The sequence below is a fragment of the Micromonospora sp. NPDC049114 genome (assembly GCF_040648635.1).
In the GTDB taxonomy this organism is placed as follows: domain Bacteria; phylum Actinomycetota; class Actinomycetes; order Mycobacteriales; family Micromonosporaceae; genus Micromonospora.
On sequence record NZ_JBEZEA010000016.1, the window covers coordinates 1 to 57,671 of the forward strand.

The following is a 57,671-nucleotide window of genomic DNA, read 5'->3' on the forward strand; positions in this document are numbered from 1 at the left end:
GGACGTAGTCGACGTCGACGACCGCGCGGGCGGCCCGCGGCAGCGCCCACCCGCCCGCGTGATCGGCCAGGACCGCCGCCAGGACCTGCCCCGACACGCCGCGCGCGTGGGCAACAACTTCATGATCGACGCACGTCAGGGCGAGGGGTCAGTCGGCTCGGCGGGTCGCCGCTATGGCCAGGTCCACCAGCGCCTGGCGGGCCTCGGTGTCCAGGTCGACGGCCGCCAGCGCGGCCAGCGCGGAGTCGGTGAGCGTGACGATCCGCTGCTCGGTGCGGGCCAGCGCGCCGCTCGCCTCGATCAGCTCGCGTAGCCGGGCCACGCCCCGCTCGTCCAGGCCCGGGTCGCCGAGCTGGCTGAGCAGCAGCTCCCGGCCCGCGTCGTCGGTGGCCTCCACGGCCGCCGCCACCAGATAGGTGCGCTTACCCTCGCGCAGGTCGTCCCCGGCCGGCTTGCCGGTCTGCGCCGGGTCACCGAAGACCCCCAGCACATCGTCGCGGAGCTGGAACGCCTCGCCCAACGGCAACCCGTACGCCGAATAGGTCGTCCGGACGTCCTCGCCGGCGTCGGCAAGCGCCGCCCCGAGCAGCAGCGGACGCTCGACGGTGTACTTCGCCGACTTGTACCGGGCGACCTTGCTGGCCCGTTCCACCGACGTGTCCCCGGTGGCCTGGGTCAGCACGTCGAGGTACTGCCCGACGGTGACCTCGGTGCGCATCTCGTCGAAGACCGGCCGGGCCCGGGCCACCGCCCGCAGGTCCAGGCCGGCGGAGTGCAGCAGCTCGTCGGACCACACCAGGCAGAGGTCACCGAGCAGGATCGCGGCGGAGTCGCCGAACCCGTCCGGGTCGCCGCCCCAGCCGGCCGCCCGGTGCCGGGTCGCGAACCGCCGGTGCACCGCCGGCTCGCCGCGCCGGGTGTCGGAACGATCCATCAGGTCGTCGTGGATCAGGGCGCTGGCCTGCACGAACTCCAGCGCCGCGAGGGCCGTGAGGACCTGGTCGCCGTCCACCCCGCCGGCACCCCGGAACCCCCAGTACGCGAAGGCCGGGCGCAGGCGCTTGCCGCCACCGAGCACGAAGGCTTCGATCGCCTCCGCCACCGGGACGAGGGCCTCGTCCACCCGGGTCAACCGGGCCCGCTGGCCGGCCAGGAAATCGGTGAGCGCCCGGTCGACCCGCTCCCGCAGGCCGGCGCGGTCGACGGGGGAAACGGGAGCAGCATGGGTCACGCCACGACGCTAGCGGGTCGTCCCGGCTCGCGCTCCACCGCCACGCGTACTCCCGCCGGGTCGCCCGCCGCCGTGGCCCGGACCGACCCGCCCGCCCGGCCGCGTACCCGCCACCTCGCGCCGGCCCGGCCCGCCGGCCGCCGTCGAGCGGGTCCGTCGGGTCCGCGCGGCCGCCTCGGCGAGCACCACCACCGGTACGTCCAGCACGAACGCGAGCCAACCGAGCCAGAACCCGCCGGGCACGCGTCGCTGCCGTTCCCACCGGGACACCTCGTGACGGCTCAACGTCGGCACGCCCGACGCGGCGCACAACTCGGCGGCGGTGCGCCGCTGGCTCCAACCCCGGGCCAGCCGATGCCGGACCAGGAGCGGCCCGAGCTGGGTGCGGCGCGGCGGTGGGGGCGAGGTCATGGGTCCTCCCGGCGGGGCGGTGGCGCGGTGCCACCCGCCCGTCCGACGGGACGGGACCGGCGCACCTCTCGGCTGTGTGACCCCCGCGCCGGACCTCCCGGGCCGCCCCCACCGCCCCTCCCGCGCCACTCCTTCCTACCCCTGGGGTACGACGGCCTTCCCCGCCGTTGGGAAGCGTCTGGGTGCCGGTGGCGCCGCCCGCTAGAGTCGGGTCGTGGCGCTCGGTCTTCCCTCGGTACTCCCCAATCCGCAGCCGGCGATCGGGGAGCTCATCCGTGACCGCCAGCCGACCTTCTCGTTCGAGTTCTTCCCGCCCAAGACCGAGGCGGGGGAGCGGCTGCTCTGGCAGGCGATCCGCGAGCTGGAGTCGCTGCGCCCCTCGTTCGTGTCGATCACCTATGGCGCGGGCGGGTCGACCAGGGACACCACAGTGGCGGTGACCGAGCGGATCGCCACCGACACCACCCTGCTGCCGATGGCCCACCTGACCGCTGTCAACCACTCCGTGGCCGAGCTGCGGCACGTCATCGGCCGGCTCGCCGGGGTCGGGGTGCGCAACGTGCTGGCCGTGCGCGGTGACCCGCCGGGCAACCCGGGCGGCGAGTGGGTCCGGCATCCCGAGGGCGTCGACTACGCCGAGGACCTGGTCCGGTTGGTGCGCGACTCCGGTGACTTCAGCGTCGGCGTGGCGGCCTTCCCGTACAAGCACCCCCGCTCACCCGACGTGGCCAGCGACACCGCGCAGTTCGTCCGCAAGTGCCGGGCCGGCGCCGAGTTCGCGATCACGCAGATGTTCTTCGAGGCCGACGACTACCTGCGCCTGCGCGACCGGGTGGCCGCCGCCGGCTGCGACACCCCGATCCTGGCCGGGGTGATGCCGGTGACCCAGATCGGCACCATCGAGCGGTCCGTGCAGCTGTCCGGGGCACCCTTCCCGGCAGCGCTGGCGGCGCGCTTCGAGCAGGTGGCCGACGACCCGGAGGCGGTGCGCCGGCTCGGCATCGAGCAGGCCAGCGACATGTGCCGGCGACTGCTGGACGAGGGCGTTCCGGGCATCCACTTCATCACCCTCAACCGGTCCACCGCCACCCGAGAGGTCTGGCAGAACCTCAAGGCCGGCGCGCGGGTGTGAACGCGGCCTCTGCGACACCTGATGCCCGGCACGACGGTTGATCCTCAGGTGGGCACACAGCTGAACTGGGACCAGTACGCCACGGCGTGGGCGCGGTTGCACGGCGGGTTCGACCCGCGGGTCGCCGCGCCGGTGGTGCGCGCCTGGCTGCGGTTCGCCTACCACGTCGGGTATGTGCTGGGCCGGCTGCGGGTCGGCCCCACCCCGGTCACCGTGGCGGGGGTGCTGCTCTGCTTCTGCGTACCGCTGCTGGCGACCCGGCCGGGCGACGGCCCGTTCCTCGGCGCGCTGTTCGTGCTGCTCGCCGCGGTGGCCGACAGCGTGGACGGTGCGGTGGCCGTCGCCACCGGCCGCACCACCCGGCTCGGCTACGTCTACGACTCGCTGGCCGACCGGCTCGGCGAGGTGGCGTGGCTGCTGGCGTTCTGGCTGGTCGGCGCACCGGGCGCGCTTGTCGTCGCGGGCGGCGCGCTGTCCTGGCTGCACGAGTACGTCCGGGCCCGGGCGGTCTCCGCCGGGATGCGCGACATCGGCGCGGTGACCGTCGGCGAACGACCCACCCGGGTCTCGGTCGCGCTGGCGGGCCTGGTGGTCGCCGGGCTGGCCGGCCTGATCGAGCCGGAGCTGGCCGCCGGCACCATCACCATGGCGACCGCGGTGTGGGTGCTGCTGGCCGGCTTCGGGCTGGGGCAGCTGCTGTCCACCGTCCGCCGCGCGCTGCTCGACGCCGGCTGAGTGGCCGGGCCTACCAGGCGGGGCCGATCTCGTCGGCGACGATCTGCGCGGAGAGGGTCACCATCGGCAGGCCGCCGCCGGGGTGGCTGGAGCCGCCCACCAGCCACAGGCCGTGCGCCGGGCCCCGGTTGGCCGGGCGGAGCAGGCCACCGGCGGTGCCGTAGATCGCGCCGCCCGGCGCCCCGGTCGCCGCGTCCAGGTCGGCCGGGGTGCGCACCTCGCGGAACAGCAGCCGGTCCCGCACGTCGACGCCGCGCTCGGCCAGGACATCCAGGATCCGATCGGCGTACGCGTCGGCCAGCCCCGGGCGTCGCCAGTCGACAGCGCCAGCGGCGGTGCCCTGCCGGGCGGCGTTGACCAGCACGAACCACGCCTCGTGCCCGGCGGGGCGGACCATCGGGTCGTCGGCCACGGTGACGAACACCGTCGGGTCGGCCGCCGGTCGGGCCCGGACGCCCCGCCCCGGATCGCCGAAGACCGCGTTGAACTCCGCGTCGTAGTCGCGCGGGAAGAAGACGTTGTGGTGCGCCAGGCCGGTGCTGCCGGAGACGCCGAGCAGCAGCACGAAACCGGCGAGGCTGCGATCGGTCAGGCCGGCCAGCCGGCGCGCGTGGGGCAGCAGGTCGCGGTAGACGGTGAGCGCGTCGACGTTGGCCACCACCACGTCGGCGGGCACCGGCGCGGTGACGCCGGCGAGGCGTACCCCGTGCACCCGGCCGCCCGCGGCGTCGATCCGGGTGACAGTGGTGCCGGTCTGCACGACCACGCCGAGGTCCAGGCAGCGGGTCAGCAGCGCGTCGGCGAGCGTGCCCAGCCCGCCGCGCAGGTACCACCCGCCGTAGGTCAGCTCGGCGTAGGGGACCGCGACCAGCGCCGCCGGGGCCCGGCGCGGGTCGGCGCCGGTGTAGGTGGCGTAGCGGTCCAGCAGCATCCGCAGCCGCGGGTCGGACAGGTGCCGGCGGCCCAGCCCGCGCAGGGTGCGGCCCGGGGCGATGGCGGCCAGGTCACCGACGCGCCAGGCCAGCGACGCGAGGTCGCGGGGGGAGTCGACGGTACGGCGCAGGATGTCCCGCGAGGAGGCCTCCCACACCCGTGCGGCCCGGCGCCACAGCCGCTGCCAGTCGGCCGCCGCCCGGTCGCCGAGGGCGGCCCCGATCCGCGCGGCGAACTCCACCGGGTCGGTGCACGAATCCAGTGTCGTGCCGCCGCCTGGAAAGACGTGCCGGACGATCGGGTCCAGCGGCGTCAGGTCCAGGTACTCGTCGAGCTTCGCCCCGGTCGCCTCGAACAGGTCGTGGAAGACCTCGGGCAGGGTGAGCAGGCTCGGCCCGGTGTCGAAGTGGAACGTCCCGGCCGGGCTGTCGTGCGCGTACCTGCCGAGCTTGCCGCCGACCGTGTCGGCGGCCTCGAAGACGGTCACCTGGTGCCCGGTTGCGGCCAGCCGGGCGGCGGTGGCGAGGCCACCCACCCCGGCGCCGACGACCACGATCCGCGCCATGCCGCGTCCTCCTAGCTGACCGGGCGGCCCCGCCAGGTCAGGCGGCGTCGCTTTCGCAGATGGTACGACCGCAGCGTCAGCCAACCGAGGACCACGACCGACACGGGGTGTGCGAGCGCGTCGGGCCACCATCGGCCGCCGGTCGCCCGGGCGGTGAGCACCCGCCCGGCCACCCCGAGCAGGTATGCGCTGAGCGCAACCAGTGACATCCGGGGAGCTGTCGAGGCGACCGCCAGCGCGACCAGCGGCGGAGCGGTGTAGAGCAGGAGCAGCAGCGTCACCACGGCGGCCGCCGCGCCGGGGTGCCCGAACGACGCCCACAGCGACTTCGAGTACCCGTCGCGCAGCTGCGGCCAGTCGTCGTACATCCGGCAGGTGGCCAGCCGGGAACCGTCGGCCAGGGCGATCCGCCTCCCCGCGCGCTTGACGGCCCGGGCCAGCTCGACGTCCTCCAGGATCTTGTCGGCGACGGACGCGTGTCCGCCGGCGGCGGTGTAGCCGGCCCGGTCCACCACCAGGAACTGCCCGCCCGCCGCGGCCAGCGACGGCCGCCGCGAGCGCTCCATGGCCCGCAGCGGCAGGAAGGTCAGCCACAACCACTGCAACAACGGCTGCACGAGCCGGTCGGCCGCCGTCGCCACCACGATCCGGGGGTACGGCGACAGCAGCGTCGCGTGGGCGGCGCGCAGCTCGGTGACCGCGGCGGCCACTGCGTGCGGGGCGAGCACCACGTCGGCGTCGACGAAGACCAGCGCGGTGGCGGCCGGGTCGGCCCGGGTGGCCAACTGCCAGCAGGCGTGCGGCTTGCCCAGCCAGCCCGGCGGCGGGGCGACGCCGCTGAGCAGGGTGACCCGCGGGTCGTCGCCGACGACCGCGCGGACCACGTCGGCGGTGCCGTCGGTGGAGCCGTCGTCGAGGACCACGATGCGCAGCGCCGGCACACCACGCTGGGCGAGCAGGGCGCGCAGGCAGGGCGTGACCCGGGCGGCCTCGTCGCGCAGCGGCAGCAGCACGGCCACCGGCTCGTCGACCTCGCCGGGTCGATCGGTGGGCCGGCGCAGCCACCGGGTGGCGTTGACCCAGGTGTGCCCGGTCAGCGCGGCGACGGCGAGCAGCAGGGCGACGAGAACTGTCATCGGGTCGCGTCGACGCCGGGGCGGTGCGGTTGGTGGTCGTCCCGGCGCGCGTGGTGGGGCCGGCGGGCGCGCAGCAGGGTCACCGCCAGCGGCACGGCTGTCACCGCCATGCCGGCCGCGCCCCACAGAGCCGACGCGGGCAGGTCCAGGAAGACCGCGTGGGCCAGGATGCTGGAGAAGTACGTCCACAGGTAGAGCGCGAGCATCGGGTGGTCCCGCCGGTCGGTGTGCTCGGCGCTCGGGCCGGCCAGCGGGCGCAGCGCGCTCATCAGCAGCACCGCGAAGAGCAGCCAGCCCAGGTAGTTGCTGACCGGGACGCCGGCCAGGCCGGGCAACGCCGGGGTGGCGTCCCGCCAGACCCAGTAGCCCTCGGCCACCATCTGCGGGTCGAGGAAGAGATCCCAGGCGGCCAGCCCCACCGTGGCCAGCGCGATCCGGCCCACCCACCGGCCGGTCGACGTGCCGCTGCCGGCCTCGGTGCCGTTGCCGGTCGACGTGCCGCTGCCGCCGGTCAGGCGGACCGCGGCCAGCCAGGCCGGCCAGGCCATCCAGGTCCAGGCCAGCGGGATGATCAGTGGCACCCCGGCCAGCTTGGGGCCCAGCTCACCGGAGTAGTCGTAACTGCCGAAGGGCACACCGGTGGCCACCCCGATCGCCTCGATCGCGAACCCGCCGCCGGTGGCCACCGCGACCAGCGCAGCCGCCACCCGGGGGCCCCGGCTGAGCAGCGCGTGGCCGACCGAGAGCAGCCAGCCGAGCACGACAGTGGCCACGGTCAGCCCGGCCCGGGTGGTGCCGGTGGTCAACGGGTAGCAGATCTGGGCGAGCACCAGGACGGCCAGCAGCGCCCAGGAGATCCGCCGGCTCATGACGCGGAGGGCTCGAGCGGCAGGTCTCGACCGAGGACGCCGAAGGGCCGCTCGTCACCGGGGAAGTGGAAGTCGCGCAGCACATCGACGAAGCCGAACCGCCGGTACAGCCGCCAGGCCCGCGAGGTCTGCTCCTCGGCCTCCGGGGTGGACAGCAGTGTGGTGTCGCCCTCGGCCATCGTGAGCAGCGCCCGCAACTGCCCGGCGCCCAGCCCGTGCCCCTGCGCCGGCGGACGGACGTGCAGCTCGACCACCTCGAAGCAGTGGGTGAGCCAGCGCTTGCGGGTCGGGCCGTCCAGCGCCCGGTGCACCTGGTCGTGCCACCACTGGCCCGGACCGCCCAGATAGCCGTACCCGAAGCCGGCGAGGTGACCCTCGCTGGTCAGGCTGGCCACGGCCCGGAACCCGGGCCGGCGTACGTGGGTGGCGATGTAGCCGCGCCGGGCCTCCAACAGGTCGGTGCGGTATCCCATCGCCTCGCCGTAGACGGCCACCACGTCGTCCAGCCGTCGGACGAGATCGTCCGGCGTCCAGCGCACCAACCTCATGCCCGTCCACCCTTCACTGTTGCCTGGTCGCCGTCGGCGACCCATCCGAGGACCGTCCGGTCGCCGACCACGTCACGTACCTCGAACCGGGCGAACAACTCCTCGGCGTACCAGCCCGCGGTGGGGGTTCGCATGATCGCCGCCCGATGCTCCGGGTGACGGTACGCGAACGCCACCAGGTCCGTCGGGTCGCGCCACACGCTCACCGTGCCCTGCCATCCCAGTGGGGCCTCACCGACGCCGAACCGGGCCAGCAGCCCGGGCGCGTCGCGCAGGGCGGCGGCCACCGGCGGGATCGCCCGCCAGAAGGTGGCCGCCCGGCGGGCCCGCAACCGGGCGCGGGTCAGCGCCAGCACCGGGCCGGTGACCCGGCCGCCCGGCGGCTCGCCGAACGGTCGCCGGCCGGACCACTCGCCCCGGCTGCTCAGCGGGCGGAGGTCGACCCGGGCCCGGGCGTGGGCGATCCGCGCCCAGGCCCGGCCGACCGGCGAGTCGTCGAAGCCGGCGGCCGCGGCGGGGGAGTCCCAGACGGTCAGCGCCGCCCACCGGGTCAGGTCGGCGTCACCCGGCCCGAAGCCGGTGCCGGTCCCCGTGCCCAGCAGTTTGCCGAACCGGACCCCCGGCAGGGCCCGCAGTCGACGCGGGTCCACCGCCATCCGGGTCAGCGCCCGGGGCAGCGCGCCGCGGGAGGTCCGCCACACGTGCAGGGTGACCAGCTCCGGTACGGCGCTGCGGTGCTCGTTCACGCCACCTCGGCCGGGGTGCCGGCGGTGACGCGCAGCAGCTCGGCGTAGGTGGTCGGGAAGACCGCCTGCGGTACGCCGCCCGCGGCCCAGATCTGCGGGTACGCCGCCAGCGCGGTGTCCACCAGGGTGCGCAGTGCCTGCGGGTGCCCGAGCGGGGCCACTCCGCCGATCGGCTGCCCGGTGTGCGTCCGGACGAACTCCGGGGTGGCCCGGCGCAGCCGGGTGACACCGATGGACGCGGCGAGGCCGGCGGTGTCGACCCGGTGCGCGCCGGAGGTGAGCACGAGCAGCGGCGCGTCGTCCGCGTCGAAGATCAGCGAGTTGGCGATCTGGCCGACCTCGACGCCGAGCGCCTCGGCCGCGGCCGCCGCGGTGTGCACCGCGTCGGGCAGGAGGCGGACCGTGCTGGGCTGGCCGGCGTCGTCGAGCGCGCCGGCGTCGTCGAGCGCGTCCTGCACCGCCCGTACGTTCGGGTGTGGCTGCATCCCGTCATTCTTCCCCGGTCCGTCGGTGCCGGTTCACCCCGGTGCGTACGGGCGGCGAGCCTCGGCGCGTCACACGTTGCATTTTCGTCGGAGGGGAGGTGTACTGTCAGGAGCAGTTAGAACGAGTGTTCGATTGCCTCGAACGCCCGTTCCAACCAGCCGGAGCGCGGTGTTTCGCGGCGCCAGCTCCGGGCGGTGTGGCTTCGCGGGCCGCACCTGGGTTTCCGGGCAGTCGCGAGCCCGGTCCCATCAGGCAGGAGCGTCGCCCGCCGCCCACGACCCCCGGGCGGCGGGCGACGAACCCGCCGGTACGCCGGCCGGGTGTGGTGTGGGGAAGCATCCACACCCGGCCGGCCACCCCCGGTGCGTCTTCCTCCGCACCACCCGACCTCGGCGTCTCGTCGGCGGCACCACTGCCCCGGCCGACGCGCCCCGGCCACGTGGAGGAGACAGTCCATGCCGACCAACCCGGCTCAGGCACCGACGGTGCCGGCGCACGTGCTGCCGCACCGCACCCCTGCCCAGCTCCTCACCCTGGCCCGCCGTGGGCTGGTCGAGGCCGGCCAGACCCGACCTGACGGCCTGCGCTACGCGGCCGCCCACCTGGCGGCGCTGCGTGCGGCGGCCGCCCTGCTCGCCGCCCGGGCCCGGCCCGCCCCGAGCCGGCGCAACCGGATCACCAGTGTCTGGGTCCTGCTCTGCGCCGTCGCCCCCGAGCTCGACGAGTGGGCCCGGTTCTTCGCCGCCGGGGCCAGCAAGCGAGCCGCCGCCGAAGCCGGCATCCCCCGGGTGGTCAGCGCCCGGGAGGCCGACGATCTGCTCCGCGCCGCCGAACAGTTCGTCACGGTGGTGGAGACCGCGCTCGGCGTGGCGCACCAACCGGCCCTGGACGGCCTCGCCGCGTGAGCCCGCCGTGACGCCGACCGCCTGGAAGGGAAGCCGGGCGGCCGGCGTCACGGTGCGTCGGTCCTGATCTGTTCCACTGCAATGACGGGGGGTTGGTCCAATGGCGGGCCGCATGGTGGTCGGTTCCGCCGCACTGGCCGATCTGGTCCGCCCGGCGAGCGCACCCGATCCGGTCGGCGGCCACCGGGTGCTGCCGGTGGCGCCCGAGCTGACCGGCCTGCTGCCCAACCGGGGCCTGCGTCGTGGCAGCACGATCGCGGTCGCCGCCGGTCAGCCCCGACGCAGTGGCGGCACCTCGCTGGTGCTGGCCCTGCTGGCCGAGGCGTCCCGGGCCGGTTCGTGGTGCGCGGTGGTCGGCGTGCCGACGTTCGGCGCGGGTGCGGCAGCCGAGCTGGGCATCGCCCTGGACCGGCTGGCCCTGGTGCCGAATCCCGGCCCCGAGTGGGCCACCGTGGTCGCCGCGCTGATCGACGGGGTGGACGTCGTGGTCACCGCCGTACCCGCCGCGGTCTCCGCCTCGGTCGCCACCCGGCTGGCCGCGCGGGCCCGCCAGCGCGGCAGCGTGCTCGTTCCGTACGGCCGGTGGGACGGCGCGGACGTGACGTTGCAGGTGGTCCGTGGGGTCTGGGAAGGGCTCGGCCAGGGCCGGGGGCGGCTGCGTCGCCGGGAGGTCACCGTCTCGGCGCGCGGGCGCGGAGCGGCCGCCCGACCCAAGGAGATCAAGGTCTGGCTCCCCGGCGCCGAGCTCACCCGGGTCATTCCCCGGACGGTGCGGTCGACCGTGGGCCGTCCGTCCGTGCCGCTCGCCCTGGTCGGGTCGGGGTGACCGGCTCGCCGATCCGGACCCTGCTGCTGTGGTGCCCGGACTGGCCGGTGCTCGCCGCGGAGATCGTCGACGGGGTGCCGGCCACCGGTCCGGTCGCCGTGCTGCACGCCAACCGGGTGGTCGCCTGCTCCGAGCGGGCCCGTGCCGAGGGTGTGCGCCGAGGGCTGCGCAAGCGGGAGGCGCAGGGCCGCTGCCCGCAGCTCACCGTCGTGGAGTACGACCCGGGCCGGGATGCCCGGGCGTTCGAGCCGGTGGTCGCCGCGCTGGAGGAGCTGGTCGCCGGCGTCGAGGTGGTCCGTCCGGGTGCCTGCGCGGTCGCCGCCCGGGGTCCGAGTCGTTACCTCGGCGGCGAGGAGGCGGCCGCCGAGCGGCTCATCGAGCATGTCGCCCAGTCCTGTCTGGTGGAGAGCCAGGTGGGCATCGCCGACGGGGTGTTCGCCGCGGGGTTGGCCGCTCGCGCCGGCCGGGTGGTGGAGCCGGGCGGGACACCGGCGTTCCTGGCCGGGATGCCGGTCGAGGCGCTCGGTCGGTCCGCACTGGCCGATCTGCTGCGCCGGCTGGGGGTGCGGACCCTCGGCGACTTCGCCGCGCTACCGGCCGGCGACGTGCTGGCCCGGTTCGGGTTCGACGGCGCGCTGGCCCACCGGCTGGCCGCCGGCCGGGATCACCGCCCGCTCGCCGTCCGGCAGCCACCGACCGACCTGACGGTGACCTGCGCGTACGACGAGCCGCTCGACCGGGTCGACGCGGCGGCGTTCGCCGCCCGCGCGCTGGCCGAGCAGTTGCACGACCGGCTCGCCGGGCACGGGCTGGCCTGCACGCGGCTCGGCATCGAGGCGGTCACCGAGCACGGGCAGGAGCTGCACCGGGTGTGGCGGCACGACGGCCTCCTCACCGCCGCCGCCATCGCCGACCGGGTGCGCTGGCAGCTCGACGGCTGGCTCTCCGGCAGCAACGGCCGCGCCGGTGCCCGCCCGGCCCGGCCGACGGCCGGCATCATCCGGCTGCGGCTGATCCCGGACGGGGTGATCGCCCAGGCCGGCCTGCAGACCGGCCTCTGGGGGGAGACGGGTGAGGAGCGGGAGAGGGCGCACCGCGCATTGAGTCGGGTGCAGGGCATCCTCGGCCCGGAAGCGGTGGTCACGGCGGTGCTCGGCGGTGGGCGTTCCCCGGCCGACCAGGTGCGCCTGGTGCCGTGGGGCGACGAACGCCTCCCCGCCCGCCCCGGCCCCCCGGCCGGCGCCGGCGCCGACCCGACCGCCGGCGGTGGCCGTGCTGGCGGTGATCGTGTCGGCGGTGGCCGTGTCGGCGGCGCCGGTCTGCCTGCTGATCGCGGCGGGGGCGTTCCGCCGTGGCCGGGCCGGTTGCCGCCGCCCGCGCCCGCCGTGGTGCTGCCCAGCCCGCTCGCGGCGACAGTGCACGACACCGCCGGCGAGCCGGTGGTGATCAGCGCGCGGTTGGCGGTGAGCGCCCCACCGGTCCGGCTGGTGGTCGGTACCGGCCAGCCGGCGGTGATCGTGGGTTGGGCCGGCCCCTGGCCGGTGGACGAGCGCTGGTGGGCGCCGGCCGAGGCTCGCCGTCGGGCACGGTTCCAGGTCAGCCTCGCCGACGGCACCGCTCTGCTGCTCGCCGTGGAGTCCGGGCAGTGGCTGGTGGAGGCGATCTATGACTGAGTCAGGTAGGTCCCGGCCTGGTGTCGCCTGGCCTGGTGTCGCTTGGCCTGGTGTCGCCTGGCCTGGTGTCGCCTGGCCTGGCGTCGGTGGGTTCGGTATTGGCGGGTTCGGTGTTGGCCAGGGGGCAGATGTCCCAATGAGCGTGATGACTCACAGGCATCAAGATGCCTGTGAGTCATCACGCTCATTAGGCACTTCGCCGCTGGCGGGGCAGCCGCCATCGTGCTCGTCGTCGGCGCGGCCGCTCACCGCCCTGCGCCTGGTCGATCATGCCGCCGCCGGAGCGGCCCGACCGGCCGGAGCGGCCGGCGCGGGCGGAGCGGCCGGATGAGCTTCCACAACCCGAAGATGCCCTGGTCGGAGTTGGAGCGGGTGCTCTCCGGCCGGGCCGACGGCGGCTCCGGCGGCTCCGGCAGGTCGGGCGGCGGGCGGTCGCGCGAGGAGCGGCACCTGCACGTGGTGGACCCGCTCGCCGTGGACGCTGACGGTGGGGACTCCCCGGCCTGGAGTCGCCGGCGCGAGCAGTACCAGCCGCCGGAGCTGCCCCGCCCCGACGGCGTGGTGCCCTACGCGGAGCTGCACGCGCACACCAACTTCAGCTTCCTCGACGGCGCCAGCCATCCCGAGGAGCTGGCCGAGGAGGCGGCCCGGCTGGGGCTCACCGCGCTCGCCGTCACCGACCACGACGGCTTCTACGGCGTGGTCCGCTTCGCCGAGGCGGCCCGCACGCTGGGCCTGCCGACCATCTTCGGCGCGGAGCTGTCCCTCGGGCTGCCCGGCCCGCAGAACGGCGAACCCGACCCGCACGGCGCGCACCTGCTGGTGCTCGCGCACGGTCATGAGGGATACGCCCGGCTGGCCACCACCATCGCCCGCGCCCAGCTGCGCGGCGGTGAGAAGGGCCGCCCGGTCTACGGGGAGCTGGAGGAGGTCGCCGCCGAGCTGCGCGACCACGTGCTGGTGCTGACCGGCTGCCGCAAGGGGCACGTGCCGGGCGCGCTGCTCACCGAGGGGGTGGACGCGGCGGCCCGCGAGCTGGACCGGCTGACCGCGCTCTTCGGCGCGGAGACGGTGGCGGTGGAGCTGACCGACCACGGGCATCCCGTCGACGCCGACCGCAACGACGCGCTCGCCGAGCTGGCCGCCGCGGCCGGGCTGCCGACGGTGGCCAGCAACAACGTGCACTACGCCAGCCCCGGTCGGCGTCGGCTGGCCACCACTGTCGCCGCCGTCCGGGCCCGGCGCAGCCTCGACGAGATCGACGGCTGGCTGCCCGCGGCGGCCACCGCCCACCTGCGCAGCGGCGCGGAGATGGCGGCCCGGTTCGCCGCGTACCCGGGCGCGGTGGCCCGGGCCGCCGAGTTCGGCGCCGAGCTGGCCTTCGACCTGCAACTGGTCGCGCCGCAACTGCCGGCGTACCCGGTGCCGCCGGGGCACACCGAGATGAGCTGGCTGCGCAAGCTGACCGCCGACGGGGCGCGGGAGCGCTACGGCCCCCCGCAGGCGCACCCGAGCGCGTACGCGCAGCTCGACCACGAGCTGAACATGATCGAGGAGCTGGGTTTCCCCGGCTACTTCCTGGTGGTCTACGACATCGTCTCGTTCTGCCGTGAGCAGGACATCTACTGCCAGGGCCGGGGCTCGGCGGCCAACTCGGCGGTCTGCTACGCGCTGCGCATCACCAACGTGGACGCCGTCCGGCACCGGCTGCTGTTCGAACGGTTCCTCGCCCCGGAGCGGGACGGCCCACCGGACATCGACGTGGACATCGAGTCCGACCGCCGGGAGGAGGTGATCCAGCACGTCTACACCCGATACGGCCGCGAGCACGCCGCCCAGGTAGCCAACGTCATCTCCTACCGGCCCCGCTCGGCGGTGCGGGACGTGGCCAAGGCGTTCGGCTTCTCACCCGGTCAGCAGGACGCCTGGAGCAAGCAGATCGACAGGTGGGGCTCGGTCGCCACGGTCGACGTCGAGGGCATCCCGGAGCAGGTGGTGGAGTACGCCAACGAGTTGCAGACGTTCCCCCGGCACCTGGGCATCCACTCCGGCGGCATGGTGATCTGCGACCGTCCGGTGATCGAGGTCTGCCCGGTGGAGTGGGGGCGGATGCCCGGGCGCAGCGTGCTCCAGTGGGACAAGGACGACTGCGCGGCGGTCGGCCTGGTGAAGTTCGACCTGCTCGGCCTCGGCATGCTGTCCGCGCTGCACTACGGCTACGACATGATCGGCTCCCGGCTCGACCTCGGCGACATGACGCTGGACGACCCGGAGGTGTACGACATGCTCTGCCGGGCCGACTCGGTGGGGGTGTTCCAGGTGGAGAGCCGTGCGCAGATGGCCACCCTGCCCCGGCTCAAGCCCCGCGAGTTCTACGACCTGGTGGTCGAGGTGGCGCTGATCCGACCCGGCCCGATCCAGGGCGGCTCGGTGCACCCGTTCATCAGGCGCAAGAACGGTCAGGAGCCGGTGACCTTCGCCCACCCGCTGATGCGCAACGCGCTGGAGAAGACCCTGGGTGTGCCGCTGTTCCAGGAGCAGTTGATGCAGCTCGCCATCGACCTGGCCGGTTTCGACGCGGCCGAGGCCGACCAGCTGCGCCGGGCGATGGGCGCGAAACGCTCGGTCGAGCGGATGAACCGCATCGCCGACCGGCTCTACGCCGGGATGGCCGAGCGGGGCATCACCGGCGAGCTGGCCGACGACGTCTACCGCAAGCTCACCGCGTTCGCCAGCTACGGCTTCCCGGAGAGCCACGCGATGAGCTTCGCCTACCTGGTGTACGCCAGCTCCTGGCTCAAGCGCTACCACCCGGGGCCGTTCCTGGCCGCGCTGCTCAACGCCCAGCCGATGGGTTTCTACTCCCCGCAGACCCTTGTCGACGACGCCCGCCGGCACGGGGTGGAGGTTCGTCGCCCGGACATCAACGCCAGCGGGGCGCTGGCGGTGCTGGAGTCCACCCCGGACACCCGGTGGGGCAGCGGGCCGGGGGAGCCGCCGCACGCCTGGGGGCTGGGCGGTCCGGCCGTCCGGCTGGGGCTGTCCAGCGTGCGTACCCTCGGCGCCGAGGTGGCCGAGCGGATCGAGGCCGAGCGGGCGGCCGGCGGGGCGTACCGCGACATGCCGGATCTGGCCCGGCGGGTCGGCCTCACCGCCGCGCAGCTGGAGGCGCTGGCCACCGCGGACGCCTTCGCCTGTTTCGGGCTGACCCGGCGGGAGGCGCTCTGGGCCGCCGGTGCGGCGGCCCAGGACCGGCCGGGCCGGCTGCCCGGCACGGTGACCGGCGCGGCGGCGCCCACGCTGCCCGGCATGGAGGCGGTGGACCGGCTGGTCGCCGACGTGTGGGCCACCGGCCTGTCGCCGGAGAGCCACCCGGCCCGGTTCATCCGGGGGCAGCTCGACGTGCTCGGCGCGGTGCCGATCGCCCGGCTCGGCCGGGTGGAGCCGGGCCAGCGGATCCGGGTCGGCGGCATCGTCACCCACCGGCAGCGCCCCGCGACCGCCGGCGGGGTGACCTTCCTCAACCTGGAGGACGAGACCGGGATGCTCAACGTCACCTGCTCACCGGGGCTGTGGCAGCGCTACCGGCGGGTGGCCCGCACCAGCGCCGCGCTTGTGGTCCGGGGTCGACTGCAACGGCACGAGGGGGTGACCAACCTGGTCGCCGACCGGCTGGACGCCATCGAGCCGCCGGTCAGCCCCGCGTCCCGCGACTTCCGCTGATCCAGTGATCCACATTACGGTTTCCGGCGCCCCCGGGCGGGAGACTCGTCCTGAGCGGGCAGAGCGGCCCGTGATCCGTGAGGGGGAATGACAAGTGATGGGGAACGACACGTACACCGGCGGCGGGATCGCCAACGCCCGACGGACCCGGCTGGGCGCCGGCTGGATGCCGTCGCACCTCACCGACCCCCGCGAGTACGAGGTGACCAACGGTCCGGTGGCCAACGAGCGCCGGTCCCGGGCCGAGGACGCTGTCGAGGGCGCCGAGTCCTGACCACTAGGCTCGACCGGGTGGAACAGACCCGAGGCCGGTTCGTCGGGCCCCCGCTGACCCCCCGTACCGCCGCGATCTGGTCGGTGCTGCGCGCCGAGCTGGACCGGCGCGGCGACACCGAGCTGACCGTGCTGGACGTGGGCGGCGGGACCGGCGGTTTCGCCGTCCCGCTGGCCCGCGCCGGGCACCGGGTCACCGTCGTCGACGCGAGCCCGGACGCCCTCGCGGCGCTCACCCGTCGGGCCGCCGAGGCCGGGGTCGCCGACCGGATCGTGGCCGTGCAGGGCGACGGCGACGCGCTGGCCGGGCTGGTCGAGCCGGCGAGCGTCGACCTGGTGCTCTGCCACGCCGTGCTGGAGGTCGTCGACGACCCCACACCGGTGGTCGCCGCGCTGGCCAGCGCGTTGCCCCCCGGCGGCGCGGCGAGCGTCCTGGTGGCCGGCCGGGCCGCCGCCGTGCTGGGCCGGGCGATGAACGGCCATCTGGACGTGGCGACCGCACTGGCCGCCGATCCGGCCGGCACCGCCGGGCCGCGCGACACGCTGCGCCGCCGCTACGACGCCCCCGGCGCCGCCGCGCTGCTCACCGCCGCCGGGCTGGCGGTCGAGGAGATCCACGGGGTACGCGTGCTTGCCGACCTGCTGCCCGCCTCGGTCGCCGACGGGCAGTCCACGGCCCTGGTCGAGCTGGAACTGGCGCTTGCCGCGCAGTCCCCCTACCGGGACCTGGCCGCCCAACTGCACCTGTTCGCCCGCCGGCCGGCATGACCGTCGCACCGGGCGGTGGGCCGCCGCCGCTGGCCGTCCTCGGCCCGCCGCGCAGCGGGGACCGACTCGCCGACGTGCTGCCCAGCGCGCTCGCCGTGCTGGGCGTGCCCGGGTCGACCGACCCGCTCGGGCTGGTCCCGGCCCTGGCCGGGGTACGCCGGATCGCCGTACTGCTGGTCGACGGGCTCGGCTGGTACCAGCTGCCGACCGCCGCGCCGCACGCGCCGACCCTCGCCGGGCTGGCGGCGACGGCGGGTCGGCCGCTCATCGCCGGTTTCCCGTCCACCACCCCGACGAGCCTCGTGACGCTGGGCACCGGCGTCGCGCCCGGCGCGCACGGCGTGCTCGGCTTCACGGTGCGGGTGCCCGGCACCGATCGGGTGCTCACCCACACCGACTGGGCCGCCGACCCGTCGCCGCTGCGCTGGCAGCCGGTGCCCACCCAGCTCCAACGGGCCCGCGCCGCCGGTGTGACGACGACCGTGGTGAGCCGGCCCGAGTTCGGCGGCAGCGGGTTGACAGTGGCCGCCAACCGGGGCGGCGACTTCCGGGGCGCCGCCGGCGCCGACGAGGTGGCTGGCACCATGCTGGCCGCGCTGTCCGCCGGCGACGGGCCGACCCTGGTCTCGGGCTACCACGCCGACCTGGACCGGCACGGGCACCTCAGCGGAGTCGACTCGGCGCCCTGGCGGGTCGCCGCGACCGAGGTGGACACCCTGCTCGCCCGGCTGCTCGACGGGCTGCCGCCGGACGCGGCGCTGCTGGTGACCGCCGACCACGGGCAGCTCGACGTGCCCCTGGCGCACCGTTTCGACCTGGACACCGATCCACGACTGCGCGACGGGGTCCGGGTGGTCGCCGGCGAGGCCCGGGTGCGCTACCTGCACGCCCAGCCGGGCGCGGTCGACGACGTGGTTGCCGCCTGGTCGGCGGTGCTCGGCGACGCGGCGCGGGTGCGTACCCGGGAGGAGATGGTGGCCACCGGCTGGTTCGGGCCGGTGCCCGAGGAGCACCTGGAACGGATCGGCGACGTGGTGGTGACCTGCAACGACACGTACGCCGTCATGGCCAGCCGCACCGAGCGGCCGATGGCGTCGAAGCTGGTGGCGTACCACGGGGCGGACACCGCGGCCGAGCTGACCGTGCCGCTGCTGGTCGTGCGGGGCTGACCGGCGCGCGGTCCGGCCGGTCGGCCGGTGGTGCTGTCGTACCCCCGGGTTAACCTGCTCCGATGGGCCGCAGCCAGTCGTTGCCCCGGGGCGACGATCCGCGCTTCGGGCCGGACGCCGACGATTCCGCAAGCCCGATCCTGCACGTCGACATGGACGCCTTCTTCGCCGCCGTCGAGGTGCGCCGTCGACCCGAGCTGCGCGGCCGGCCGGTCATCGTCGGCGGTGTGGGGCCGCGCGGCGTGGTCAGCTCGGCCAGCTACGAGGCCCGCCGGTACGGGGTCCGCAGCGCGATGCCGACCAGCCAGGCCCGCGCCCGCTGCCCCCACGCGGTCTACCTGCCACCGGACTTCACCGCCTACACGGCCGCGTCCCGGGCGGTCATGCAGATCTTCCGGGACGTCACCCCGCTGGTCGAGCCGCTCTCCCTCGACGAGGCGTTCCTCGACGTTGCCGGGGCCCGCAGACTGTTCGGCTCCCCGGCGACCATCGCCCGGTTGATCCGGCGTCGGGTCGCCGACGAGCAGGGGCTGACCTGCTCGGTCGGGGTGGCGCCGAGCAAGTTCGTGGCCAAGCTGGGTTCCACCCGGGCCAAACCCGACGGGCTGTTGGTCGTGCCGCCGGGGCAGGTCCTGGACTTCCTGCACCCGCTACCGGTGAATGCGCTGTGGGGCGTGGGGGAGCGGGCCGCCGAGACACTGCGCCGGCTCGGCCTGGCCACCGTCGGCGACCTCGCCGCGGCGCCGCTGGGCCTGCTCCGCCGGGCGGTGGGTGCGGCGTCCGCGGCGCACCTGCACGAGCTGGCCGCAGGGCGTGACCCGCGGCGGGTGACCCCCGAGCACGTCGACAAGTCGATCGGCGCCGAGGTGACCTTCGACGCCGACGTGGCCGACCCGCTGGAGATCCGCCGCGCCCTGCTGGCGCTCAGCGCGAAGGTCGGTGTCCGGTTGCGCGGTTCCGGCCAGGTCGGGCGCACGGTCACCCTCAAGGTGCGGCTGGCCGACTTTCGCACCGTCAACCGCTCCCGCACCCTCGGCGTGCCCACCGACACCGCCCGCGAGATGTTCGACACGGTCTGGGCGCTCTACACCGCACTGGACCCGGGCGAGCGGATCCGGCTCGTCGGCGTACGGGTGGAAGGGCTCGCCCCGGCGCAGGGCGCTCCCCGGCAGTTGACCCTCGGCGCACCCGAGCGCGGTTGGCGGGAGGCGGAAGCCGCCGCGGACGCCGCTGCTGCCCGATTCGGGCGGTCCGTCATAGGTCCGGCCAGTCTGATGGGCGACCGTGACGCCCATCGAAAGGAAAATCCGCCCCACCCGTAGGTCGTCCCGCTTTCCGACGCGCGACCCCCCTCGTAGACTTGCGGGTAAGCAGCCGGTTGGCTGCCACGGTCTGTCGGCCCGAGTGGGCCCGACCAACGTGACCGGGGAGGAGTGCCGTGCCGCTCTCGGAGCACGAGCAGCGGCTGTTCGAGCAGATCGAGCGGTCGCTTGCCGAGGACCCCAAATTCGCCTCGGCCGTGCGCGCCAGCGATCCGCGCTTCCACGCGCGGCGTCGCCTGCTCGTCGCTGCCGGCGTGATCATCGCTGGCTTGGCTCTACTGGTCTACGGCGCGGTGATCAAGACTCCACCGCTCGCGGTGGCGGGCTTCGTCGTCATGCTGGCGTCGGCCGCGTTCGCGGTGCAGTCGCACCGGCGGGCGCAGTCACCTGACCTGCACGTGGTGGGTGGCACGACGAGTCGTCGTCCCCGCGGTGGCCGGTCCGGTCGCCGCCGGTCGATCCTGGACCGGATGGAAGACAGGTGGCGGCAGCGCCCGGAGGGGCACCGCTGAGCCCGTCCCGCCGCTGAGGCGGGCCGTACACCGCGACGAGCGGGTCGCCGGGAACGCCCCGGCGACCACTGTCGCATCCGCGTGCCCGCCGCCCTCCCGCCGCCGGGCGTCACCCCGCTCCGCGCTCACCCCGCGCGTCACCACCGAGATCGCGCCGATCTTGCGGTTTCTGTCGTCCAGATGCGTGGGATGCCCCTTATGTGGCGACAGAAAGTGCAAGATCGCTGGGGCTGGGGCTGGGGCTGGGGCTGGGGCTGGGGCTGGGGCTGGGGCTGGGGCTGGGGCTGGGGCTGGGGCTGGGGCTGGACGGGGGCGCCATCAGCGGTGCCCCCGTCCGGGCCTCGGTCAGCGGGCCGCCCGGTCGGCCAGCATCCGCCGGGGATTCCAGCGCAGCAGCCGGTAGCGGAGCCGCCCGGTCAGCGCCACCAGGCGCCCGGAAGCGTCCGCCAATGCGATCCGCCAGCGCAACAGCACCGAGGGCGGCAGCACGGTGGCGACCAGTCGGGTCCGTCGATCCGCCCGGGCGGCGAGCGCCCCGCGGATCGCGCGTAGCGCCGGCGGCAGCGGTTCGCCGGTCAGCGGGTCCCGCGCGTACCGGGCCCGCTCCTCCGCCCGGCCGAGCAGCCGCGCCGCTCCGACCGCCGCCGTGTCGTCGACGAGGGCATCGCGGACCAGCCGGTCCGCGGTCGCCCGGGGCGTCTCGGTCTGGTCCACCCGGACCTTGAAGTCGACCATCGTGTCCAGCAGCTCGGCCCAGGCGGCGTGCGCGTCGGCGCGAGCGCGGGTGACGTCCGCCTGGACCACCATCACCGGTTTGCCCTCGGTCGGCGGGGTGTCGTCCGGCATGGCGGTGGCCACCGTGGCCTCCGCCCGGCCGGCCCGCCGCCGGCGCAGCGCCAGTCGACGAAGCGCCGGCACCGCCAGCAGCGCCAACAGGGCCAGCACGCCCGCCGTCCACCATGGCCAGACCGGCGGATGCTCGGCCGGCTCCGTACCACCGAGGGAGAGGCCGGAGTCGGTGTCACGGTCCGCGTTGTCCGGGCCGGCCGGACCCGCCGAGGAGTCCGGATCCGTCGGGCTGTCCGTGGCGCCCGTCTCCGGGCTGGACGGCTCGGGCGCGTCAGTGTCCGGCGCCCAGGCCGACCGGGTGGAGCCGGGCACGCCGTACGCCGGGGTGGCGTCGAACGGCACCCAGCCGATCCCGTTGAAGTAGACCTCGGTCCAGGCGTGCAGGTTGAGGTTCGTCAGCGTGTACGTGTCGCCGTCGCGCTTGCTGCCGTTGGTGAACCCGAACGCGACCCGGGCCGGGATGCCGGCCGAACGGACCAGCCAGGCCATGGCGGCGGCGTACTGCTGGCAGTAGCCGACCTTGTTGGTCAGGAAGTTGACGATGTCCTGGCCGCTGCTGCCGCTCTCGGTGCTGAGGCGGTACTTGAAACCGTTGTCCGCCGAGAAGTGCTGGTAGATCGCGAGGACCCGGTCGTACTCGGTCCGCTTGCCCTGGGTCAGCCCCTTGACCAGCTCCTCCACCTCGGGCACCGGGCCGGGGGTGGCGGTCTGCTGCCGGCGGACCGGGTGGTCGGCCGGCAGTGGCTCCGCGGCCCGCAGGGCCGCCGGAGTGTACGTCGAGCGGACGTAGTCGAACGTGTACTTACGCCCCCGCGAGCTCTCCCGGTTGGAAAAGACGATCTGCTGGTTGGAGTCGTAGAGCCAGTTGCCGTTCAGGTCCTTGGTGCGCACCGGTACGGCGTACACCGGCATCAGGGACATGCTCAGGCTCTTGGTCACCTCGACGGTCGCCCGGTACTCGGTCTGCTGCACCCCCGGGCCGGCCTGCTCGTTCGGGTTGGGCAGATCGCGGTTGGCCGGCTGGCCGCTCGCCGCTCGGGCCTGGAAGCCACTCGGGCGCAGGTCGTCGGCCACCGCGTAGCGCAGGTAGAACGGGTTCGGCTCAGAGGTGGTCACCTTGACCAGGTCGGCCACCTCGGACTGGTTGAGCTGGCCGGCGAGCGACGCGAACAGGTCGATCCGGCCGGACGAGCCGCCCGAGCCCCGGCCGGTGCCGCTGCCGTTGCCCGTGCCACCGGAGAGCGAGTCGAGCAGCCCACCGGTCATGCCGGGCACCGCCAGGGGCAGCGCCACGGCCACCACCACGCCGACCACGGCGAGCCGGCGGCCCGCGGAGGCCAGCGGCGACGCCTCCCACACGTCCACGTCACGACCGTCGCCGGTGAACCGCCGGCCGAACCGACGGACCCGGTCGACGTTGTCGGTGACCAGCAGCCACAGGTAACCGGCGGCGCCCACCACGAACGGCGTCGGGGGGACGCTGTCCACGTAGACGGCGACCGGCACCGAGTAGATCGCGAGCATCGGCAGCCCGGCCAGCGCCGGCCGTCGCAGCCCCACCGCCAGCACGTCCACGAGCACGGCCACCCCGCCGACGCCGAGCACGGTGATGAACAGCAGCGGGTCCGTGTCCGGAACCTCGACGCCGTACGAGCGCATGTCCTGCATCGAGCCGGCGAGCAGATCGGTGAAGTGCTCGATCGTGGCCGGCGTGGGCAGGAAGGTCAGCAGCTCGCTGCCGCTGGGGAACAGCCAGGTGAGCGCGAGCAACAGGGCGGCCAGCATGCCGAGCACCTGACCCCAGAGCGGTGCGCGGACGAGCCGCGTCAGCGCGGCGACCCCGGCCACCACTGCGACGGCGATCGCGCACTGGACCAGCCACGTCCAGGTCTGGAAGATGGCCGACAGCGGCGCGGCGGCGAGCAGTGTCGCGGCGGCCGCCACCGCGCCGGTGTTCCGGCTGGCGATCATGAGGGGAACCTTCCGTTCATCGCACGCCGCCGGCGACCGTCTCGGCCAGCGCGGCGCGCAGGGCGAAGCCCTGGGATCCTCGGCCGGCCTGCGGCCACAGCGCGGGCAGTCGGCTGCCGTGGTCGACGCCGACCACCCGCCAGCCACTGCGCACCATGGCCAGCACCGCCGAGCCGTGCGCGTGCTCGGCCTCGGCGCGGGCCTTCTCCGGCAGGCTCAGCCAGGTGGAGCTGTCCAACAGGAAACCGGCGCACGTCGCGCCGTTGCCGCGCAGCCCGGCCAGCAACTCGGCCTCGGCGACGCTGACCATGCCGAACAGCCCGATGATCAGGCCACCGTCGGCGCGCTGCCGAACCCGCTGCACCAACCCGGTCACGTCGGCGCGCTGGTCCAGACGGACCTCGGCCAGGTGGTCGAGCAGCACACCGTCGCCGCCGCCCTCCGAGGCGTCCACGTCGACCCCCGAGCCGGTGACCAGGCGCAGCTTGTAGCCGGACTGCCGCAGGTGCACGGCGATGCTGGCGGCAGCGGAGACCGCCCACTCGAAACTCGACGTCGGGCCGTCGCCCCGGTGGCCGTACGCGCGGGTGTCCAGGACGACAGTGGCCCGACTCTCCCAGGGCTGTTCCTCCCGGCGCACCATCAGCTCGCCGGTGCGCGCCGTGGACTTCCAGTGCACCCGGCGCAGGTCGTCGCCCCGGCGGTACTCCCGGGTCGCCGCGTCGTCCTCGCCGTGCACCGCCACCGAGCGGGCCCGGCTGTCGCCGCTGCCCGCGTACTCCCCGGGGAGCCGGACCGACGGCAGGGGGGTGACCTGCGGGATGACCGTCAGATGGTCGGTGCTGGGGAAGGAGCGGGTGAGCTCGCAGAGGCCGAACGGGTCGGTCATCCGGACCACCAGCGGGCCCACGTCGTAACGGCCCCGCACGTCGGCGCGCACCGTGTACGCCACGGAGCTGGCCTGGTGCGCGCCGAGCCGTTCCAGCACCACCCGGGGACGGCTGCCCAGCGCGTAGGGCAGCCGGTCCTCCAGCAACAGGGTGCCGGTGGGCAGCCGGGAGAGGTTCTGCAGGCGCAGCACCACCCGCGAGTTGGCCCCGACCGGGACCCGGTGCGGGTCCAGCGACCGGTTGCAGGCCAGCTTGTAACGGCTGCGACCCACGTAGGCAGCGGCCAGCAGCGGCAGGACGGCCAGCAGCACGGCCACCCGGAGCAGGTCCTTCTCGCCCAGGATGATGGCCGAGATCGCCGCCGCGATCGCGGCCGCGAGGAACGAGCGCCCGCGGGTGGTCAGCCCGCGCAGCCCGGCACGCACGTCACGGCCTCCGCGGCTCGTAGGGCGCGCGACCGTTGCCGGTGGCGGGTCGGGTGTCGTAGGGGCTGCGTTGCCGGTCGTGCGGCAACGGCAGCCGGTGCACCAGCTCGGAGACGATCGCGTCGGTGGTGCGTCGGGCGAGCTGCGCGTCGGCCGTCGGGATGATCCGGTGCGCGAGCACCGGCACCGCCAGGGCCTGCAGGTCGTCGGGGAGCACGTAGTCGCGACCCTCCAACGCGGCGACCGCCCGGGCCGTGCGCAGCAGCTGCAGGGTCGCCCGGGGGGACGCGCCGAGGCGCAGGTCGGGGGCCTCCCGGGTGGCGGTGACCAGGTCGATGGCGTACTGCTTGACGGCGTCCGCGACGTGCACCTGCCGGACGGTGGCGATGAGCTGCCGGACGATGTCCGCGTCGGAGACCGGGCGCAGCTCGTTCAGCGGGTCGGTGCCGCCGTGCCCGTCCAGCATGGCCAACTCGGCGCCGGCGTCGGGGTAACCCATCGCGATCCGGGCGGTGAACCGGTCGCGCTGCGCCTCAGGCAGCGGGTACGTCCCCTCCATCTCGATCGGGTTCTGGGTGGCGATGACCATGAACGGGGTCTGGAGCTGGTAGGTCACACCGTCGACGGTGACCTGCCGTTCCTCCATGCACTCCAGCAACGCCGACTGGGTCTTCGGCGACGCCCGGTTGATCTCGTCGCCGACGACCAGGTTGGCGAAGACCGCGCCCGGGCGGAACTCGAAGTCGTGCGTCTCCTGGTTGTAGACGCTGACGCCGGTGACATCGCTGGGCAGCAGGTCGGGGGTGAACTGGATCCGGCGCACCGTGCAGTCGATGGACCGCGCGAGGGCCTTGGCCAGCTTGGTCTTGCCGACGCCGGGAACGTCTTCGATGAGGAGGTGGCCCTCGGCGAGCAGGACGGCCAGGGCCAGCCGCACGGTGGCGGTCTTACCCTCGATGACCTGCTCGATGTTGGCCACGATGGCCTCGCTGGCGGCGCGGAACTCGTCGTGCGGCAACAGGCCGCCCACCTCGTCCCAGGTCTGTTGTGTCACGGGCCTCCTCCTCGTCGCCGTCACGGCAGCTCTGTAGAGAGCACCTGGACCCGCCGTTGGGTTCGCGACGTCGAGCCTCGTTTGCCGCAGGATTCTCACTGGCCTCTCAGGCTAACCATGTTTGTCGTTATCGCCGACCCCCGCAGGTAGTCCGCCGCTTACGCACGGATATTCGCCGAGATGGGGGATCGAGCCGACCGCGCCGGCGGTTCCTCCGGCTCCGTCGGCGACGGGGTACACTGCCGGGCATGGCCGGAGTCTTCCTGCTTCTTACCGGGCCGTGCTGATGCGCTGAACGCGCGACAGCACGGCGGCCCCTCCTGCGCGAGGGGCTTTTTTGTGCCCGCCGCCGGTCCGGCCCGGTGGTGCCGAGACGAAGCGAAGCGAAGCGAGGAGAAACGATGAGTGAGGCAGCCGCACCGGCGGGCGACATCCCCCCGTTCCGGTACACCGCGGCCCTGGCTGACGAGATCGAGACCCGTTGGCAGGACACCTGGGCGCGCGAGGGCACCTTCCACGCACCGAACCCGACCGGTCCGCTGGCCGATCCGGGCCACCCCCGGGCCGGGGCGGAGAAGCTGTACGTGCTGGACATGTTCCCGTACCCGTCCGGCGCCGGCCTGCACGTCGGCCACCCGCTGGGCTACATCGGCACCGACTGCTACGCCCGCTACCAGCGGATGGCCGGGCGCAACGTGCTGCACGCAATGGGCTTCGACGCGTTCGGGCTGCCCGCCGAGCAGTACGCCGTGCAGACCGGCACCCACCCCCGCACCACGACTGTGGCGAACATCGAGCGGTACAAGGCGCAGCTGCGCCGGCTGGGGCTGGCCCACGACGAGCGCCGCTCGGTGGCGACCATCGACACCGACTTCTACCGCTGGACCCAGTGGATCTTCCTGCAGATCTTCAACTCCTGGTACGACCGCGACGCCGGTAAGGCCCGGCCGATCGCCGAGCTGATCGCCGAGTTCGAGGGCGGCAACCGGCCCACCCCGGACGGCCGGTCCTGGGCCGAGCTGAGCGTCGCCGAGCGTCGGCAGGTCGTCGACGACCACCGACTGGCGTACGTCTCGGAGGCGCCGGTGAACTGGTGCCCCGGGCTGGGCACCGTGCTGGCCAACGAGGAGGTCACCGCCGACGGTCGCTCCGACCGGGGCAACTTCCCGGTCTTCAAGCGCAGCCTGAAGCAGTGGAAGATGCGGATCACCGCGTACGCCGACCGGCTGCTGGACGACCTGGACAGCCTGGACTGGCCCGAGCCGATCAAGCTGATGCAGCGCAACTGGATCGGTCGCTCCACCGGCGCGCACATCGACTTCCCGACCACCCGGGAGCCGATCCGGGTGTTCACGACCCGCCCGGACACCGTCTTCGGGGCCACCTACATGGTGCTGGCGCCCGAGCACGAGCTGGTCGACACGCTGGCGCCGGCCACCTGGCCCGACGGCACGAGGGACGCCTGGACCGGCGGGCACGCCAGCCCCTCCGAGGCCGTCGAGGCGTACCGCAAGGCGGCGGCCGCCAAGACCGACGTCGAGCGGCAGTCCGACAGCAAGGAGAAGACCGGCGTCTTCATCGGCGCGTACGCCACCAACCCGGTCACCGGCGGGCAGATCCCGATCTTCATCGCCGACTACGTACTGGCCGGCTACGGCACCGGCGCGATCATGGCGGTGCCCGCCCAGGACGAGCGGGACTGGGCGTTCGCCGAGGTGTTCGAGCTGCCCATCGTGCGTACCGTGCAGCCGGCGGAGGGCTTCGACGGCAAGGCGTACACCGGGGACGGCCCGGCCATCAACAGCGCCGCGCCCGAGCGCGGCCTGGACCTGAACGGCCTGGGGGTCGCCGACGCCAAGGCGGCGATCATCGCCTGGCTGGAGGCCAACGGCCACGGCACCGGCGCGGTGACCTACCGGCTGCGCGACTGGCTGTTCTCCCGCCAGCGTTACTGGGGTGAGCCGTTCCCGATCGTCTACGACGAGACCGGCGCCGCGATCGCCCTGCCCGAGGAGATGCTGCCCGTCGAGCTGCCGGAGGTGGAGGACTTCTCCCCGAAGACGTTCGACCCGGACGACGCGGCCTCCAACCCGGAGACCCCGCTGTCGCGACGCCGCGACTGGGTCGAGGTGGAGCTGGACCTGGGCGACGGGCCGAAGCGCTACACCCGCGAGACCAACGTGATGCCGCAGTGGGCCGGCTCCTGCTGGTACGAGATGCGCTACCTGGACCCGACCAACTCCGAGCGGTTCGTCGACGCGGAGAACGAGCGGTACTGGATGGGTCCGCGCGGCGAGGGCGACTGCGGCGGCACCGACCTGTACGTCGGCGGCGCCGAGCACGCCGTGCTGCATCTGCTGTACGCGCGGTTCTGGCACAAGGTGCTGTTCGACCTGGGGCACGTGTCGTCGTTCGAGCCGTTCCGCAAGCTGTTCAACCAGGGCATGATCCAGGCGTACGCGTACACCGACTCGCGCGGCAGCTACGTGCAGGCCGAGGACGTCGTCGAGCGCGACGGCGCCTACTACCTGGGCGACCTGACGGTCAACCGCGAGTACGGCAAGATGGGCAAGTCGCTGAAGAACGTGGTGACCCCCGACGACATGTGCGCCGCCTACGGCGCGGACACCTTCCGGGTGTACGAGATGTCGATGGGCCCGCTGGAGGTGTCCCGCCCCTGGGAGACCCGGGCCGTGGTCGGCTCGTACCGGTTCCTGCAGCGCGTCTGGCGGGCGATCGTCGACGAGCAGACCGGCGCGGTGCGGGTCACCGACGACCCGGCCGACGACGCGACCCGCCGGCTGCTGCACAAGGTGATCGACGGGGTCCGTGGCGACATGGACGGCATCCGGTTCAACACCGCTATCGCCAAGCTGATCGAGCTGACCAACGGGCTGACCCGACTGTCGACCACGCCACGGGAGGTGGCCGAGCCGCTGGTGCTGATGGTGGCGCCGTTCGCCCCGCACGTGGCCGAGGAGCTGTGGCGCAAGCTGGGCCACGACACCTCGCTGACGTACGCGGACTTCCCGACCGCCGACCCGGCGCTGCTGGTGGCCGAGACGGTGACCTATCCGGTGCAGGTCAACGGCAAGGTCCGTGGCCGCATCGAGGTCCCCGCCGACGCCGCCGAGGAGACCGTCCGCGCGACGGCCCTGGACGCGGTGGCCGCCACCCTGGCGGACAGGGAACCCCGCAAGGTCATCGTGGTCCCGGGCCGCCTGGTCTCGATCGTCGCCTAACCACCCACCCACCCCGCCTCGCCGCCCGCCCCCTCGTCCCGGTCGATCATGGAGTTGTGGTGCCCGAGTCGCCCCGGGCCAGGGGATTCGTCCCCACCACGACTCCATGATCGACGCGACCGGCGGGGCGGGGGTTAGGGGGACAGGGGGGTGGCGACTGTGTGGCGATGGGTGTGCAGCCAGTCCTGCCAGCGGCGGATCACCGCCACCGCGCCCGCGTCGCGCAGGCGGCGCATGGCCGGCACGTCGCGGTCGGCGTCGGCGTCGATGCCCCGCCAGGTGCTCCCGATCTGGTCGAGCATCACGTCCACCAGTTCCGCCCGGGGCAGCAACCCCGGGCCGGCCGCGTCGTAGGCGGCGCAGAGCACACGACACCGCCGACCCAGCTCGGCCGGGTCGGCACCCTCGCCCAGCGGCGCCCAGTGCCAGCCGGCGAACGCCACGTCCTCGATCCGGCGCCCCGGCCTGGCCAGGTCCCAGTCGATGAAGGCCACGGGCAGCGGCCCGGTCGGGGAGTCCCGGTACACGGTGTTCTTCGGCGACAGGTCGCGGTGACACACGGTCTCGGCGTCGCCGGCCAGGTCGGTGCCCGCACACGCGTCGTGCAGCCGGCGGATCAGCTCGGCCAGCCGCACCAGCGCCGCGTCGGCGAAGAACCCCGGATCCTCCCGGTCCCGCCACGGCACCCGCCCCGCGACGTAGCTGAGCACCTGCCGGCCGCGGTCGTCGACGCCCAGGTGCCGGGGCGCGAGGTCCGCGCCCACCTCGGCCAGGTGCCGCAGCAGCGCACCGACGAAGTCCAGGTTGGCCGGTGGGGTACGTCGTACCGTGTCGCCGATCCGGACCACGTCGGCGACGTAGCCACCGGTGAGCGCCTCCTCGACGTCGCCGCCGGTGGGCGGTTGGTCGGCGTGGCCGTCGGTGGGCGGTTGGTCGGCGTTTCCGCTGGTGGGCGGCTGCTCGGTGGCGCCGTCGGTCGGCCCGGGCATGGTCAGGCCGGGATCCGGCGGCGGCGTCGTTCACCGCGCCACCACTGGTGGACGAGCACGAGGCTGGCGATCAGGCCGAGGCTGGAAGGGGCGGCGGCGTACCAGTTGATGTGCCCGGGTGAGCTGACGGCCGCGCCGATCGCGGCGTAGCCGAACGCGGTCGGCGCGGCGGCGATCACGCTGCCGGCCAGGAACGGCAGCATCCGGGCGCCGGTCGTGCCGTAGCCGTAGCTGACCAGGCCGAAGCCGGCGATCGGCAGCAGCCGGACGGTGATCACGCCGACCACGCTCTGCCGGGCGAACCACCCGTCGAGGCGGGCCAGTCGGCCCCGGACCCGCTCGGCGACGAACTCCCGGCCGAGCAGCCGGCCCACCGTGAACCCGATCGCCGCCGCCACCAACGCGGCACCCAGGGCGTACGCCGCGCCCTCCAGGGGGCCGAAGATCGCGCCCGCGGCCAGCGTGATGAAGGTACGGGGGACCAGCGCGACCAGCAGCAGCGCTCCACCGAGGATCGCCGCCACCGGAGCGAGGCCGCCCAACCGGTCGGCCAGGTCCGGCAGGTGCGCCAGATCCGGTCGGGGCAGCAGGAGCAGCAGCAGCCCGCAGCCGCCGATCAGCAGCACGAGCAGGGCGAACCGGGCGGCCGACGGCTGCCGGAGCAGCCGCCGGACGGCTCGGATCATGCCCGGGCGGGGGCCACTGCGGCGCGGCGCTCGTTGCGCAGCCGGTCCGACCAGGTGTCGTCCAGCGGAGGCAGCTGGTGTGCCCCGGTGGCCCAGCGCAGCAGCAGGTCGGCCAGGGCCGGGTTGCGGGCCAGTGCCGGGCCGTGCGAGTAGGTGCCCAGCAGCTTGCCGCGCCACGCGCCCTCGGTGGCGCCGTCGTTGCCGATCCCGGTGGTGACCCGGGCGAGCGGGGCGACCTCCGGACCGAGGTGGGTGCGACCGCCGTGGTTCTCGAAACCGGTCAGCGGGGGCAGGCCCAGCCGGGGGTCGATCTCACCGGCCAGCTCGCCGACGGCCCGGCTCTCGCCCCGGTCGGACTGCAGGTCCAGCAGCTCCAGCCCTCGACACTGGACGCCCTTGGCGAAGAAGGAGGTGCCGAGCAGCTGGTAGCCGGCACAGACGCCGAAGACGACCGAGCCCTGGGCGACCGCCCGGTGCAGGCCGCCGTCGGCGATCAGCCGCTGGGCACCCAACGCCTGCGGGCCGTCCTCGCCCCCGCCGACCAGGTAGATGTCGGCGGTCGCGGGCAGCCGCTGGTCGGAGCGGACCTCCAGCACCTCGACCGGCATGCCCCGCTGGCGGGCCCTCCGGGCGAGGATCAGGGCGTTGCCCCGGTCGCCGTAGGTGGACAGCAGGTCGGGGTAGATCCAGACGATGCGCAGGCTCTCAGATGACACGGTCCAACTCCGCTCGGATGTCCTGGAACGCGGTGTAGTTCGCGATGACCTCCAGCCGCCCGGGCGGGACCGACCGGATCGCGTCGTCGAAGGTGCGTACGTGCTGGAACGGTACGTCGTTGACGTCCAGTCGGACCGCCAGGTCGTAGGCTCGGTCGCCGGTGATCAACACCTGCCGGCCGCGCAGCGGGGCGAAATCGACGTCGTAGAGCCAGGAGGTGTCCAGACCGTCGGGGTCGCGCGCGTTGATGGAGAGCAGTGTCGGCGCGTCGTCGGCCATGTCGAAGGCCTCCAGCCAGCTGGCCGGGTTCTTGGCCAGCAGCAGCCGGATGTTGCGCCCGTCCTTGTCGACCTGCGCGTAACGGCCGGCCACCGAGGTGACGATGCCGAGGCGGGACACCGCGTCGACGGGGCGTACGCCGAACTCGGCCGCCACGGCCAGCGCGGTCGCCGCGTTGCCGAGGTTGACCTTGCCGGGCAGCTGGAGGGAGACCTTGTGCCAGGCCCCGGTGGGGTCGAGCACGCCCTCGTCCTCGACGACCCAGTTCGGCTCCGGTCGGCGCAGCGCACAGCCGGTGCACCACCACTGCTCGCCCGAGCGCTGGATCGTGGAGCCGCACTCCGGGCAGACCCAGGAGTCGTCGTGCCAGCGCTGGCCGGCGCTGAACCAGGTCACGTGCGGCGGGTTGATGCCCCGGGCGGGGTCGCCGGGCGGGGTGGCGGCCCAGACCACAAGCGGGTCGTCGGCGTTGGCCACCACCCGTACGTCGGTGTGCCGGACCAGCGCCGCGCGCCAGAGCTGCGCCATCATGGCGACCTCCTTGGCCCGGTCCAGCTGGTCGCGGGAGAGGTTCAGCAGTGCCACCACGTGCGGTTCGGTCGACTCCAGCACCTGGGCGAGGTAGTGCTCGTCGACCTCCAGCACCGCGTACGGGGTGCTGCCGGCCTTGGCCAGCGCCGAGGTGTGCCCGCTGGGCATGTTGGCGCCGAAGGAGTTGGTGGCGACCCGGCCGAGCACGCCGACCGCGGCGGCGGTCAACCGGGTGGTGGTCGTCTTGCCGTTGGTGCCGGAGACGAGCGCGATGGCGCGTCCGGCCGACAGGTGCGCCAGCAGGTCCGGGTCGATCTTCAGCCCGATCCATCCGCCGATCACCGATCCGTCGCCACGGCCGGCGGCCCGGGAGAGCGCCGCGGCGGTCCGTGACACGGAGCTGGCCACCTTGGCCCGTAGGGGCATTTTCGCGTCCGTCACGCGAGCGAGGTTACCGGACCGCCCGCCTCACCAGATCGCCGCCGACGGTGAACCGTTCGGCCGTGGCGTCCGCGCGGGTGGTCGGTTTGCGCTCCACCGGACGGAGTCGATCTATGTCGGAAAGCGGACCACGCCGGGGGAGGGCTCCGGCCCTCCACTCCGCTCCACCCCGTGTGACGTGCGGTTTTGCGCGTGAATCGACCGCGCCACGCGGGCGAATCTGGTTGCAGGTGGAGGGAAGTGGAGTAAGGTGGGGCCCAATGGTGAGGCCGGGAGGGCTCACCGGCCCGGGGGGTCAGCGGCGCCGCGAACGCCGCTCAAGGGCGAGGGGGTAGGGCCGGATGTTCCTCGGCACCCATACTCCGCGCCTGGACGACAAAGGCCGGTTGATCCTTCCGGCCAGGTTCCGGGATGAGCTGGCGGGGGGTGTCGTGGTCACCAAAGGGCAGGATCGTTGCCTCTACGTCTTTCCGACACCCGAGTTCCAGCGGATCGCGGAGCAGTTGCGCGCGCAGCCGATGACGCACAAGGCGGCCCGGGCCTACAGCCGGGTCTTCTTCGCCAGCGCGCACGACGAGGTGCCGGACAAGCAGGGCCGCGTGACCATTCCGGCACACCTTCGCCAGTACGCCGCGCTCGACCGTGACCTGGTGGTCATCGGCGCGAGCACGCGGGTGGAGATTTGGGACAAGGTCGCCTGGGAGACCTACCTCGCCGAGAGCGAAGACGACTTCGCCGACATCGAGGAGGGGGTGCTGCCCGGCGGTCTGTAGGGCGGAACGGCGCCCGACGTACTGCGAGATCTCCAGCCGCTTTCGAGTTCCTGGCACCCCTTCCCCGGTGCCAGGCGCACGATCCAGTCATCGGGCGCGCGTCCGGTGTCCGGCGGGAGCGGATGGGGATCTGGCGGTACGACGGCAGCGCCGTCGCCACGGCAGGCGCGCGAGAAGAACGGACGTTTCAACCAGTGGGGGTCGACATGGGGGAGTTGCGCGGCACGCACGTGCCGGTGCTGCTCGAGCGGTGTCTCGAGCTGCTGGCCCCCGCGCTGGGTCGAGGCGGCCGGACGGTGCACGTCGACGCGACGCTCGGCCTCGCCGGGCACGCGGAGGCGGTGTTGCAGGCGCACCCGGAGACGGTCCTGATCGGGCTCGACCGGGACACCGAGGCGCTCGCTCACGCGCGGGTCCGGCTGGCGCGGTTCGCCGACCGGGTGCACCTGGAGCACGCCGTCTATGACGAGCTGCCCGAGGTGCTGCAGCGGCTGGGCTATCCGGGAATCGACGGGATCCTGTTCGACCTGGGTGTCTCGTCGCTGCAACTGGACGCGCCCGACCGCGGGTTCGCGTACGCGCAGGACGCGCCGCTGGACATGCGGATGGATCAGACGCGGGGGGTGACCGCCGAAGAGGTGGTCAACACGTACGCCCATCCGGATCTGGCCCGGGTTCTGCGGGTGTACGGCGAGGAGAAGTTCGCCGGCCGGATCGCCTCGGCGATCATCCGGGAGCGGGAACGCGCCCGGATCACCTCGTCCGCGCGGCTGGCGGAGCTGGTCCGGGATTCCATTCCGGCGCCAGCGCGACGAACGGGCGGACACCCGGCAAAGAGAACGTTTCAGGCTTTACGGATCGAGGTAAACAGAGAGCTGGCAGCGCTGGAGACGGCGCTGCCGTCCGCGCTCGACGCTTTGACCGTGGGCGGTCGCATGGTGGTCCTGTCCTACCACTCGCTGGAGGACCGGCTCACCAAGGCGGCGCTCGCGGATCGGGTCCGCAGTAAGGGCCCGATCGACCTCCCGGTTGAGCTGCCCGGGTCCGGTCCGACGTTCCGGCTGCTCAGCCGGGGCGCCGAACTGCCCGGGGAGGCGGAGGTCGCCGCGAACCCGCGCGCCGCTTCGGTGCGGTTGCGGGCCGCGGAGCGACTCGACCCGAACGCGACAGAACAGGGGCGGACCGACCGCGAACGGTCCCGCCGCAGGGTGAAGGGGATGCACCAACCGGGCACTGGGTCAGCCTGATCCGTGGGGGATCAGGGGCACCGGGACGGCAGAGGGACGGATGTAGAGGGGGAGGGGACATGAACATTGACAAGCGCGACCGCCGGGACATCACCGGCGGCGGGCAGCGCGCACCGCGGTCGGGGGGCCGGACCGCGGCGGAGCGAGCCCCGCGCGTGGGGAACGGTACGCCACGCATCGATCGAGTCAACCGGCAGGGGGAGGCTCGCGCCCGGGGGGCGCGCGAGTTCCCGACCCAGGGCAGCGCCGCGCTGCGTCCGGCCGAGAAGGCAGGCGTCGCGACCGCGCGCTCGCCTCGGCTGCGGGTGGCGCCGCCGCCGCCGGTGTCGGTGCCGCGCGCGCCGTTCGCGGCGCTGATCGTGGTGCTGGTGGTCGGTGGGGTGCTCGGCATCCTGGCGGTCAACACCAAGATCAATGAGAACGCCTTCCGGTTGGAGAAGCTGCAGCAGCAGCAGGCCCGACTGGACCTGGAGAAGCAGCAGCTGGACAAGCAGATCACCGAGTACGAGGCGCCGGGCAACCTGACCGCCGAGGCGCGTCGGCTGGGTCTGGTGGACGCCGGTGAGCCGGCGTACATCCGGATGCCGGACGGCAAGACCATCGGCGTGCCGAAGCCGGCGACCGGCCAGCCGTCGGTCACCAGCCAGGGCGCGGGAGGCTGACACGTGTCACCGAGGTCGGACGAGCCGCGCCGGAACCCGCCAGGGTCCCGGCGCGGTTCTTCGCGTGCTGGCGGGCCCGCCGACGAGGAGTCGCGGGCCGGCGAGCCGGGCATCGGGGGCATCTCCGGCGCCCGGGCGTACACCCCGAGGGGCCGGACCGTCCGCGAGGGCACGCCGGCGCGCGGTGGGGCGGCCGAGCAGCGGCGTACCCCGCGCAGCACCCGGTCCGGTGACCCGTTCCGGCCGGCGTTGCAGGTGCTCGACGGCGGCCGGGCCGCCGCCCGTTCCGGCCGGCGGGACGCTCCGGCGGCCGGCCGGGGTGGCGTCGTGCGGACCGTCGCGCCGCGCACCCCGCGCGGCCCGGCCGGCGACGAGCCGCCGCCGCGCCGCCGCACCACGCCGCGCGCGCCCGGCCGCGCCGACCGGCCGGGGGCCCGCCGGCCGTCGCGCAAGCCGCCGCGTCCACCGAAGCTCGCCGACCCACGGCTGCGGCTGCGCCTGGGTACGGTGCTCACCCTGGCGCTCTTCGTCGTCATCGGGGTGCGGTTGGTCTTCCTGCAGGCGGTCGACACCCCGGCGTACGCAGGTGGTGGCGTCGCCGACCGGACCCGCACGGTCGAGCTGCCCGCACCGCGCGGCGCGATCTACGACTTCCGGGGCGAGCCGCTGGCCCACAGCGTCGAGGCGCGGTACGTGTTCGCCGACCCCACCCTGATCGAGGACCGGTCCAACCCCGCGTGGATCGGCGCCGACGCCACCGCGAAGGCGCTCTCTCCGCTGCTCGGCATTCCGGTGTCCAAGCTCACCGAGCTGATGAAGCCCCGCAAGTTGGAGAACGGCAACCCGTCGCGGTTCGAGTACCTGGCCCGGGGGGTGGAGATCCCGGCTGCCAAGCAGGTGCTGGCGCTGGAGCTGCCCGGCATCGGGGTGCACCGCGACGAGCGTCGGGAGGTGCCCGGCGACGACCTGGCGGCCAACCTGATCGGCTTCACCAGCCAGGACATGGTCGGGCTGGAAGGGCTGGAGGCCCGCTACGACGAGCTGCTCGCCGGGCAGGACGGCAAGCGGGTGTACGAGGCGGGCCTCGGTGACCTCGCCGCGCCGATCCCCGGCGGCTACAGCAAGACGACCCCGGCCAAGCCGGGCAGCTCGCTGACCCTCACCATCGACCGTGACCTGCAGTTCCGTTGCCAACAGATCCTCAGCGCGGGGATGGCGGGGCAGCGGGGCGCGACCGCCGCCGCCGTGATCATCGACGTCGCCACCGGCGAGGTGCGGGCCCAGGCCAGCGACCCCACCTACAACGCCGCCAAGCCGGGAGACAGCGACCCGGTCGCCCGCGAGGACGCCGCGACCAGCTTCGTGGTCGACCCCGGCTCGGTGCACAAGGCGATCACCTACGGCGCCGCGCTCCAGGAGGGGGTGATCACCCCGGACACGACGCTGCCGATCGCGAACAGCATCAAGAAGGGTGACACCTGGTTCTCCGACACCCACCCGGCCAACGGCCGCAAGATGAGCGTGCCCGGGATGCTTGCCTTCTCGTCGAACGTCGGCGCGATCACCGTCGCCGACCGGCTCGGCCCGGAGCGGCTGATCGACTACCAGAAGCGGTTCGGGCTGGGCAAGGCCACCGGCGAGGGCCTGCCCGGGGAGGCCAGCGGTCGGCTGCTGCCCCTCGACGAGTGGAGCGGTTCGTCGGCCGGGTCGGTGCCGATCGGCCACAGCGTCGACGCCACGCCGTTGCAGATGGCCGCCGCGTACGCCACCATCGCCAACGACGGCACGTACGTGCAGCCGCACCTCGTGAAGGAGACGATCGGCCCGGACGGCAAGCGCACCCCCGCGCCGGCGCCGGTCACCCGCTCGGTGCTCAGCCCGCAGAACGCGGCGGCGCTGCGCACCATGCTGGAGGCCGTCACCACCGTCGAGGGCGCCACCGGCACCCTGGCGGCGGTCCCCGGCTACCGGGTCGCCGGCAAGACCGGCACCGGCTGGCGTCTGGTGGACGGCAAGAAGCAACCGGGCGAGGTGTCCTCCTTCATCGGCATGGCCCCCGCCGAGAAGCCCCGGTACGTGATCGCGGTCTTCGTGTACGCGCCCGGTGGTGGGGGCGCGGCGATCGCCAACCCGGCGTTCCGCGACATGATGCAGTTCACGCTGCGTCACTACCGCGTACCGCCGTCCGCGAGTGGTTCCGCACCGAAGTTCGTGGTCTTTCCGCGCTGACCAGCGCAGGGGCGACATCATCGGTGAGTGCCGACGAACCACCGGGGCGGCTGTGCGGCCGGAACCGGACGACCGGGTAGGGTCTGACGCCGTGCCCGGCAATCCACGTCCACGTACCGTGACCGGCGTCCGGCTCGGTGACCTCGCCCTCCGGCTCGCCGTCGACCTCCCGGCGGACGCCGCCGACGTGGTCGTCACCGGCGCCACCCACGCCAGCCAGGAGGTCCGCCCCGGCGACCTGTACGCGGCCCTGCCCGGCGCCCGCCGCCACGGCGCGGAGTTCGCCGTCGGCGCGGCCGAGGCCGGCGCGGTGGCCCTGCTGACCGACCCGGCCGGCGCCGAGCTGGCGGCGGCGAGCGGCCTGCCCGCCCTGGTGGTGCCCGACCCCCGCGCGGTGCTCGGCGAGCTGGCCTCGGCGGTGTACGGCGACCCGACGGCGGCGCTCACCGTGATCGGCGTGACGGGGACCGCCGGCAAGACGTCCACCGCGTACCTCGTCGAGTCGGGGTTGCGCGCCGCCGGGCACACCACCGGGCTGATCGGCACCGTTGAGACCCGGCTCGGTGATCTGGTGATCGACAGCGTGCGGACCACCCCGGAGGCGACCGACCTGCACGCGATGCTGGCCACCGCCCGGGAGCGCGGCGTCACCGCGGTGGTCATGGAGGTCTCCAGCCACGCCCTGGCCATGGGCCGGGTCGGCGGGGTGCGCTTCGCCGTCGGCGGGTACACGAACTTCGGCTCCGACCATCTGGACTTCCACGCCGACAGCGCCGACTACTTCGCCGCCAAGGCGCAGCTCTTCGACGGCCGGTGCGCGGTCGAGGTGCTCAACCACGACGATCCGGCGCTCAAGCCGCTCTACAAGCCGGCGACGGTCAGCTACTCGGCCGCCGGCGACCCGACCGCGACGTGGTGGGCCGACGGTGTCGACGGCGAGGGGTACGCGCAGCGGTTCACCGCGCACGGCCCGGACGGCGTGGCGCTGACCGCCGGTGTGGCGCTGCCCGGGCGGCACAACGTGGCAAACGCGCTGCTGGCGATCGCCGCTCTGGTGGGTGCCGGGGTGGACCCGGTGACCGCGGCGGCCGGCGTGGCCGCCTGCGGTGGCGTGCCCGGTCGCCTGCAACTTGTCGACGTCGTCGGCCCGGTGCGCGGGGTCGTCGACTACGCGCACAAGGCCGACGCGATAGTGGCCGCGCTGGCCGCGCTGCGCGAGCTGAGCGCCGGCCGGCTGATCTGTGTGATCGGCGCCGGCGGGGACCGCGACCGGGGCAAGCGCCCGGTGATGGGCGCCGCCGCGGCCGAGGGGGCCGACGTGGTGCTGGTGACCGACGACAACCCGCGGACCGAGGACCCGGCCCAGATCCGTGCCGAGGTGCTCGCCGGGGCGTACCGGGCGGGCACGGCGGCCCGGATCATCGAGGTGGCCGGTCGCCGGGACGCGATCGACGAGGCGGTCCGACTGGCCGAGCCGGGCGACGTGATCGCGCTGCTCGGCAAGGGCCATGAGCGGGGTCAGGAGGTGGCGGGCGAGATGCTCCCGTTCGACGACAGCACCGAGCTGGCCGACGCGCTGCGGGCCCGCTTCCCGGACCGGGCGGGTCAGCGGTGATCGCGCTGACCCTGGCCGAGGTGGCCGAAGCCGTCGACGGGCGGCTCGTGGCCGCCGACCCGACCGCCACCGTCACCGGTTCGGTCGAGTTCGACTCGCGCAAGGTCGGGCCCGGTTCGCTCTTCGTGGCGTTCCCCGGGGAGAAGGTGGACGGGCACGACTACGCGGCGAGGGCGATCGAGTCCGGCGCGGTGGCCGTGCTCGGCAGCCGCGAGGTGCCCGGCGTGCCGATGGTGCTCGTCGACGACGCCCTGACCGCGATGGGCCGGCTGGCCCGCGCGGCGGTGGCCCGGCTGCCCGAGCTGACCGTGATCGGGGTGACCGGCTCGTCGGGCAAGACCACCACGAAGGACCTGATCGGCCAACTCACCACCCGCCTCGGCGCCACGGTGGCCCCGCCCGGGTCGTTCAACAACGAGCTGGGCCACCCGTACACGGCTCTGCTGGCCGGTCCGGACACCCGCTACCTGGTCATGGAGAAGGGCGCCCGCGGCATCGGGCACGTGCGCTACCTGTGCGAGCTGGTGCCGCCCCGCATCTCGGTGGTGCTCAACGTCGGGACCTCGCACATCGGCGAGTTCGGCTCACAGGACAACATCGCGCTGGCCAAGGGCGAGCTGGTCGAGGCGCTGCCGGCCGACGGGCTGGCGGTGCTGAACGCCGACGACCCCCGGGTGGACGCCATGGCGAGCCGTACGCGGGCCCGGGTGGTCCGCTACGGCGAGGCGCCCGACGCCGACCTGCGCGCCGAGGACGTCACGCTCGACGAGCGGGGGCACCCGTCGTACACCCTTGTCACGCCGGAGGGAAGCGCGCCGGTACGGCTCGCGCTGACCGGCCGCCACCAGGTCGGCAACACCCTCGCCGCCGCCGCGGTCGCCCGGGAGCTGGGCATGCCGCTGGCCGAGGTGGCCACGGCGCTCGGCGAGCTGGGGCTGAAGTCCACCCGGCGGATGGACGTCTTCGACCGGCCCGACGGGGTGACGGTCATCGACGACTCGTACAACGCCAACCCGGCCTCGATGGCTGTGGCGCTCCGGGCGCTCGCCAGCCTCGGACGTGAGAGGCGTACCGTCGCGGTGCTCGGTTACATGGCCGAGCTGGGCCCGTTCGAGCGCGACGGCCACGCCGAGGTCGGCCGGCTCGCGGCCGAGCTGGGTGTCGACCGGCTGCTCGTGGTGGGCGAGCCGGCCGCGCCGATCCACGAAGGCGCGACAGCGGTAGCGAACTGGGGAGGAAAGTCGGTGCTGCTCACCGATCAGGCGGCGGCCGTCGAGGTGCTGCGGGGCGAGCTACGACCGGGCGACGTCGTCCTGGTCAAGGGCTCCCGGTACCGGACCTGGGAGGTGGCCGACGCCCTGCGCGCCGACGCCGCCGGGGAGGCCAGTCGATGAGGGCCATCATCGTCGCCATCGGGGTGGCCTTCGTCGTCTCGCTGTTCTGCACCCCGATCGCGATCAAGGTGTTCACCCGGCTCAAGGCCGGCCAGCCGATCCGGTCCGACGGCCCGGCCATGCACCAGGGCAAGAAGGGCACGCCGACGATGGGCGGCGTGGTCTTCATCCTGGCCACCGTGATCGCGTACGTGGCCGGCCACCTGGCCCTGACCACGCTGCCGGACGCGCAGATCGCGCAGGTGGAGCCGACCATCACGGCGCTGGTGCTGCTGGGGCTGATGGTGTTCTCCGGCGCGGTGGGCTTCCTCGACGACTTCCTCAAGGTGCGCAAGCGCAACAGCGCCGGCCTCAACAAGCGCGGCAAGCTGCTCGGTCAGATCCTGGTCGGAGCGGTCTTCGGCGTGATCGCGCTGTGGTTCCCGAGCACGATGACCGACGCGACGGGCAACGCCACCAACACCCAGACCGTGGGCAGCACCACGCTGAGCTTCATCCGGGACATCGACTTCCTGGAGGTCAGCAAGGTCGGCGCGGTGATCATCTTCATTTTCGTGGTGATGGCCGCGACGAACGGCGTCAACCTGACGGACGGCCTGGACGGTCTGGCGACCGGCGCCTCGGTGATGGTGCTCGCCGCGTACGCGCTGATCGCGTTCTGGCAGTACCGCCACTGGTGCGCCGACCCGAGCTACACCCAGCCGTACTGCTACGAGGTCCGGGACCCGTTGGAGATCGCGCTGATAGCCGGGGCCGCGGCCGGGGCCTGTGTGGGCTTCCTGTGGTGGAACACGTCCCCGGCGCGGATCTTCATGGGTGACACCGGGGCGCTGGGCCTGGGCGGCCTGATCGCCGGCATGGCGATGTCCACCCGCACGATCCTGCTGCTGCCGATCATCGGCGGGCTCTTCGTGATCATCACGATGTCCGTGGTGATCCAGATCATCTCCTTCCGGACCACAGGTAAACGTGTGTTCCGGATGTCACCGCTGCAGCACCACTTCGAGTTGGCCGGCTGGAGCGAGGTCAACATCGTGGTCCGGTTCTGGATCATCGCCGGCATCGGTGTGGCCATCGCCCTGGGCCTGTTCTACAGCGAGTTCCTCGCCAACATGACCTGACGGTCCCGACCTCGCCCCGACACCGACCCCGACCCGCCCCGACCCCGCCCCAACCCGCCCGGCGCAGGTCGGGGCGGGCGCGTTGCTGGGCACGAGCGGGGGCAGGGACTGGGTGGCCCGGGTGGTCGGAACGTCCTTTGCTCTGCTTCAACGGAGGCGACACTCCGGTGGCCGAACTGTTTCCTGGGTTGAAGCAGAGCAAAGGACGCGGTGGGGACGGCCGCCCCCCGCCGCGCGCCCCCGCCGCGCGCCCTGCCCGACACGCCCGGTGCGGCGTTGTGGACCTGTCGGGCACGCCGAGCGGTGATGATGTCCGGGTGGGGGAGGAACGAGAAACCGAGGACAGGACAGTCGGCCGGCCGCGCCGGCCGTCGACCGTGGAAGCGGGACGAGGCACGGAGGTCGGCAAGCAGTCGGACGAGACCCGCGGCGCGGAGCCGCGTGCGGCACGGCGGGACGTGGCAACGGAGACGCCTGCGTCGCTGCGCGGGCTGGACGCGGCCGGTGGACTGGCCGCGCTGCGGGGCCTGCTGGACCGGCCGCTGGCGTCCTACTACCTGCTGCTGTCCAGCGCCGGCCTGCTGCTGCTCATCGGGTTGACGATGGTCTTCTCGGCGACCAGCGTGAAGGACTACGCCGAGGACGGCAACGCGTCCGCGTCGGTGACCAAGCAGGCGATCTTCGCGGTGATCGGCATCGGGGCGTTCTGGGCGTGTCAGCGCCTGCCCGCCAGCACGTACCGCACCCTGGGCCGGCCGCTGCTGTTCACGTCGGTGGCGCTCCTGCTGGTGCTCAACCTGCTGGTGGCCTACGGCCGGCTCACCAACCAGAAGTCGGTCGCGTTCGGGCCGGTCGAGGCACGGCTGAACTGGCTGTTCGTCGGCGGGATCCAGGTGCAGCCGTCGGAGCTGGCCAAGTTCGCGCTGGTGCTGTGGGGTTCGCACGTCATCGCCCGCAAGGGGGCCGCGCTGGGCTGGTGGCGGGAGCTGGCCACCCCGCTCTTCCCGGTCATGGGTCTGCTCTTCGTCCTGGTCGGCTACAACGACACGGGCACCATGCTCTGCCTGCTGGCGCTCGTGGTCGGCCTGCTCTGGGCGGCCGGGGTACAGACGCGCGTCTTCGGCGCGTTGACAGTGATCGGCCTGCTCGGCGTGGGCCTGCTCATCGCCGTGGCGTCGCTGGGCGCGGGCTCCGGCGAGCGCGGCGCGGAGAACTACCGGCTGGCGCGGCTGACGTCGTTCATCAACCCGCCCGACCCGCAGGAGTGCAAGCTCGACGGCTGCCTCCAGCTCTACCAGGGTCGGTTGGCCATCGAACACGGCGGCTGGTTCGGCGTCGGCCTGGGCAAGAGCAGCCTCAAATGGGACTGGCTGCCCGAGGCGCACAACGACTTCATCTTCGCGATCGTGGCCGAGGAGTTGGGTGTGATCGGCTGCGTCGTGGTGCTGGCGCTGTTCGCGGTGCTCGCGTACACCGGTCTGCGGATCGCCCGGCGGGTCGACGACCCGTTCCGGCGGCTGGCGGCCGCCGCCGTGACCACCTGGCTGGTGAGCCAGGCGGTGATCAACATCGGTGGGGTCGTGGGGCTGCTGCCGATCACCGGCCTGCCGCTGCCGTTCATCTCCGACGGCGGAAGTGCCCTGGTCGTGACGTTGGCGGCGATCGGGATGCTGGCGTCCTTCGCCCGCGCCGAACCCGATGCGGCCAGAGCGCTGCATGCCCGTCCACCGGCCCGGTGGGTCCGACTACTCTGGGCCCCGTTGCCGCCGCTTCCCGGTCGGCGTCGCCGACCGGCGTCGCCGCCGGCTGGCCGAGGGTCCGTGCCCCGGTCCCGCGAGCGGCGCCAGGACGACCAGGCCGCACCGCGCGGCGCCCGGCAGGGCCGGAGCCGCCAGGGTACGGCGAGCGAGAGGAGACGCTGATGGGTCCGCTGCGTTCGGTGGTGCTCGCGGGAGGTGGCACCGGGGGACACATCTACCCGCTGCTGGCCTTCGCCGACTGCCTGCGCCGACACGACCCGGGCGTCCGGATCACCTGCCTCGGCACACCCAAGGGCATGGAGAACGAGCTGATCCCGCCGCAGGGCTACGACCTGCGGCAGATCCCGGCGTACCAGCTGCCCCGGTCGGTGAACATGAACCTGGTGCGTACCCCGGGCCGGATGTGGACCGCGGCCCGCGCCGCGGGCAAGGTGATCGACGAGGTACGCGCCGACGCGGTCGTCGGCTTCGGCGGGTACGTCTCGGTCCCGGCCTACCTGGCCGCGTGGCGTCGTGAGCTGCCCATGGTGATCCACGAGGTGAACGTGCCGCCGGGTGTGGCCAACCGGCTGGGCATGAAGTTCACCAAGAACATCGCGGTCGGCTTCCCGCACCAGCCGAGCCAGGCCGAGTCGCTGCGCGACGCGACAGTGGTCGGGGTGCCGCTGCGCCGCAGCATCGCCTCGCTGGACCGGTACGCGCTGCGTAACGCCGCCCGCGCCCGGTTCGGGCTCCGCCCGGACCTGCCGGTGCTCTTCGTCGCGGGCGGCTCGTCGGGCGCCCGCTCGATCAACCTGGCGGTCTCCGGCGCGGCCAAGGAGCTGGCCCGCAACGGTGTGCAGGTGCTGCACGTGATGGGCGCCCGCAACGAGCCGGTGCCGATCCCCACCGACCTGCCGGTGCCGTACGTGACGCTGCCGTACCTGTCCGAGATGGAGCTGGGCTACGCGGCTGCCGACCTCATGCTGGCCCGGGGCGGTGCGATGACCGTCGCCGAGGTGGCCGCGATCGGCCTGCCGACGATCTTCGTGCCGTACCCGCACAGCAACCAGGAGCAGAAGCGCAACGCGCTGCCCGTGGTGGAGGCCGGCGGCGGGCTGCTCGTCGACGACGCGGAGCTGACCCCGGACTGGCTGGAGCGCGCGGTCATCCCGCTGATCCGGGACCCGCAACGGCTGTACGCGATGGGCGCAGCCGCGTCGGCGTACGGGCGGCGCGACGGTGACGAGGCGCTGCGCTCGTTCGTCCTCGAGGCGGTGAACCGGTGACCGCGCAGTTCACGCCGGCCGGCACGCTCACCGCCGAGGACCTGGGCGCCGTCCACCTGATCGGTGTGGGCGGGGTGGGCATGCTCGGCGTGGCCCGCCTGCTGCTCACCCGGGGCATCCGGGTCTCCGGCAGCGACCTGCGCGAGTGGCCCTCGCTGGCGGGTCTGCGGGCGCTCGGCGGCACCATCTATCTCAGCCACGAGGCGACAAACCTCGACGGCGTGGACACCGTGGTCTACTCCTCGGCCATTCCGAAGGACCACCTGGAGCTGGTCGAGGCCCGTCGACGCGGCCTGCGGGTGCTGCACCGCTCGGAGGCCCTCGCGGCGGCGATGACCGGCCGCCGGGCGATCGCGGTCGCCGGCACGCACGGCAAGACCACCACCACCTCGATGGTGACGATGGTGCTCCAGCAGGCCGGTGTGGACCCGTCCTTCGTGATCGGCGGGGAGATCTCCGAGGTCGGCTCGGGCGCCCACCACGGCACCGGCGAGCACTTCGTGGTCGAGGCGGACGAGAGCGACCGCTCGTTCCTCATCTACCGCCCGTACGTCTCGATCATCACGAACGTCGAGCCGGACCACCTGAACACCTACGGCGACTACGAGACGCTGGAGGCGGCGTTCGTGGAGTTCGCCCGCCTCACCGACCCGAACGGGTTCATCATCACGTGTGCCGACGACCCGGGCGGTCGGCGGCTGGCGGCGACCCTGCGCGCCGAGGGGCGGCGGGTGTTCACCTACGGCGCGGCCGAGGACGCCGACCTGCGGTTGACCGAGATCGTCTCCTCCGCGCGCGGCGTGCGCTACCTGGCCGCGATCGACGGGCGGTCGCTGGGCGAGTTCCGGCTGCCGGTGCCGGGGCGGCACATGGGGCTCAACAGCGCCTCGGCGGTGCTCACCGCGTACCTGCTCAAGCTGCCGCTGGAGGCGGCGGAGGCCGCGCTGGCGGTCTTCCCCGGTGTGCGGCGGCGCTTCGAGCGCAAGGGCGTCGCGGACGGCGTGCTGGTCTACGACGAGTACGCCTACCACCCCACGTCGATGACGCTGGCGATGCAGACGCTGCGTGAGGTGGCCGGCGACGGGCGGTTGATCGTCGTCTTCCAGCCGTACCGGCTGTACCGCACCCGCGACAACCAGGCGGAGATCGCTGACGCGCTGGCCATCGCCGACGAGGTGGTGCTGCTGGAGGTCTTCGGGCCGGGCGAGCTGCGCCAGCCCGGTGAGGGCTCGGCGGCGCTGATCGAGGCGGTGGCGCTGCCGGCCGAGCGCAAGGTGTTCGTCGACTCCTGGGAGGCCGCGCCGGTCGAGGTGGTCCGCCGGGCCCGCCCGGGCGACGTGGTGGTGACGATGGGCGCCCCGCCGATCTCGCTGATGGGTGACGAGCTGCTGGCCGCCCTGGGCGCGCGTACCGCCGACTCCGCGTCGGGGGCGACTGTCGACCCGGTGGCCACGACCCCGGCGATCGGTCAGCCGGTGCCCGGCGGGTCCACGGCCGGCGGCGACGGGGCGGCGCTCGGTGGCGCCGCCGCACCGGACGGCGCGGCCCCCACGGCCGGATGAGCCCCGGCCCCGCCCGCGGGCGCACCAGCGGCGCCGACGGCGGCGCCCCACGGCGCGGTCCGGTCCGACGGTGGCAGTTGGTCCGCGCCGGCAGTGACGCGGTGCCGGCGTCGACCCGCCGCTTCATGGCCCGGGCCCGGCAGCGTCGGATGCGGGCGGCATTGCCGTGGGCGGTGGCCGCCGGGGTGCTGGCCCTGCTCGCTCTGGTCGCCTGGACGGTCCTCGGCACCGGGCTGTTCGGGGTCCGCACGGTGACGGTGGAGGGCGCCAAGCTGGTCACGGACGTGCAGGTGCGCGACGCGGTGGGGGTGCCCGACGGGGTGCCGCTGGCCCGGGTGGATCTGGCGGCCGCCGCGCGTCGGGTCGGTGCGTTGGCGCCGGTCGAGCGGGCCACGGTGTCGCGGGACTGGCCGGGAACGCTGGTGGTCCGGGTGACGGAGCGGACGGCGGTGGCGGTGGTGCCGCAGGCGGACGCGTTCGCGCTTGTCGACCGCAGCGGCGTGGCGTTCCAGACGGTGGCCCGCCGCCCCGCCGGGCTGCCGCTGGTGCGGGTGAGCAGGCCCGCCGCCGACGACCCGGACACCCGGGCCGCGCTGGAGGTGCTCGGGGCGCTGACCCCGCAGCTGCGGGCCGAGCTGGTGGACCTGAGGGTGGAGGGTCTGGCCCGGATCAGCCTGCTGCTGCGCGGGGACCGCACGGTGGTCTGGGGCGACGCCACGCGGGGTACGGACAAGGCGCGGGTGGCCACGGCGCTGCTCGACGAGGACAGCGACCGCATCGACGTGAGCGCGCCGGACGTGGTGACCTTCCGCTGACCGGGTGAGCGTGCTCCGCACGTGACGAGTCGCGCTCCGGCGGCGACACGCCGGTCGGGTCCTTGGCTCATCGCGTGGTGGCGCTTACGTTGCCCCGAAGAGGTTCAGTGGTTGACATAACTGTAAGCCTCTAGTAGAGGGTGAGGGTTCAGCCCTGACTCTCGCTGGTGACAGCTGTCGTCGGCCGCTGGTCTGGCCACGCCGTACCCGGTCGGCCGAAGCCAATCTCGAAGGAAAGGACCGGAGATGACACCTCCGCACAACTACCTGGCGGTCATCAAGGTCGTCGGCATCGGGGGCGGCGGCGTCAACGCCGTCAACCGGATGATCGAGGTTGGGCTCAAGGGCGTCGAGTTCATCGCGATCAACACCGATGCCCAGGCGCTGCTGATGAGTGACGCCGACGTCAAGCTCGACGTCGGCCGGGAGCTGACCCGTGGCCTGGGCGCCGGGGCCAACCCGGACGTCGGCAAGAACGCCGCCGAGGACCACCGCGACGAGATCGAGGAGGTGCTCAAGGGCGCCGACATGGTCTTCGTGACCTGCGGCGAGGGTGGCGGCACCGGCACCGGTGGGGCGCCCGTGGTGGCCAACATCGCCCGCAAGCTCGGCGCGCTGACCATCGGCGTGGTGACCCGCCCGTTCTCCTTCGAGGGCAAGCGCCGTCAGGTGCAGGCCGAGACGGGGATAGACGAGCTGCGCAACCAGTGCGACACGCTGATCGTCATCCCGAACGACCGGCTGCTGGCCCTGGGTGACCGCAACATCAGCATGATGGACGCCTTCCGCACGGCCGACCAGGTGCTGCTCTCCGGTGTGCAGGGCATCACCGACCTGATCACCACCCCGGGTCTGATCAACCTGGACTTCGCCGACGTCAAGAGCGTGATGAGCGGCGCCGGCAGCGCGTTGATGGGCATCGGCAGCGCCCGCGGGGAGAACCGCGCGGTCGAGGCGGCCGAGGCGGCCATCTCCAGCCCGCTGCTGGAGCAGAGCATGGACGGCGCGCGCGGCGTGCTGCTCTCCATCGCCGGTGGCTCCGACCTGGGCCTGTTCGAGATCAACGACGCGGCCCAGCTGGTCACCGACGCGGCCCACCCGGACGCCAACATCATCTTCGGCGCGGTGATCGACGACGCGCTCGGTGACGAGGTGCGGGTGACGGTCATCGCCGCGGGCTTCGACGGTGGCACGCCGGCGTACAAGGCGGCCGAGCCGACCCGCAAGACCAACACCAACCAGCCGGCGCCGCAGAGCACCCCGGTGCCGCCGCCGGCCACCCTGCCGGCTCCGGCCCAGTCGCCGCGCCGGGTGCTCTTCGACGACGTGGACGTGCCCGACTTTCTCAAGAACGGTTCCTGAGCGCCGCCGATGACCGACAGTTCAGCCACGGTACGACCGGACCGCCGCGCCGAACTCGCGGCGGGCCTGGTCCAGGTGCGGGCCCGGATCGCCGACGCCTGCGCGGACGCGGGCCGGGACCCCGCCGACGTCACGATGATCGCCGTGACCAAGACGTACCCGGCCGGTGACGTGCTGGCGTTGGCCGGCCTCGGGGTGACCGACATGGGGGAGAACCGCGACCAGGAGGCGGCCGGCAAGGCCGCCGAGGTGGCTGCGGCCGGCGTACGTCCCCGCTGGCACTTCATCGGGCAGTTGCAGCGCAACAAGGCCCGCTCGGTCGTGCGCTACGCCGACGTGGTGCACTCGGTGGACAGCGTGCGGTTGGCCCGCGCGCTGGGTAACGCGGCGGCGGAGCGGGAACGGCCGCTGGACGCCCTGGTGCAGGTGAGCATCGACGGCGACCCGGCGCGCGGCGGCGCGTTGCCCGACTCGGCCGACGAGGGCGTGGGGCTGGAGGCGGTCGCCGCGGCGGTGGCCGACGCCCCCGCGCTGCGGTTGGCCGGTCTGATGGCGGTGGCGCCGCTGGGTTGGCCACCGGAGCGGGCCTTCGCCCGACTGGCCGAGGTGGCCGAGGCGTTTCGGACGCTCCATCCGGGAGCGACAGCGTTGTCGGCGGGAATGAGCGGCGACCTGGAAATCGCGATCCGATACGGCGCGACACATGTCCGCGTCGGTAGCGCGTTGCTCGGAATGCGTCCCACGCTGCGGTAGCCTGACCGCGAGACAGGCAAATTACATCAGTGTTGTTTCAGGGCGGCGGATCCTTGTGGGGGTCGTGACGCGCGACGCGAATCGCGCGCCAGGGGGATTGCCGTTCCGGTCCGATGGGCATGGTTGTCCACTCGCGACGGGCGACATGGCACGGGGGCGAGTGCCGCACGGCGGACGGAAGGGCGCGGGATGGGTGCACTGCGCAAGGCGGGGGTCTGGCTCGGTCTCGTCGAGGAAGACGACGAGCGGGCCTACGACGACGGTGGCTACGACAAGGGTGGCTACCGCGAGTCGCGTTACCGGCAGAGCCGGTACGCCGAGGAGTTCGCCGACGAGGACGACGACGACGCCGAGGAGCCACCGGCTCCCCGGCCGCGCGCCAGCGAGCGGGGTCGGCTCTCCGAGCGGTCCACTGGGCGCGGCGGCGAGTCCGACCGCGGTGACGGTGAGCGTCCGGAGCGGGCCGAGCGGTCCAGCGTACGGTCGATCACGCGGTCCTCGGCCGGTGAGACGTCGGGCGCGTTGACGTACCACACGCGCGACAATCTGGCCCTCGCGCCGCAGGCCGTGACGCGGGAGCGCGTGGCCGTGCCCGAGGAGGAGCAGCGGTATCAGATCACCACGCTGCACCCGACCACGTACCGCGAGGCGCGCACCATCGGTGAGCACTTCCGCGACGGCGTACCAGTGATCATCAATCTCACCGAGATGGATGAGGCGGACGCCCGCCGTCTGGTTGACTTCGCGGCCGGTCTGGCGTTCGGGCTGCGCGGTACGATCGAGCGCGTGACCAATCGGGTGTTCCTGCTCTCACCGGCCAATGTCCAGGTCACCGCGGAGGACAAGGCCAAGATCGCTGAGGGCGGTTTTTTCAGCCTGAGTTGACCCCGCCCGACCCGAGGGACGTCGCTGACCGTGTTGTCGATCTTACTGCAAGTGCTGTACCTGGTCCTTTATGTCTTCCTGCTTCTTCTTCTGTCCCGGTTCGTGTTGAGCGCCGTCCTTCAGTACGGCCGGCGGTGGCAGCCGGGACGCGGCGCATCGGCAGGACTGGAATCCGTGTGGAGCGTCACTGATCCCCCTCTCAACGCGTTGAGGCGTGTGATCCCTCCGCTGCGAATTGGTACCGTGAGCATCGACCTGGCCTCCCTTGTGCTCCTGGTTATCCTGTTCGTGCTGATGGAGTTCGTGTTAGGGCCGTCGATCAGGGCATCTGCCTGATGACCGACGCGCTTTCGCGGCCGCAACTGACCCGAGGAGTTTCGATGCCGCTGACCCCGGCCGACGTCCACAACGTCGCCTTCAAGAAACCGCCGATCGGCAAGCGGGGGTATGACGAGGAGGAGGTCGACGCCTTCCTGGATGAGGTCGAGCGCGAGCTCGCCCGTCTCATCGAGGAGAACAACGAGCTGCGCGCCCAGGTGGAGCGCGGCGGTCGTGGCGGCGCCCCCGCCGGCCCCGGCGGCGACGCCCGACTGGCGGCGGAGCTCAACGACGTCAAGGCCCAGCTGGACCGGGTGCAGCGCGACAAGTCCGCTGCCGAGCAGGCCGCCCGCGCCATGCAGGCCGAGCTGGAGCAGGTCCGCGCGACCGGCGGCCCGGCCGGCGGCGTCACCGGTGACGGTGAGCAGCAGGCCCTGCGCGTGCTGATGATGGCCCAGCGCACCGCCGACGACCACGTGTCGGACGCGCGCCGCGAGGCCGACCAGCTCCTGTCCGAGGCTCGGAGCAAGGCCGAGGAGGTGACCCGCGAGGCTCGCGCGAAGGCCGACGCCCTGGAGCGGGACGCCCGCCAGCGGCACCAGGAGGCCATGGGCGGCCTGGACGCCAAGCGCACGGCCCTGCAGAAGCACATCGAGGAGCTCAAGCAGTTCGAGCGCGAGTACCGCACCCGGCTCAAGGCCTACCTGGAGAGCCAGCTGCGGGACCTCGACGGTCGCGGCCAGGGCCTCGAAGCCGAGATGACCCGCTCCGAGGCAGGCCGGGTCGCCGGCGGCAACGGGCTGGCCGCGGCAGGCCTCGCCGGTTCGTACGGCGGCGGGCGCTCCGGCGCCCTCGAAGCCGGACGCTGAGCACCGGCCGGCGATCGCTGTCCGCAGATGGTGACGGTCGCCGGCCCTGCCTGGACGGTACGACGCGGCGGGGGTGAGCCGTGATAGTCGCGAGTCTTCTGCTCATCCTCGTCGCTGTGGTGCTGCTGGTGTTCGGTCTGGCCGGTGGCTCCAGCGTTCTGTTGACCATTTCCATCGCGGCCAGTCTGCTGGCCGCCGTCGCGTTGGTGGTGGGCGCCCGCCAGGCAGCCGCCAACCGCGCGACGGCGGATCCCGGTCGGGCCGGTCCGCGGGACCGCGCGACATTCCGCAGGGCCAGCCAGGCCGAGCCGGGTGTCGCGTACGGTCCGCCGCTGGCCGAGCCGGATGTGCCGGTCCAGCATGTACCTCCGACGGTCGGCAACGGCGGCACCGGGTGGCGGCAACCACCCGAGCCGCCGTCCGACCCCGAGGCGGTCCCGCCCTTCGACGCGGCGTCACCGTATGACGGGGCCCCGCCCTTCGACGCGGCCTCGCCGTATGACGCGGCCCCGCCCTTCGACGCGGCCTCGCCGTTCGAGCCCGAGGCGTCGTTCGTGACCCCGGCCGACGCGTCACGCTCCTCGCCCGTCAGCCCGGCATCGCCCTTCGTGGCGCGCGGCGACGAGGCGTACCCCTCCGGCACGACGTCGGTCGACGCGCTGGCCGACGAGCCGGCCGAGCAGCCGATCACCCCTGCCGAGGCGGCCCGGGTCTCCCGGCTGCCCGACCCCGTCGTGGTTGTCGACGGGCGACCCCGCTACCACCTGGCCGGGTGCCCGCGCCTGGCCGGGCGGGTGCCCGAGTCCCTCCCGGTCGCCGAGGCCGTCGAGCTCGGCTTCACGCCGTGCGCGGCGTGCGCGCCGGCCACCGCCCTGCTCACCGACGTCCGGCCGATCTGAGAGCGGTGTCGGTGCCCCCGCAGGACGCGCTCACCGTGGCGGTACGGGTGAAGCCTGGCGCCTCCCGCGACGCGGTCGGCGGCCGCTTCGACGGCGCGTACGGCCCCGCCCTGGTGATCGCGGTCCACGCTCCGGCGGTGGACGGTCGGGCGACCGAGGCTGCCCGCCGGGCCCTCGCCGACGCGTTGGGCGTCCGGGCGGCCACGGTGTCGCTGCGCACCGGCGCGACCAGCCGGGACAAGCTGTTCCTCGTCGACCGGCCCGGCCCCGAGCTGACCGACGTGCTGCACCGACTGCGCGACGGATCCGCAGGGTGAGGACCGCCCGGGCTCGGCAACCGTGACGCCCGGGCTGGACATCGCGCTGCTGCTCGGCGCGGCCGTGCTGTTGGTGGCGGTCGGCGCCGTCCGGCTCTCCAGCCGCCTCGGGGTGCCCAGCCTGCTGTTCTACCTGGCGCTCGGCGTGGCCATCGGCGAGGGCGGGTTGGGTATCCGCTTTGACGACGTCGATCTGACCCGGACCCTCGGCTTCTGCGCGCTCATCGTGATCATCGCCGAGGGTGGCCTGACCGCCCGGTGGAGCGCCCTGCGTCCGGTCCTCGGGTTGGCCTCCGCGCTCTCCACGGTCGGCGTGATCGTCAGCATCGTGGTGGTCGGCGTCGCCGTACACCTGTTGCTGGGTCTGGACTGGCGGCTGGCGTTGCTCTACGGCGCGGTGCTCTCCTCCACCGACGCGGCGGCGGTGTTCGCCACCCTGCGGCGGCTGCGGCTGCCGCCGCGGCTGGTGGCCACACTGGAGGCCGAGTCGGGCATGAACGACGCCCCGGTGGTGCTGCTGGTGGTGCTGCTGTCGCACTCGGGCTGGTCGCATCCGTGGTGGTACGAGGTCGGTCTGGTCTGCTACGAGCTGGGCGTCGGCGCGGCGGTGGGGGTGGGTGCGGGCGTCGCCGGCACGTGGGCGCTGCGTCGGGCCGCGCTGCCGTCCGCGGGGCTGTACCCGATCGCGGCGGTGGGGATCACCGTCCTGGCGTACGCCGCAGGCGCCGTTCTGCACGCCTCGGGCTTCCTCGCCGTCTACGTGGCCGGGGTGCTGCTGGGCAACGCCCGGCTGTCGCACCGGCAGGCGATCCTGGGCTTCGCCGACGGGCTGGCGTGGGTCGCCCAGATCGGGCTGTTCGTGCTGCTCGGGTTGCTGGTCTCGCCGGGCCGGTTGGATGCGGCGGTGCTGCCGGCGGTGGTGGCCGGTCTGGCGCTGGTGCTGCTGGCCCGGCCGCTGTCGGTGGCCGTCTCGGCGGTGCCGTTCCGGGTCGGCCTGCGGGAGCAGGCGTTCCTGTCCTGGGCCGGGCTGCGCGGGGCGGTGCCGATCGTGTTGGCCACCATTCCTCTCTCGGAGCGGGTGCCGGGCGCGGAGCGCCTCTTCGACGCGGTCTTCGTGCTGGTGGTGATCTTCACGCTGGTGCAGACCAGCACGCTCGGTCCGTTCGCCCGCCGGCTGGGGACCACCGCGCCGGCCGAGGCCACCGAGATCCACGTGGAGACCGCGCCACTGGAGCGGATGCGGGCCGATCTGCTCCAACTGGAGGTGCCTCCGGGCTCGCGGCTGGCCGGCGTGCACGTCGACGAGCTGCGGTTGCCGGTGGGCGCCTCGGTGACTCTGGTGCTGCGTGACGGGGTGGGCTTCGTGCCTGGCCCGGACACCCGGCTGAAAACCGGCGACAGCCTGCTGATCGTCGCCACCGGTGGGGTGCGCGACGCCGCCGAACGGCGGCTGCGGGCCGTCAGCCGACGGGGTCGGCTGGCCCGATGGTTTGGCGAGTACGGGGATGAGGCGGTCGGTTGATCTGCTAGCGTTCCCTTTGCCCCAGTTAGGCAGGGCTCGGGGCTGTTGAGCGGTGCGACGGTGCGCCACGTTGTCGGACGCCTGTACGTTCCGTATTCTTGCCAACCTCCGGAGTGCGCGGCCATCGTCGCCGTGCGCCCCTTTTCGTACTTGGGGTCGCCTTTGTCGGCGCCCCTGACCAGGTGCCGCGACCGAGCGGCGCCGCGGCCGAGGAGCGACCCATGGCGAAGCCAGCCGATACCAGGACCGCCGGCCGCAAGCCGGTGGCCAAGGCCACCCGCAGCGCGGCGGAGACCGAGAAGATCCGGGCGGCGCTGGCGGCGCGGCGGGACGAGCTGCGCGCCGAGTACGATCAGACGCTGAGCGAGATCACCGAGCTGCAGCGCGATCGGTTGACGGACTCGGCCGGGGACGACCAGGCCGACACCGGCACCAAGACGTTCGAGCGGGAGCAGGAGATCTCTCTCGCCAACAGCATTCTGGAACGGATCACGCAGGTCGAGCGCGCCCTGGAGCGCCTCGACGAGGGTGGTTACGGCTGGTGCGAGCGGTGCGGCAACCCGATCCCGGTCGAGCGCCTCGCCGCCTTCCCGTCGGCCACCCTGTGTGTGACGTGCAAGCAGTTGGAGGAGCGGCGCTGAGGCCCGGTCCCCGTCTGCGATGAGACGGTGAGCGATCACCGCCGAGACACCTCGATGGGGAGCGCATGACCGCAGCACCGCCCGCCGAACCCGGCCGTACCGACCCGGGCGGCGGCAAGCCCCGGCCCCGGGCCGTCGCGATCCTCGCCGGGGTGGCCCTGGTGGCCCTGGTGGCCGACCTGGTGACCAAGCACCTCGCGCTCGCCGCGCTCAGCGACCGCGAGCCGGTCCGGGTGCTGGGTGGGCTGGTCTACCTGAGCCTGACCCGCAACAGCGGCGCCGCGTGGAGCATCGGTGCGAACTACACCTGGGTGTTCCCGCTGATCACCATCGGCGTGGTCGGCTGGATCGTCTGGATGGCGCTGCGACTGCGGTCCCTGCCGTGGGCGATCTCCCTGGGCCTGGTGCTCGGTGGGGCGCTGGGCAACCTCATGGACCGGATCTTCCGGGCGCCCGCCCCGTTCCACGGCCACGTGGTCGACATGATCAGCGTCTTCGGGCCGTACGGCGAGTACTTCCCGGTGTTCAACCTGGCCGACAGCTCGCTGGTCTGCGGTGTGCTGCTGGCCGTGCTGCTGGAGCTGACCGGTCGTCAGCGTGACGGTCGGCGGGCCGGCCGGGACGACGCCTCCGCCGACGCGGGCGCCACCGCCGACGCCGAGCAGAGGGAGCGGGCATGACCTCCACGTTCGCCGCCGGTGGCGACCACCGTTCGCTGCCCGTGCCCGACGGCCTGGACGGCATGCGCCTGGACCAGGCGGTGTCGCGGCTGTTCGGCCTCTCCCGTACCGCAGCCGCCGCCCTGGTCGACGCGGGCGACGCCCTCGTCGACGGCGCCGCCCGGCCCAACTCCCACAAGGTCAAGGCCGGCTCCTGGCTGGACGTCACCCTGCCCGCCCCGGTCGCCCCGCCGACCGTGGTGCCGCAGGCGGTGCCCGGCCTGCGCGTTGTGTACGCCGACGACGACATCGTGGTGGTGGACAAGCCGGTGGGCGTGGCCGCGCATCCCAGCCCGGGGTGGACCGGCCCGACGGTGATCGGCGCGCTCGCAGCGATCGGGCACCGCATCTCCACCAGCGGCGCCGCCGAACGGCAGGGCGTGGTGCACCGGCTCGACGTGGGCACCACGGGGATCATGGTGGTCGCCAAGAGCGAGCAGGCGTACACGGCGTTGAAGCGGGCCTTCAAGTACCGCGAGGTGGACAAGGGCTACCACGCGGTGGTGCAGGGGCACCTGGACCCGCTGCGGGGCACCGTGGACGCGCCGATCGACAGGCACCCCACCCACGACTACCGCTGGGCGGTGGTGTCCGGCGGCAAGCCGAGCATCACCCACTACGACACGCTTGAGGCGTTCCCGGCGGCCAGCCTTGTCGACGTGCGGTTGGAGACCGGCCGGACGCACCAGATCCGGGTGCACTTCTCCACGCTGCGGCACCCCTGTGTCGGTGACCTCACCTACGGCGCCGATCCCACCCTCTCGGCCCGTCTCGGCCTGGCCCGACAGTGGCTGCACGCCCGCGAACTGAGCTTTTTGCACCCCCGTTCGGGGGACGAGGTCCGGTTCGTCAGCGACTACCCTGACGATCTGGAACGTGCGCTTGAGATCCTGCGTGACTGAGCGGCGACCACCCGACATCGATCCGACGAGGGGATCCCGCCTGTGCGCGCCGGCGACCTGCTGCGGCAGCTGGACCAACGGCTGCTGCCGCCGCTGACCCGGGCGGTGGCCCGTCTCGGTGACCGGCCGGGGCGGTCCGGGGTGCTCACCTGGGCCGCAGTGCTCTCCGCGGCGGCCGTGCTGGGCACCGCCGTGTGGGCCGCCGACGACGCTCCGGTGGGCGACCGGACGGTGGGCGAGGTGACCCGCGTCGGGGTGGCCGACGGCGACTGGGTTCCCGGCTACCTGCGCTCGGCCGCGGCCGACCTGGCCGCGCTGAGCCCGACGGCCCCGGCCACCGCTGACGGGACGTACGCCCTGGTCGTGCTCGACGCGTACCTGCCGCCGCAGCGGCTGGCCGCGGTGCTCGGTGACGTGTCGGTGTCGACGGTCTTCGGCCGGGTGCCGCTGCCCGGCCGGCAGACCGAGATCGTCCGGATGCCGGCCCTGCGGGTGCCGGACGACGTGGTCGCTCAGATGGCGCAGGTGGCCGCCCGCAAGGACGGCGAGGCCGCCGACTACCGGGCCAGGGCCGCCGGGGTGCGCGGCGACAGCGCCGCCGAGCGCGAGCTGCGCCAGCAGTACGTCACCGGGGCGGACGTGGCGAGCGCCGAGGCGGCGGCGTACCGCGGTGGCTGCGCGTGCGTCTACGCGGCGGTGGTGCGCGCGGCGCCGGAGGCGCTGCGGGGCGTGGCCGCCCGCCCGGACGTGCGGGCCGTCGATCCGGCGCCCGAGGTGTACCGACTCGACCGTACGGTCTTCACGCCGCCGCTGCCCGAGCAGCGCGACGTGGTCCGCCCGCCTGCCGACACCGGCCCGAGCCCGGAGCCGACGCCGCTGGCGAGTGGCGCGTCGCCGTCGAGCACGCCGAGGCCGCCGGTGCCGATGGGCGAATCGTCGGAACCCGCACCGCTCGTAACGATTCCGTCACCCGAGTCGCCCTCGGCCGAACCCACCGAGGTGGCCCCGCCGGGTGTCACCACCTCCCCGGACGCGCCCGACGCCGGACTGCTGCCGCCCTCCCCGTCGTGATCTGCGCCGGGTGGTGTGCGTGCTCAGGTGTGGTCCGAATAGGGTTTGGTTCGTAGCCTGTCAGACAGAGATCGATGGCGCTGGGAGGGCGGGCCGTGGAGGGCAGTGAGACCGGCTGGGGCCGGCCGGCCGAACCAGCGCCGAGATGGCGGGCGTTGCTGGACCGCGCCCGGCTGGGCGGCCGGGCCGCTGAGCAGCCCGAGCCCGAGCGCCGGGCCGACGAGGCGCCGCCGGATCCCCTCCCGCGGCGCGCGGCCCCCAACGGCTACTCGGGGCGGGCGTCGGCCATCGGGCATCCGGCCGATCTGTCGTACGGCCAGGAGCCCGGTTACCGGGCCGAGGCGACCTACCGGGTCGATCCCGCCTACCGTGCCGAGCCGGGCTACCGGGCTGAGCCGGACTACCGGGCCGAGCCCGCGTACCGGGCCGAGCCGGACTACCGCGCCGAGCCCGCCTACCGGTCGGAGCCGGACTACCGGGCGGAGCCCGCGTACCGGGCCGAGCCGGAGTATCGGGCCGAGCCGGAGTATCGGGCCGAGCCGGCGTACCGGGCCGAGCCGGACTACCGGGCCGAGCCGGTGTACCGGTCGGAGCCGGGTTACCGGGCTGAGCCGACGTACCGCGCCGACCCGGGCTACCGGGCCGACCCGACGTACCGTGCCGAGCCGGGTTACCAGGCCGAGCCCGAGCCGCCGCCGCGCCGGGCCGAGCCGGAGTCGCGCTACGCCCTCCTGGACAACGGTTACCGGCCGGGCAACCCGGCGGGGGAGTCGCGGTACGCGCTGCTGGAGACCGGTTACCAGCCGGAGACCGGCTACCCGACACCCGCGCCGCAGGTGACCCCGCCGGTCGCGGCGGTCGCGCCACCGCCGGTCGCGCCACCGGTCACCCCGCCGCCCGCCCCGCCGGTCAGCCCGCCGCCGGGCTCGG

Annotated in this window: 50 protein-coding genes and 2 pseudogenes (1 of these 52 running past the window's edge); 37 read left to right on the forward strand and 15 right to left on the reverse strand. The window is 73.8% G+C overall.

From position 1 onward, the window contains the following. Positions 1-148: 148 nt before the first annotated feature. On the reverse strand, positions 149-1,231 hold the full coding sequence (locus AB0B39_RS29360) for a polyprenyl synthetase family protein (RefSeq protein WP_357496768.1): 1,083 nt from the start codon (positions 1,229-1,231) through the stop codon (positions 149-151). A 9-nt stretch (positions 1,232-1,240) separates the two neighbouring features. Further along, positions 1,241-1,642, reverse strand: a complete 402-nt coding sequence (locus AB0B39_RS29365) for a helix-turn-helix domain-containing protein (protein ID WP_357575928.1) — start codon at positions 1,640-1,642, stop codon at positions 1,241-1,243. A 214-nt stretch (positions 1,643-1,856) separates the two neighbouring features. On the opposite strand from AB0B39_RS29365, the gene metF reads away from it, so the two are divergent. Together metF and AB0B39_RS29375 are read left to right on the forward strand one after the other, a co-directional pair. Next, a complete protein-coding gene (metF, locus tag AB0B39_RS29370; RefSeq protein ID WP_234589074.1) occupies positions 1,857-2,774 on the forward strand; it encodes a methylenetetrahydrofolate reductase [NAD(P)H] in 918 nt (305 codons plus the stop codon). Between the two features lie 21 nt (positions 2,775-2,795). Then, positions 2,796-3,509: a CDP-alcohol phosphatidyltransferase family protein gene (locus AB0B39_RS29375; protein WP_357496773.1), complete on the forward strand. Its 714-nt coding sequence runs from the start codon at positions 2,796-2,798 to the stop codon at positions 3,507-3,509. Positions 3,510-3,519: 10 nt separating this feature from the next. On the opposite strand, the gene crtI is transcribed toward AB0B39_RS29375, so the two are convergent. From crtI to AB0B39_RS29405, 6 genes are read right to left on the reverse strand one after another with little or no spacing between them, the layout of a single operon-like run. Further along, the gene (crtI, locus tag AB0B39_RS29380) at positions 3,520-5,007 is read right to left on the reverse strand and encodes a phytoene desaturase family protein (protein WP_357575929.1); all 1,488 of its coding nucleotides are present in this window, start codon (positions 5,005-5,007) and stop codon (positions 3,520-3,522) included. An 11-nt stretch (positions 5,008-5,018) separates the two neighbouring features. After that, complete coding sequence (locus AB0B39_RS29385) at positions 5,019-6,143, reverse strand: glycosyltransferase family 2 protein (protein WP_357496777.1); 1,125 nt, start codon at positions 6,141-6,143, stop codon at positions 5,019-5,021. After that, the gene (locus AB0B39_RS29390; RefSeq protein ID WP_357575930.1) at positions 6,140-7,012 is read right to left on the reverse strand and encodes a carotenoid biosynthesis protein; all 873 of its coding nucleotides are present in this window, start codon (positions 7,010-7,012) and stop codon (positions 6,140-6,142) included. Before AB0B39_RS29390 ends, AB0B39_RS29385 begins: the two co-directional genes overlap by 4 nt. Beyond that, positions 7,009-7,560, reverse strand: a complete 552-nt coding sequence (locus tag AB0B39_RS29395) for a GNAT family N-acetyltransferase (RefSeq protein ID WP_234589082.1) — start codon at positions 7,558-7,560, stop codon at positions 7,009-7,011. The genes AB0B39_RS29390 and AB0B39_RS29395 overlap by 4 nt, the downstream gene beginning before the upstream one ends. After that, on the reverse strand, positions 7,557-8,306 hold the full coding sequence (locus tag AB0B39_RS29400; RefSeq protein ID WP_357575931.1) for a monooxygenase: 750 nt from the start codon (positions 8,304-8,306) through the stop codon (positions 7,557-7,559). Before AB0B39_RS29400 ends, AB0B39_RS29395 begins: the two co-directional genes overlap by 4 nt. Further along, positions 8,303-8,791: a YbaK/EbsC family protein gene (locus AB0B39_RS29405; RefSeq protein ID WP_357575932.1), complete on the reverse strand. Its 489-nt coding sequence runs from the start codon at positions 8,789-8,791 to the stop codon at positions 8,303-8,305. Before AB0B39_RS29405 ends, AB0B39_RS29400 begins: the two co-directional genes overlap by 4 nt. A gap of 456 nt (positions 8,792-9,247) precedes the next feature. On the opposite strand from AB0B39_RS29405, the gene AB0B39_RS29410 reads away from it, so the two are divergent. From AB0B39_RS29410 to AB0B39_RS29450, 9 genes are all read left to right on the forward strand, one after another. Next, positions 9,248-9,697, forward strand: a complete 450-nt coding sequence (locus AB0B39_RS29410; protein WP_234589090.1) for an SAV_6107 family HEPN domain-containing protein — start codon at positions 9,248-9,250, stop codon at positions 9,695-9,697. A gap of 100 nt (positions 9,698-9,797) precedes the next feature. After that, on the forward strand, positions 9,798-10,523 hold the full coding sequence (locus AB0B39_RS29415; RefSeq protein ID WP_234589092.1) for a hypothetical protein: 726 nt from the start codon (positions 9,798-9,800) through the stop codon (positions 10,521-10,523). Further along, entirely contained in the window at positions 10,520-12,196 is a 1,677-nt protein-coding gene (locus tag AB0B39_RS29420; protein WP_357575933.1) for a DNA polymerase Y family protein, read from the forward strand. The genes AB0B39_RS29415 and AB0B39_RS29420 overlap by 4 nt, the downstream gene beginning before the upstream one ends. 327 nt (positions 12,197-12,523) lie before the next feature. Next, entirely contained in the window at positions 12,524-15,919 is a 3,396-nt protein-coding gene (locus AB0B39_RS29425) for an error-prone DNA polymerase (protein ID WP_357496785.1), read from the forward strand. Positions 15,920-16,016: 97 nt separating this feature from the next. Next, positions 16,017-16,193 carry a hypothetical protein gene (locus AB0B39_RS29430; protein ID WP_357496814.1) on the forward strand — a complete coding sequence of 59 codons (177 nt, stop codon included), beginning with the start codon at positions 16,017-16,019 and terminating at the stop codon, positions 16,191-16,193. Beyond that, positions 16,190-16,960: a methyltransferase domain-containing protein gene (locus AB0B39_RS29435; RefSeq protein ID WP_357575979.1), complete on the forward strand. Its 771-nt coding sequence runs from the start codon at positions 16,190-16,192 to the stop codon at positions 16,958-16,960. The genes AB0B39_RS29430 and AB0B39_RS29435 overlap by 4 nt, the downstream gene beginning before the upstream one ends. Next, positions 16,957-18,129, forward strand: a complete 1,173-nt coding sequence (locus AB0B39_RS29440) for a nucleotide pyrophosphatase/phosphodiesterase family protein (protein ID WP_357496787.1) — start codon at positions 16,957-16,959, stop codon at positions 18,127-18,129. Before AB0B39_RS29435 ends, AB0B39_RS29440 begins: the two co-directional genes overlap by 4 nt. A 62-nt stretch (positions 18,130-18,191) precedes the next feature. Beyond that, positions 18,192-19,451, forward strand: a complete 1,260-nt coding sequence (locus AB0B39_RS29445; protein WP_234590675.1) for a DNA polymerase IV — start codon at positions 18,192-18,194, stop codon at positions 19,449-19,451. A 116-nt stretch (positions 19,452-19,567) separates the two neighbouring features. After that, positions 19,568-19,963: a DUF3040 domain-containing protein gene (locus AB0B39_RS29450; protein ID WP_234590673.1), complete on the forward strand. Its 396-nt coding sequence runs from the start codon at positions 19,568-19,570 to the stop codon at positions 19,961-19,963. 345 nt (positions 19,964-20,308) lie between these two features. Here the strand turns inward: AB0B39_RS29450 and AB0B39_RS29455 are convergent, their stop codons facing one another. Genes AB0B39_RS29455 through AB0B39_RS29465 form a run of 3 tightly spaced genes read right to left on the reverse strand, consistent with a single transcriptional unit; the run spans position 20,309 to position 25,152 of the window. Then, positions 20,309-22,783 (reverse strand): DUF3488 and transglutaminase-like domain-containing protein, encoded by a 2,475-nt coding sequence (locus AB0B39_RS29455; protein ID WP_357575934.1) that lies wholly within the window; start codon positions 22,781-22,783, stop codon positions 20,309-20,311. A gap of 16 nt (positions 22,784-22,799) precedes the next feature. Next, a complete protein-coding gene (locus AB0B39_RS29460) occupies positions 22,800-24,098 on the reverse strand; it encodes a DUF58 domain-containing protein (RefSeq protein ID WP_357499100.1) in 1,299 nt (432 codons plus the stop codon). A gap of 1 nt (position 24,099) precedes the next feature. Then, a complete protein-coding gene (locus AB0B39_RS29465) occupies positions 24,100-25,152 on the reverse strand; it encodes a MoxR family ATPase (protein ID WP_234590654.1) in 1,053 nt (350 codons plus the stop codon). 401 nt (positions 25,153-25,553) lie between these two features. Here AB0B39_RS29465 and leuS point away from each other — a divergent pair, with 401 nt between their 5' ends. Then, positions 25,554-28,394, forward strand: a complete 2,841-nt coding sequence (gene leuS, locus AB0B39_RS29470) for a leucine--tRNA ligase (RefSeq protein ID WP_357575935.1) — start codon at positions 25,554-25,556, stop codon at positions 28,392-28,394. 134 nt (positions 28,395-28,528) lie between these two features. Here the strand turns inward: leuS and AB0B39_RS29475 are convergent, their stop codons facing one another. The 4 genes from AB0B39_RS29475 to AB0B39_RS29490 are packed head-to-tail and all read right to left on the reverse strand — an operon-like array spanning position 28,529 to position 32,022. Then, complete coding sequence (locus AB0B39_RS29475; protein WP_357575936.1) at positions 28,529-29,383, reverse strand: aminoglycoside phosphotransferase family protein; 855 nt, start codon at positions 29,381-29,383, stop codon at positions 28,529-28,531. Positions 29,384-29,385: 2 nt separating this feature from the next. Further along, positions 29,386-30,069, reverse strand: a complete 684-nt coding sequence (locus AB0B39_RS29480; RefSeq protein WP_357499094.1) for a VTT domain-containing protein — start codon at positions 30,067-30,069, stop codon at positions 29,386-29,388. Then, positions 30,066-30,785, reverse strand: a complete 720-nt coding sequence (locus AB0B39_RS29485) for a glutamine amidotransferase (RefSeq protein ID WP_357499092.1) — start codon at positions 30,783-30,785, stop codon at positions 30,066-30,068. Before AB0B39_RS29485 ends, AB0B39_RS29480 begins: the two co-directional genes overlap by 4 nt. Beyond that, entirely contained in the window at positions 30,775-32,022 is a 1,248-nt protein-coding gene (locus AB0B39_RS29490) for a MurT ligase domain-containing protein (RefSeq protein WP_234590677.1), read from the reverse strand. Before AB0B39_RS29490 ends, AB0B39_RS29485 begins: the two co-directional genes overlap by 11 nt. 356 nt (positions 32,023-32,378) lie before the next feature. Here AB0B39_RS29490 and mraZ point away from each other — a divergent pair, with 356 nt between their 5' ends. From mraZ to AB0B39_RS29615, 25 genes and pseudogenes are all read left to right on the forward strand, one after another. Further along, on the forward strand, positions 32,379-32,810 hold the full coding sequence (gene mraZ, locus AB0B39_RS29495) for a division/cell wall cluster transcriptional repressor MraZ (RefSeq protein WP_007463034.1): 432 nt from the start codon (positions 32,379-32,381) through the stop codon (positions 32,808-32,810). Positions 32,811-33,016: 206 nt separating this feature from the next. After that, a complete protein-coding gene (rsmH, locus tag AB0B39_RS29500; protein WP_357575980.1) occupies positions 33,017-34,057 on the forward strand; it encodes a 16S rRNA (cytosine(1402)-N(4))-methyltransferase RsmH in 1,041 nt (346 codons plus the stop codon). Between the two features lie 59 nt (positions 34,058-34,116). Continuing rightward, complete coding sequence (locus AB0B39_RS29505; RefSeq protein WP_357575937.1) at positions 34,117-34,719, forward strand: hypothetical protein; 603 nt, start codon at positions 34,117-34,119, stop codon at positions 34,717-34,719. A 3-nt stretch (positions 34,720-34,722) separates the two neighbouring features. After that, positions 34,723-36,948 (forward strand): penicillin-binding transpeptidase domain-containing protein, encoded by a 2,226-nt coding sequence (locus AB0B39_RS29510; RefSeq protein ID WP_357575938.1) that lies wholly within the window; start codon positions 34,723-34,725, stop codon positions 36,946-36,948. Between the two features lie 52 nt (positions 36,949-37,000). Further along, the gene (locus AB0B39_RS29515; RefSeq protein WP_234591414.1) at positions 37,001-38,563 is read left to right on the forward strand and encodes a UDP-N-acetylmuramoyl-L-alanyl-D-glutamate--2,6-diaminopimelate ligase; all 1,563 of its coding nucleotides are present in this window, start codon (positions 37,001-37,003) and stop codon (positions 38,561-38,563) included. Continuing rightward, complete coding sequence (gene murF, locus AB0B39_RS29520) at positions 38,560-39,957, forward strand: UDP-N-acetylmuramoyl-tripeptide--D-alanyl-D-alanine ligase (protein WP_357575939.1); 1,398 nt, start codon at positions 38,560-38,562, stop codon at positions 39,955-39,957. Before AB0B39_RS29515 ends, murF begins: the two co-directional genes overlap by 4 nt. Next, positions 39,954-41,078, forward strand: a complete 1,125-nt coding sequence (gene mraY, locus AB0B39_RS29525) for a phospho-N-acetylmuramoyl-pentapeptide-transferase (protein WP_234591416.1) — start codon at positions 39,954-39,956, stop codon at positions 41,076-41,078. Before murF ends, mraY begins: the two co-directional genes overlap by 4 nt. Positions 41,079-41,536: 458 nt before the next feature. Further along, positions 41,537-43,000: a putative peptidoglycan glycosyltransferase FtsW gene (locus AB0B39_RS29530; protein ID WP_234591419.1), complete on the forward strand. Its 1,464-nt coding sequence runs from the start codon at positions 41,537-41,539 to the stop codon at positions 42,998-43,000. Next, entirely contained in the window at positions 43,000-44,106 is a 1,107-nt protein-coding gene (gene murG / locus AB0B39_RS29535; protein ID WP_234591417.1) for an undecaprenyldiphospho-muramoylpentapeptide beta-N-acetylglucosaminyltransferase, read from the forward strand. The genes AB0B39_RS29530 and murG overlap by 1 nt, the downstream gene beginning before the upstream one ends. Continuing rightward, a complete protein-coding gene (murC, locus tag AB0B39_RS29540; protein ID WP_234591418.1) occupies positions 44,103-45,668 on the forward strand; it encodes a UDP-N-acetylmuramate--L-alanine ligase in 1,566 nt (521 codons plus the stop codon). Before murG ends, murC begins: the two co-directional genes overlap by 4 nt. After that, entirely contained in the window at positions 45,665-46,483 is an 819-nt protein-coding gene (locus AB0B39_RS29545) for an FtsQ-type POTRA domain-containing protein (protein ID WP_357498835.1), read from the forward strand. Before murC ends, AB0B39_RS29545 begins: the two co-directional genes overlap by 4 nt. Before the next feature lie 246 nt (positions 46,484-46,729). After that, a complete protein-coding gene (gene ftsZ / locus AB0B39_RS29550) occupies positions 46,730-47,845 on the forward strand; it encodes a cell division protein FtsZ (RefSeq protein WP_234588050.1) in 1,116 nt (371 codons plus the stop codon). Between the two features lie 9 nt (positions 47,846-47,854). Continuing rightward, complete coding sequence (locus AB0B39_RS29555) at positions 47,855-48,598, forward strand: YggS family pyridoxal phosphate-dependent enzyme (protein WP_357575940.1); 744 nt, start codon at positions 47,855-47,857, stop codon at positions 48,596-48,598. 189 nt (positions 48,599-48,787) lie between these two features. After that, a complete protein-coding gene (sepF, locus tag AB0B39_RS29560; RefSeq protein ID WP_357498831.1) occupies positions 48,788-49,483 on the forward strand; it encodes a cell division protein SepF in 696 nt (231 codons plus the stop codon). A gap of 30 nt (positions 49,484-49,513) precedes the next feature. Beyond that, on the forward strand, positions 49,514-49,819 hold the full coding sequence (locus AB0B39_RS29565; protein ID WP_088949372.1) for a YggT family protein: 306 nt from the start codon (positions 49,514-49,516) through the stop codon (positions 49,817-49,819). Between the two features lie 44 nt (positions 49,820-49,863). After that, positions 49,864-50,670 (forward strand): DivIVA domain-containing protein, encoded by an 807-nt coding sequence (locus AB0B39_RS29570; protein ID WP_007463015.1) that lies wholly within the window; start codon positions 49,864-49,866, stop codon positions 50,668-50,670. 80 nt (positions 50,671-50,750) lie between these two features. After that, a pseudogene (locus AB0B39_RS29575) lies at positions 50,751-51,107 on the forward strand (hypothetical protein); the annotation flags it as partial. A gap of 228 nt (positions 51,108-51,335) precedes the next feature. Further along, positions 51,336-51,554 (forward strand): annotated as a pseudogene (locus AB0B39_RS29580) (hypothetical protein); the annotation flags it as partial. 20 nt (positions 51,555-51,574) lie between these two features. Beyond that, a complete protein-coding gene (locus AB0B39_RS29585; protein WP_357575941.1) occupies positions 51,575-51,886 on the forward strand; it encodes a DUF167 domain-containing protein in 312 nt (103 codons plus the stop codon). 22 nt (positions 51,887-51,908) lie between these two features. Continuing rightward, positions 51,909-53,408, forward strand: a complete 1,500-nt coding sequence (locus AB0B39_RS29590) for a potassium/proton antiporter (RefSeq protein WP_357575942.1) — start codon at positions 51,909-51,911, stop codon at positions 53,406-53,408. 221 nt (positions 53,409-53,629) lie between these two features. After that, positions 53,630-54,049: a TraR/DksA C4-type zinc finger protein gene (locus tag AB0B39_RS29595; protein ID WP_007463005.1), complete on the forward strand. Its 420-nt coding sequence runs from the start codon at positions 53,630-53,632 to the stop codon at positions 54,047-54,049. Between the two features lie 65 nt (positions 54,050-54,114). Then, positions 54,115-54,729 (forward strand): signal peptidase II, encoded by a 615-nt coding sequence (lspA, locus tag AB0B39_RS29600; RefSeq protein ID WP_357575943.1) that lies wholly within the window; start codon positions 54,115-54,117, stop codon positions 54,727-54,729. After that, positions 54,726-55,670, forward strand: a complete 945-nt coding sequence (locus AB0B39_RS29605) for an RluA family pseudouridine synthase (protein ID WP_234588042.1) — start codon at positions 54,726-54,728, stop codon at positions 55,668-55,670. The genes lspA and AB0B39_RS29605 overlap by 4 nt, the downstream gene beginning before the upstream one ends. Positions 55,671-55,712: 42 nt before the next feature. Continuing rightward, on the forward strand, positions 55,713-56,741 hold the full coding sequence (locus tag AB0B39_RS29610) for a hypothetical protein (protein WP_357575944.1): 1,029 nt from the start codon (positions 55,713-55,715) through the stop codon (positions 56,739-56,741). Between the two features lie 95 nt (positions 56,742-56,836). After that, on the forward strand, positions 56,837-57,671 hold the 5' end (the start) of the coding sequence (locus tag AB0B39_RS29615; RefSeq protein WP_357575945.1) for an AAA family ATPase. The gene runs 866 nt beyond the window's last position; 835 of the gene's 1,701 nt are visible here — the first part of the coding sequence; its start codon is at positions 56,837-56,839; the stop codon falls past the right edge of the window.

Coding starts and splice junctions, on each gene's coding strand:
- AB0B39_RS29365 (WP_357575928.1), bottom strand. CDS start 1,642: ATGACCTCGCCCCCACCGCCGCGCCGCACCCAGCTCGGGCCGCTCCTG.
- AB0B39_RS29375 (WP_357496773.1), top strand. CDS start 2,796: ATGCCCGGCACGACGGTTGATCCTCAGGTGGGCACACAGCTGAACTGG.
- crtI (WP_357575929.1), bottom strand. CDS start 5,007: ATGGCGCGGATCGTGGTCGTCGGCGCCGGGGTGGGTGGCCTCGCCACC.
- AB0B39_RS29385 (WP_357496777.1), bottom strand. CDS start 6,143: ATGACAGTTCTCGTCGCCCTGCTGCTCGCCGTCGCCGCGCTGACCGGG.
- AB0B39_RS29390 (WP_357575930.1), bottom strand. CDS start 7,012: ATGAGCCGGCGGATCTCCTGGGCGCTGCTGGCCGTCCTGGTGCTCGCC.
- AB0B39_RS29395 (WP_234589082.1), bottom strand. CDS start 7,560: ATGAGGTTGGTGCGCTGGACGCCGGACGATCTCGTCCGACGGCTGGAC.
- AB0B39_RS29405 (WP_357575932.1), bottom strand. CDS start 8,791: ATGCAGCCACACCCGAACGTACGGGCGGTGCAGGACGCGCTCGACGAC.
- AB0B39_RS29410 (WP_234589090.1), top strand. CDS start 9,248: ATGCCGACCAACCCGGCTCAGGCACCGACGGTGCCGGCGCACGTGCTG.
- AB0B39_RS29415 (WP_234589092.1), top strand. CDS start 9,798: ATGGCGGGCCGCATGGTGGTCGGTTCCGCCGCACTGGCCGATCTGGTC.
- AB0B39_RS29425 (WP_357496785.1), top strand. CDS start 12,524: ATGAGCTTCCACAACCCGAAGATGCCCTGGTCGGAGTTGGAGCGGGTG.
- AB0B39_RS29430 (WP_357496814.1), top strand. CDS start 16,017: ATGGGGAACGACACGTACACCGGCGGCGGGATCGCCAACGCCCGACGG.
- AB0B39_RS29440 (WP_357496787.1), top strand. CDS start 16,957: ATGACCGTCGCACCGGGCGGTGGGCCGCCGCCGCTGGCCGTCCTCGGC.
- AB0B39_RS29445 (WP_234590675.1), top strand. CDS start 18,192: ATGGGCCGCAGCCAGTCGTTGCCCCGGGGCGACGATCCGCGCTTCGGG.
- AB0B39_RS29455 (WP_357575934.1), bottom strand. CDS start 22,783: ATGATCGCCAGCCGGAACACCGGCGCGGTGGCGGCCGCCGCGACACTG.
- leuS (WP_357575935.1), top strand. CDS start 25,554: ATGAGTGAGGCAGCCGCACCGGCGGGCGACATCCCCCCGTTCCGGTAC.
- AB0B39_RS29475 (WP_357575936.1), bottom strand. CDS start 29,383: ATGCCCGGGCCGACCGACGGCGCCACCGAGCAGCCGCCCACCAGCGGA.
- AB0B39_RS29480 (WP_357499094.1), bottom strand. CDS start 30,069: ATGATCCGAGCCGTCCGGCGGCTGCTCCGGCAGCCGTCGGCCGCCCGG.
- AB0B39_RS29490 (WP_234590677.1), bottom strand. CDS start 32,022: ATGCCCCTACGGGCCAAGGTGGCCAGCTCCGTGTCACGGACCGCCGCG.
- mraZ (WP_007463034.1), top strand. CDS start 32,379: ATGTTCCTCGGCACCCATACTCCGCGCCTGGACGACAAAGGCCGGTTG.
- rsmH (WP_357575980.1), top strand. CDS start 33,017: ATGGGGGAGTTGCGCGGCACGCACGTGCCGGTGCTGCTCGAGCGGTGT.
- AB0B39_RS29505 (WP_357575937.1), top strand. CDS start 34,117: ATGAACATTGACAAGCGCGACCGCCGGGACATCACCGGCGGCGGGCAG.
- mraY (WP_234591416.1), top strand. CDS start 39,954: ATGAGGGCCATCATCGTCGCCATCGGGGTGGCCTTCGTCGTCTCGCTG.
- murG (WP_234591417.1), top strand. CDS start 43,000: ATGGGTCCGCTGCGTTCGGTGGTGCTCGCGGGAGGTGGCACCGGGGGA.
- AB0B39_RS29545 (WP_357498835.1), top strand. CDS start 45,665: ATGAGCCCCGGCCCCGCCCGCGGGCGCACCAGCGGCGCCGACGGCGGC.
- ftsZ (WP_234588050.1), top strand. CDS start 46,730: ATGACACCTCCGCACAACTACCTGGCGGTCATCAAGGTCGTCGGCATC.
- AB0B39_RS29555 (WP_357575940.1), top strand. CDS start 47,855: ATGACCGACAGTTCAGCCACGGTACGACCGGACCGCCGCGCCGAACTC.
- sepF (WP_357498831.1), top strand. CDS start 48,788: ATGGGTGCACTGCGCAAGGCGGGGGTCTGGCTCGGTCTCGTCGAGGAA.
- AB0B39_RS29570 (WP_007463015.1), top strand. CDS start 49,864: ATGCCGCTGACCCCGGCCGACGTCCACAACGTCGCCTTCAAGAAACCG.
- AB0B39_RS29595 (WP_007463005.1), top strand. CDS start 53,630: ATGGCGAAGCCAGCCGATACCAGGACCGCCGGCCGCAAGCCGGTGGCC.
- lspA (WP_357575943.1), top strand. CDS start 54,115: ATGACCGCAGCACCGCCCGCCGAACCCGGCCGTACCGACCCGGGCGGC.
- AB0B39_RS29605 (WP_234588042.1), top strand. CDS start 54,726: ATGACCTCCACGTTCGCCGCCGGTGGCGACCACCGTTCGCTGCCCGTG.